Raw genomic sequence first — 56,600 nt, 5'->3', positions numbered from 1 at the left:
CGGGCCAGCCGTTCCAGGGTCGCGCGGTACGGCCCGCCGCCCACGATCAGCAGCACGGCGCCGGGCACCGCCCGCAGCACCTCGGGCCAGGCCCGCAGCAGGATGTCCTGCCCCTTGCGGGGCACCAGCCGGGACAGGCAGACCACCACCGGCCGATCCCCCAGGCGCAGTGCCGCCCGTACCCGATCCCCGCCCGCGCCGGGGTGGAAGACGCCGGTGTCGACGCCGGGGGCCAGCCGTACCAGTTTCTCCCCGGGGATCACCCTCGCCAGCCGCCGCCTGGTGTACTCCCCCAGGTAGGTCACCACATCGGCGTGGCCGCCGATCCTCGCGAGCAGCCGCCGCGCGACCGGGACCCCGGCCCAGGCCGCCTCGTGGCCATGGGTGATCATGACGATCCGCCGCGCCCCGGCCGCGCGCAGGTCCGGCGCGAGCAGGCCGAGCGGGGCCGCCGCTCCGAACACCACGGTGTCGCACATGAACTCGGCGACCAGCCCCGCCGCCCGGCGGGCGACCGCGGGGACGGGCAGCATCAGCGAGGTGGGGTGGCGCACGATCGGGTAAGGCTGCCCGGCGTCGAAGCCCGGGCAGCCGGGCCATCTCGGGGCGTAGACGACCACCGAGTCCGGCGGCCGTCCCGCGGCGAGGCCGTGCACGAACGACTGGATCCCCCCGGCCCGGGGCGGGAAGTCGTTGGTGACGATCAGCGTACGGTTCACGGCTCCCGCATGCCGTTCAGCCGGGCCCAGGAACGTGCCATCGCGATGCGCTGCGGCGTCGTGGGGTGAGATACATAGATCAGGTATTCAATAGCACTGGGCGACAAATCGGAAATATTGGTGATCGCCAGGCGTTTCTGCATGGCGGCGAACACCACCGGCTCCCCCGTCAGGTCCAGCGCGTGCGCGTCGGCCCGTGCCTCGATGTGCCTGCTGACCAGGTTCTGCGCCGGTCCTGACAGGACCGTGGCCAAGGTCAGCACCCCCATCACCAGGCCCACCGCCCTCGGGTCGGCCGGTGAGGCGACTCCGGCGCGCCGCCGCACCGGGCCCGCCGAGGTCAGCAGGTAGAGCAGACACGCCCCGCAGGCCGCCGCCAGGCCGCCGACGAGCGTGCCGTACAGGACGTCCCCGGCCTTGGCGTGGCCCAGCTCGTGCGCCACCACCAGCTCGACCTGGTCGCCTGGGGCTCGCAGCAGCGTGTCGTAGACCACGATCCTGCGGGTCGCGCCGAACCCCGAGACGTAGGCGTTGAGCGCGGTGGTCCGCCGGGAGGCGTCGGCGACGAGCACGTCCTCGACCGGCACGCCGTCCCTGGCCGCCATGGCAAGCAGGTCGTCGCGGAGCCGGCCCGCGGGCATCGGCGTGAAGTCGTTGAAGATGGGCTCGATCACCACCGGGTAGGCGAAGGAGGCGAGCACCGTCAGCGCGAACGCGCCGATCGCGGCGGGGGCCCACCAGCGGCGGCAACGACGGGCCAGCGCGACCACCGCCAGCACCATGATCGCCAGCAGCCCGGTCCTGACCGCGATGTTCTTGACGCGGTCGGCCGACCAGGCCGGCCAGCCCTGCGTGGACAGGCCGAACTCGCGCAGGTAGGTCTCCGACCACATACCCAGCGGCCAGCGCAGGACCTCCACGGCCGCCGACAGCAGGAGAACGCCGAGCAGCACCCGCAGCCACCACGGCCCCCGCAGCCCGCCGAGCAGCCGCGCGCCCAGCGGGGTGCCCACCAGCGCCCCCGCCACGATCAAGGTCAAGCCGAGCGACAGGTAGCCGGGGGCGCTGACCACGGCGTCGAAGGACTCGGAGCGGGCGATCTGGGCGGCGGTGAAGTCACGGGCCGGATCCGGCGCGACCGGCGGGGCGTCGGCGGGCAGCGCCCGCCAGGGCGTGGTCAGCGCCACGACCACCAGCGTGGCCGCGCCGAGGACGGCCAGCGCCCATCCCGCGCCTCTCAGCCCCGAGGGCGTGTCCGTCACGGTCCGCGTCATCCGAGTTCCCTCCGGAGGTGGTCGCGCCAGGCGGCGGTGAGCTCGGCCCGCGACAGACCCAGCACGCCGCCCACATCGCTACCGTAAAGCCTCACCAGCGCCCGCTCACCGAAGCGCTCCGCGATGTACCGGCAGACGAGCCACGCCTCCTCGTAGCTCTGGGCGGCGCGTGAGGCGCCGGGAGCGAAGTCGGCGGGACCGGGGAGCCGGGTGGGCAGGGCGCCGGCACGCACCTCCTCGGCCAGCTCGGCGGCGGCCACCCTGACCGGGATCCCGGCGTCGCGGTAGCCGACGTAGTCGGCGAACCCCTCCGACAGCCACATGGGCACCCGGCCGCCCCGGATCGCGCCGGTGGCCACGTGGGTGAGCTCGTGGGCGATCACCACGTCCCGGCCGGTCGCGCTGAGCCTCGCGTACCCCGTCGGCAGGACGATCACCCGGTCGGCGACGGTCATCGCGGCCAGGCCACCGGTGGCGGAGGTCCCCGCGAGCGCCGCGGCCTCCGCGTCGGTGGCGGGGAACAGGACGACCGCCCGGACCGGCCCCCAGACCTCGCCGACGATCCGGGCCGCGCGGTCGGCCCGCGCGGCCAGGTCCCGCAGCTCCGCGAGCGGGACGCGGTGACCGGCGACGAGGGAGCGTTCGCCGCGGACCACGGTGGCGGCGCCGGGCCACAGGTCGCGGACCCCCTGCGACACCGGCCGCGCACCGGCGGCCAGACCCGCGCCCACCAGCGTCAGCATCCCGGCGAGCACGGCGCGGCGCCCTCTCGGGAGCGACATGTCAGCCGATGCTAGTGGACCGGCGACCGGCGGTCGCGTCAGCCGGGACACCGCCGGCGAACCGAGCCGGGGCGGTCAAGGAGAAACGGCTCCACGATCACAGGCGTGATCGTGGAGCCGCCTCCCCTACCTGTTACCCATCTCCCCCGGAGCGGGTTGTGGTGTCACCACGTCCGGCCGGCTCCGGTCCGGCCCCATCAGCCACGGCGCGGACGGCACGGGCGGCGTTCCCTGACGGGGATCCCGCGATCCGGCTCCGCGACGCGCTGAGAACGCCGTTCGACGTTGAACGGTTCGGACACCTGTCCCCCTCCACGGCGACCACGATGGGGTCAACTCTCCGGCTGTGCCCCGAACCGGATGGACGGGGCCGTATCCCGCTGTCAGCCGCCCGGACGGACGGCTCCGGCGAAGGAGGACCTGTAGTAGCCCCTCAGCCTCACGATCCGGACCGTCTTGCCGCTGCTCGGCGAATGGACCATCCTGCCGTGGCCGACATACATGCCCACGTGGCCCTTTCCGTAGAAGAACAGCAGGTCACCAGGGTGCAACCTGCTCCATGAGACCTTCTTCCTGACGACGCGGTACTGGCTGTACGTGACCCTGGGGAGGGAGACGCCGGCCTTGCGCCACGCGTACTGGACAAGGCCCGAGCAGTCGAACGCGCCGGGACCGGTGGCTCCCCACCGGTACGGATCGCCGATCTGCCGCTTGGCCACCGATACGGCCTTCCTGGCCTTTGTCCTCTGCCGTGCGGCCCTGTTCATCGCGGTCTTGGCCGTGCGCTTGACGTGAGTCTTCGCCGTGCTCCCGACCTGGATCGCGGCCGCGCTGTCCGTCGCCGCCCCCGCCGCCGTGGGTCCCAGCGTGACCGCCCCGGTTGAGGCGGTCAACGTGAGGACGAACCCACCGAGGGAAAGGCGAAAAAGGCGTGACAAACGAAGGTTATGCAGGGTGGTAGACAGGATTTCTCCTTGGGACTTCCACTGATGCCTACCGGGTTAGCTGACGGATTCGGGCTGGGAAGACGCCCTACGACAACAGATATGTCGATTCACCCCTGACCGTAGGTTGACGGCCTATTGGTTCCCCGGCTCCATGCCTCCTGGCTGCACGAATTCGGCAGGTCACCGTGGTGGGGCGGACCCCTTGGAGGAACGGCGACCAATTGGATTTCTATCGGAAAGCCGGCCTGGGGGACCGACGCTCGGCGCGACGGTATGGCTTACTCGCCGCGACGCCAGAAGCTACTCTGATCATCACGTTTCGGCAAAGCCCCCACAAAGTTTAAAGATCAAATAATGCTTCTCGCGCCCACGGAAGACCTGCTCGGGGGCGGCTTCATCGGCCGAATATGACTCTCGTCACACCCTCCGGATCATTATTCGGAAAGCGCCCCTCCTGTCGCGTACGTCACATCTTTGGCGACCTTCTCACCCTCCGCGTACGGCCCACGGGCCACTCCCGGCCCCGCCGTGCCCACCCCACCCTCCGGGATCGCCGCGAGGCCGCGCGCATCCGCCGCCCCTCAGCCGCGTCCAGTCCTCCCAGCGGAACGATCCAGCGGCCCTTCCGTGGAACGCTCCAGCGGCACCGGGCGGGGCGCTGAGGGCCGAGCGGGGCGCTGAGGGGGCGGGGTCAGGGGCGGACGGCCCCGACCAGGCGGCGACCGTAGGCCGACAGGGGAACGACCTTGACGACGTCCCCGGTCTGGGGAGCGTGGACGATCTTTCCGGCGCCCGCGTAGAGGCTCACATGACCCAGCCCCTCGCTGAAGATGAGGTCACCGGCCTGGAGTTCGCTCAGGGAGACCTTGCGGCCGGCCCCCCAGCTCCACTGCTCCCAGGTCGTGCGGGGGAGGCTGACGCCTCCGCTGCGCCAGGCCGCCTGGACGAGGCCGGAGCAGTCCCAGCCTCCCGGGCCGGTGCCGCCGTACTGGTAGGGCTTGCCGACCTGTGCGAAGGCGAAGCTCAGCGCGGCCCGGGCGTTGCCGGACGCCGGGCCGTCGTACTGGATTCCCGGACTGTCGGGGTTGCCGGTCCTGAAGGCGCCGAGATCGCGCAGCACCTTCGTCTGGAGCTTCACCATCCTGTCGGCCTTGGCCTTCTCCCCGGCCAGCTCGTCACGCGTCCGATCGGCCTCGGTCAGGGCCTCCCTGGCCTGGTCGCGGTTGCCGCGCAACGTCTTGGTGGCCTCCTCGAAGGCGTTCAGGGACTCGGCGCGGGAGGCGGACATCTGGTCGACGGCGGCCAGGCCGCTCAGCAGCGAGCCGGGGTCGGGCCGGCCGACCATGCCCGACCAGCCGTTGGCGGCGCCCAGCTGGTAGCTGCTGACGGCCATCGTGACGAGCTCCTTGCGCAGCCCGGCGACCTTCGCGCTCTGACGGGTGAGGTCGCCGTTCAGCGCCCGGTACCTCTTGCGGGCCCGCTTCCACTTCTCGCCGGCCTGGTTGTACCTCTCGACAACCTTGTCGGCCTGGTCGTTGAGCTTCTCCAGCTTCTTCCTGGCCTGGGCGATCGTCGGTTTCGGTTCTGCGAAGGCCCCGCCCATCGGCACCAGGAACAGCGCTAGGGCCACCCCTGCGATCATCGGCGTCCGCACAAACCCAACCGGCATACCCGCCACGGCCACGGCGCCGCCTCCCCATGCAAAGACCTGGGGCGAAATAGTACAGAACAGGTAAGGTATCGCTCACCTTTTTGGCCGTTTTGTTCTTTACTTGCAGGCCGCGACGCTGCAAACCCCGGCGGTCATCCGGCGGGCGTCCCGGAACTGGACGGCCCAGTCCCGCTTGACCGGCCGGGCGTACTCTCCCGCCCACAGGTAGACCAGCACCGCGTTGGCCCTGCGGACCACCACGCTCCGCTCCCCGCCGACCCCCGTCTTCCCGCCGTAGTAGACCTGCCCGGAGACCTTCAGCGCGTCGTCCCCGAGGCCGGTCACCTGCGCGGAGACGTAGCGGTAGGCGGACCCCGCGTCCGTCCTGGACCCGCACGCGGTCAGCGCGGCGCGGAGCTGGGCCATGGCCCGCTCCGCGGTGGCCCGCGAGCCGTACAGGAGCACCTGCTCGACCTTCATGAAGTCCGGCACACCGGTGAACGTCACCGTCCGGACAGCCGTACGGCCCGCCCCGCCCACACCGCTCCTGTCACAGGGGTCCACCGCCAGGCGGGTCTTCACCGAGTCGCTGACCGTCCAGTTCGTCTCGGGATCGTTGTCCTTCTTGGCCGCGTCCTTCTCATACAGCAGGAACCCCTTGGGAACACCGGGGGCGGCGGCGGCCGTACCGGCGACCAGGGCGGCACAGACCAGCATGACGATCTTCTGCATCGAATCAACCTCCACGGGATCCGATGCACCATATGACCAAAAGGTTCAGGCTCGCCCGAGACGCCGTAGAAGTAATGTGGAGGGAACCGGCCGGGCGCCCATCCGGCGGACCGACTCGGCCACCTCCCGATCGGAGGAGACGACCGCGACGGCCCGGCCCACGGGCTCGGCGCGGACCAGCTGACGGATCAGGTCGTCGGCGATCTGGCCGGGGGCGCTGAACATCACCCGGACCCCCCGGGGGGCCGAGACCGGCACCGGGCCGTTCAGCTCGGCACCGTCGAAGACGCAGGTCAGCTCGGTACGGGTCTGCGCGTACAGCGCGCCCAGGCCGGTGAGCAGACGGTTGCGCTGATCGGCCAGGGTGAGCGTGCCGTATCCGGTCTTGGTCACGTTGTAACCGTCCACGATCAGGTGGATCTGCGGTAAGGCCAGCAGCTGGTCGAGCAGGGCGGGGTCGTCGTCCGCGAGCGCCCGCGCGGGCACCGCCTGGACCCCGTTCCTGCCCGGTGCGACGGAGGCCACCGAGTCGGCGGGCCGGTGGATGCCGGACGGCAGGGCGAGCTCCCTGCGCAGCCCGGCGGCGGCGTCCTGGAGGGCGTCGAGCAGCATGCGGACCTTGGTGTCCTCCACACTGCGGCCCTCGCGTGCGGCCCGGCGGGTGGCCTCCAGCTGCCGCTCCGCGTCGGCCAGACGCTCGCGGAGGCGGCGCAGCTCGCTCTCCCCCGCGCTCCCTGCGGTCACGGCGGCGGCCTTGGCCTCCTGGGCGGCCTCCCGCATCTCGGCGGCCCGCGCGTCGGCCGCCCTGGCGCGCTCGCGGGCGTCATGCAGCTTGCGGCGCAGGTCGGATATCTCCGAACGGGCCGTCCTGAGCTGCTCGCGCAGCCGGTCGGCCTCCTCCTTCGCCGAGGTCTTCTGGGCGTTCAGCTGCTCACGCAGCCGGCTGAGCGCCTGCTCCTGCGCCGAGCCCTCGGCCGCGGCGGCCGACCGCTCCAGGTCCCTGCGTGCGGCCTCCACCATCTCCACCCAGCCGGGTGGCCGGGTGAGGTAGGCGGCCGCGGCCACCAGGACGGGGTCGGCGGCCGGCGGCACCACACCGTCTGCCAGGCTCGCGACCAGCTCGGGCCAGCCCGTGGCCAGCGCCTCGGCGACCAGCTCCCGGAACTTCTTGTCGCTCTCCAGTTGGGCGGCGATCGGCGCGCCACCCAGCTTGGCCCGTTTGCGGGGGTCAAACCTGGCGATTCCCTTGAGCGGAGGGGGCACCAGGGCGGCGGCCATCGACCCGAGAATCTGGGACGCCAGCTCCACGACGTGCGAGCGAACCTGCTCGGGTAGCGGACGAGACAGGCCCTCTCCGGCTGAACTCATCACGGCCCCTACTCGGATTGGTCTTCACGTCAAGGGTACGGCTACCGCACTCCGCCCCCGACCTCACCGCGGACCGCGAACGCCCGCCGCCCTCTCTTCACCCCCCTGAGCAGGCGCTCGTCCCTCGCCCGCCCCACCCCCGCCCTCCCGGCGACGCGCACCCCCGGTGAACTCATGGGGGTCACCGTCAGCCACCCCGGCCCCTCGGCTACTCCGTCACGTTCTCCGAGAGCAGGCCCGTGCCGGCCGATCCGACACCGGCCAAAGTCGATGCCTCGCCGGCCTCCGGCGGGCGTGCCGGGGCTTCCCTCTCGCGGGCATCGCGGCGGACGCACTCGGGCCGGCGCCGTGCGCGGCGGACGCACTCGGGCCCGCGCCGTGCGCGGCGGGCACGGCCTGAGGAAGAGGCGGTCCCGAGAGACGGTTGAGCCCTATCCTGTGGATCTTCCATCACCAATGGTGTAGATCATGTGGTCGTGGACGACCGACTGAAGCGTCATGATCTGACCGAGGATGAGTGGACAAGGCTGGCGGCGCTACTGCCCGCCCATCCCCGGCGTGGGCACCGGTGGGCCGATCACCGCATGATCATCAACGGGGTGTTCTTCCGAGCCCGGACCTCCTGCTCCTGGCGGAGGCTGCCGGAGACCTACGGCAGCTGGAAGACCGTCTACAACCGTCATCGCCGCTGGTCGGCGGACGGCACCTGGGAGACGATCCTGGACGCCCTGCGGACCGGCCATGACGAGGCCGAGGAGCGAGACCGGACGTCCGGCCCCGACTCCACGAGCGCCGGGGCTCACCGGCACACCCCGCCCGGGGACATCCGGCCCGGAGGAACGTTCGAAATCGCGAACTGGTGACCCCGCGCCGTGAACCACGCGCCGCGCGCCCCGGACCGCGAGGGGCCGGGGCGCTCCCGCACCTGGAGAAGCCGACCCCGGCGATCGGGGCCGGCCGTCGACGACCGTCACGTGGGCCGCGGCCCCGGGGCGGTAAATGTCAGTACAGGCTCCTATGGTGGTGAACCGTGGAGCACAGCGTGCAGGGAACTCTGGACGAGCTGGGCACACCGCTCAGCCAGATCACCTTTGTCGTGTTCGACCTGGAGACCACCGGGGTCTCCGCGGGCGAGCACGCGATCACGGAGATCGGCGCGGTCAAGGTCCGCGGCGGTGAGGTGCTCGGCGAGTTCGGCACGCTGGTCGCCCCCGGGACGCCGATCCCGCCGTTCATCTCGGTGCTGACCGGCATCACCGACGCCATGGTCGCCACGGCGCCGAGGATCGAGGCGGTGCTGCCCTCGTTCCTGGAGTTCGCCGAGGGCGCCACGCTGGTGGCGCACAACGCGGGGTTCGACCTGGCCTTCGTCAAGGCGGCCTGTGCCGCCCACGGCTATCCCCCGCCGGCCCATCCGGTGGTCGACACCGTCGTCCTGGCCCGCAGGCTGCTGAACCGCGGTGAGGTCCCGAACTGCAAGCTGTCCACGCTGGCCCGGCTCTTCAGCAAGACCGAGCCCTGCCACCGCGCGCTCGCCGACGCCCAGGCCACCGTGGACGTGCTCCACGCGCTGCTGGAGCGGGCGGGCTCCTTCGGGGTGGAGACCCTGGAGGAGCTGAGGGGTTTCGTCCGCGCGCCCACCGCGGGGCAGCGCCGTAAGCGGCATCTGGCCGACGCGGTGCCGACCGGGCCGGGTGTCTACGTGTTCGAGGACGAGCGCGGCGACCCGCTCTACGTCGGCAAGAGCGTCAACCTCCGCGACCGCGTGCGCGGTTACTTCACCGCGAGCGAGACCCGCCCCCGGATCCGCGAGATGGTCGGCATCGCCGAGCGGGTCCGCACGATCGTCTGCGCGACGCCGCTGGAGGCGGAGGTCAGGGAGCTCAGGCTGATCGGGTCCGCCAAGCCGCGATACAACCGCAGGTCGCGCTCTCCGGAGAGGATGGTCTGGCTCAAGCTGACCGACGAGCCGTTTCCCCGCCTGTCGATCGTGCGCGAGATCAGAGACGACGGCGCCGGTTACCTCGGTCCGTTCGGCGGTGTCCGCGCCGCCGAGGACGCCCGCACCGCGCTGCACGAGGCGATCCCGCTGCGGCAGTGCACCGACAGGATCACTCCTCGCACCGGCCGCCCGGCCTGCGCGCTCGCGGGGATGGGCAGGTGCGGGGCGCCCTGCGAGGGCCGCCAGAGCGTCGAGGAGTACGGCCTGCACGTCGTGGCCGCCCGCCGGGCGATGGAACTGGACGCCGGCGCGGTCTTCTCCGCGATCGAGGCCCGGATGGAGCGGCTCTCCCTCGATCAGCGCTACGAGGAGGCGGTGGCCGACCGCGACCGGCTCGCCTCCTACATCCGCACCTCGGCCCGCATGCAACGGCTGCGGGCACTCACCTCGATCCCCCAGATGGTCGCGGCGGCCCCGGCGGCGCCGGGCGACTGGGAGATCCACGTCGTCCGGCACGGCCGGCTGGTCTCGGCGGGGGTGATGCCCCGGGGCGCCCACCCCACCCCGTTCGTGGACGCGCTGGTGTCCACCGCCGAGACCGTGGTCCCGGGGCCCGGCCCGGTGCCGGCCGCCGGCGCCGAGGAGACCGAGTGCGTGCTGCGCTGGCTGGAGAGTCCCGGCGTGCGGCTGGTGCAGGTGGAGGGCACGTGGAGCCTGCCCGTCGGCGGCGCCGGACGGCTCAAGGCCCGCATCGACCGCGCCTACCAGGCGCGCGAGCCGCACCGCTCGCGTGAGGGCCGTCCGCCGCGCTGATAGCTTCGACGGACAGCAGGCAGCCGGAAACGAGGAGGAAGCCGTGATCACCGCGATCGTGCACATCAACGCCGAGGTGGACCGGATCCCCGAGGTCGCCCAGACGATCGCCGAGATCGAGGGGGTCAGCGAGGTGTACTCCATCACCGGCGAGTACGACCTGATGGCCATGGTCCGGGTCTCCGCCTACGAGGAGATCGCCGAGGTCATCCCCGGGCGGCTGAACAAGGTGGCCGGGGTCCTGCACACCGAGACGCACATCGCCTTCCGCACCTACTCCCGGCACGACCTGGAGGCCGCCTTCTCGATCGGTCTCGGCACCTCCGACTGACGGCCCGCCCGGGAGGCCTCACCCCGGCCGCTGGGCCCCCGGGCGCGTCTCGCCCACCGTGGGCAGGCGGGCACGTACCTCGAACCCCCCGCCGGGCAGCGGTCCCGCCTCGAACGTCCCGCCGAACATCGTGGCGCGCTCGCGCATGCCGAGCAGGCCGGGACCGAAGGGCGGCACGGAGGTGGCACGGCCGTCGTCGCGGACCAGCACGTCGAGGAAGCCCGGCCGCCAGCGCAGGGTGACGTGGGCCGACCGGGCGCGCGCGTGCCTGAGGGTGTTGCCCAGCGCCTCCTGGACGATGCGGTAGGCCGACAGTTCGAGGGCGAGGCCGGCCTCGGCGGGCCGGCCGTCGGTGACCACGTCGGCCCGCAGGCCCGCGGCACGGACCTGGACGAGCAGATCGCACAGGTCGGACAGCTTGGGCTGGGGCGCCCGGACCCCGGGGGGACCGTCCTCCGGGTTCAGCAGGCTCAGCGCGCACTGGAGCTCCACCAGGACCTGACGGCCCGACTCCTCGGCCACCCGCAGGGTCTCCCTGGCCCGGCAGGGGTCACGCTCCATGATCATCCGGCCTGCGCCGACGCCCAGAGTCATCATGCTGACCCCGTGGGCGATCACGTCGTGCAGTTCGTGAACGATCCGGACGCGTTCCCTCGTGACGGCCGCGCGGTCCAGGGCCTCCCGCTGCTCGGCGGCCTCGGCGCGCTCCCGGCCGAGCCGCCGGAGCAGCCGCCGCCGTTCGCGAAGGAGCCCCGCGACGGCCAGGGAAAGCCCCAGGACCACGAGGAGGGGCGGGGCGAGCGCTATCCGCCCGGCCAGAAGGTCGACACGCCACATGAGCGCAATCTAGGACGGCGCCCGCGGGGACCACATCCCCTCACCGGCGGATGCAAGATCCCCCGGTGAGGGGACGGAGAGATCAGGACGGCCTCAGCGCCTGGCTGACCTCGATCCAGCGGTCGAGGGTGACCTCCGCGGCGCCGGAGTCCACGGCCCGCCCGGCCCGGGCGTATCCGGCGGCCATCGCGGCGGTGAGGTCGTCTCCCGAGCCGTCGAGGGAGACCAGCGCGGCGGCGGCGTTGAGCAGCACCGCGTCCCGGACCGGACCGGTTTTCCCGCCGACCAGGTCGCGTACGGCCCGCGCGTTGAACGCCACGTCCCCTCCCCGCAGCGCGTCCGGCTCGGCCCTGGGGACGCCGAGCGCGGCCGGGTCGAAGACGGTGCGCCGGGCGGCGCCGTCACGCACCACCCAGACCGTGGAGGTCGTCGTGGTGGTGAGCTCGTCCAGCCCGTCGTCTCCCCGGAAGACCAGCGCCGACACGCCGCGCTCGGCGAACACCCCCGCGACCACGGGGAGCATGCCGGCGTCGAAGATGCCGATCGCCTGGGCGGCGGGCCTGGCAGGGTTGGTCAGCGGCCCCAGGAAGTTGAAGACCGTCGGGATGCCGAGTTCCTTGCGCGGCGGCCCGGAAAACCGGAACGCCGGATGGTAGAACGGCGCGAAGCAGAAGGCGATGCCCGCCTCGGCGGCGACTCCGGCGGTGTTCTCCGGGGACAGGTCGAGCACGATCCCCAGGTGCTCCAGCACGTCGGCGGCCCCGCAGGAGGAGGAGGCCGACCGGTTGCCGTGCTTGACCACCCGCGCGCCCGCCGCGGCGGCCACGATCGCGGCCATCGTGGAGACGTTGACCGTGTGGGCGCGGTCGCCGCCGGTGCCGACGACGTCGACGACGGGCCCCGCCACCGACAGCGGGACCGCCCGCTCCAGCATGGTGCGCGCCAGCCCGGTCACCTCCGCGACCGTCTCCCCCTTCGCCCGCAGCGCCACGGCGAAGCCGGCGATCTGCGCCGGCGTGGCCGAGCCGGACATGATCTCGTTCATCGCCCAGGCGGTCTCGTCGGCCGTCAGGTGCTCACCGGCGAGCAGGGCCGACAACAGCGCGGGCCAGCTGGTGCGCGCGTCCATGGGGTCTCCAGAAGGTGTTCTACCGGGTGAGTCGGTGAGGGCGGGGGCTTAAGCGGGCGGCCGGCCGGGTGGCCGGTGAGGGCGGGGCTCCGGCGGACGTCGGCGGGGGGTGGGGCTCTAGCGGGCGGTCAGCCGGGTGGACTGGCGGCGGCGCATCAGGTCCGCGACGGTGCCGGCCAGGACGACCGGGTCGATCGGCTGCGCCACGACGGCCTCGGCCCGCGACCACTCGGCCAGCCAGCGGTCGTCGCGGCGGGCGATCAGCAGGCAGATCGGCGGGCAGTCGTACACCTCGTCCTTGGCCTGGCGGGCCACGCCCATGCCGCCGGCCGGCTGGGCCTCCGCGTCGAGCACGGCCACGTCGATCTCACCGGAGTCGAAGTGCTGGACGACCTTGGCGTGGGTGGCGCACTCCACGATCTCCACGAGGGGCACGTCGGCGGCCGGACGCCGGCCGAGAGCCTGCCGCACCTTCTCTCGGGTGCTCGCGTCGTCGCTGTAAACGAGGACCCTCATCTTGTCGTCGGTGCTCAAGGCGCGCTCACTATCCCTTGTCGATGTACGGTCACCTGGGATGGTACCGGTCACCTCGCCCGGAGACCCAGGGGCGGAGAGAGCACCGGGTGATTTGCCTCATAATCGCAGTTTGAGAGGCTGTTTGACCCCGCTACCGGGGGGTCGTGCGGCAACCCGACCGGGAGAGCCGCAATAATGCTGCCCGTGGCGACAGCATCCGCAATCTCATCGACGACGACAGCACACTCGTCCGGCAGGCCTGACCTGGTCAGCGTCGGCACGATCGTCTGGCTGTCCTCTGAGCTCATGTTCTTCGCGGCGCTGTTCGCGATGTACTTCACCATCCGGTCGGTGAGCCTCGGCGAGGGATTCCCCTGGCCCGAGGCTCATTTGAACGTCCAGTTCTCGCTGGTCAACACGATCATCCTGGTTCTTTCGAGTGTGACCTGTCAGCTGGGCGTGTGGGCAGCTGAGAAGGGCCAGGTCGCCAAGCTGCGTTTCTGGTACCTCGTCAGTTTCCTGATGGGCGCCGTGTTCGTCGCCGGTCAGCTGTACGAGTACAGCCAGCTGGTTCACGAGGGGCACACCCTGTCGCACTCCGCGTACGACTCGGTGTTCTACCTGACCACGGGCTTCCACGGCCTTCACGTGACCGGTGGACTGATCGCGTTCCTGTTCATGCTGGGACGCACGTACGCCGCGAAGCGCTTCACCCGTGAGCAGGCGACCAGCGCGATCGTCGTGTCCTACTACTGGCACTTCGTGGACGTGGTCTGGATTGGCCTTTTCGTAACCATCTATGGCATTCACTAAGGAATCGGGGATCTCTGTGACTAGGATCACCGCTAGACGGCGGCATCCCCTCGCGAGATACGCCGTCCTGCTTCTTGCCCTGGGGCTGGTCGGAGGGTTCTACACCCTCCTGGCCCCGTCGGGCGAGCGGGCTGACGCGGCCATCGCGTCCGGCAGAGCCGACGACGTCGCCGAGGGGAAGAAGCTCTTCGAGCAGAGCTGCTCCAGCTGCCACGGCATGAACGCCGAAGGCACCGCGCAGGGCCCCACGCTCGTGGGCGTCGGCGCGGCGGCCGTGGACTTCCAGGTCAGCAGCGGACGTATGCCCCTGGCCAACCCCGGCGCCCAGGCCCCGCGCAAGCCGCCGGCCCCCTGGGTCAACGGCGACACCATCAGGCAGCTCTCGGCCTACATCCAGTCTCTCGGCGGCGGCCCGACCGTCCCCACCGCCGAGCAGGTCGACCCGGCCAAGGGGAACAAGGCGAGGGGCGGCGAGCTGTTCCGTGCGAACTGCATCCAGTGCCACAACTTCGTCGGCTCCGGCGGCGCCCTGACCCAGGGCAAGTACGCCCCGCCGTTGGACCAGGCCAGCCCGGCGCAGATCTACGAGGCCATGATCACCGGCCCGCAGGCGATGCCCGTGTTCAACGACAGCATCATCACTCCCGAGGAGAAGCGGGACATGATTGCCTATATCGTGGGTGTGCGTGAGGAGCCCAACCCGGGCGGCGCGGGTCTCGGCCGCATCGGCCCGGTAACCGAGGGTCTGGTGGCCTGGATCGTGGGCATCAGCCTGCTCGCCCTTGCCGCCATCTGGATCACCGCGAAGAAGCGACAGGCCCACCAATGACTGACAACGACCACGACATCGAGCAGCCCGAGGAACGCGTACCACGGCGCGTCATCGGCACCCCCTCACCCGCGGCGGGCACGTCCCTGCTCGGCGCCGAGGAGCATGACGCCGCGGGCGTCCCCGACGTCCCCGGCGTGATCCCGCAGGACGAGAGAATCGCGAGGAAGGGCGAGAGGTTCGCCGCCCTCTGCTTCGTCGTCACCCTGCTGGCGGGCATCGCCTTCATCGTCTCCTACGTGGTGTTCCAGGTCGGCGACATCGAGACGACGAAGGTCTCCACGCTGGCCCTGGGCGGCACGCTCACGGTGGCACTGCTGGCACTGGCCACGGGCATCGTGATCTGGGTCCGCATGGTCATGCCGAAGTACAACCTGGTCCAGGAACGCCACCCGATGGCCTCAGGGCCGGAGGCCAGGGAGTACGTCGCCGAGACCTTCCTGCAGGGCGCGGCCGAGAGCGGCATCGCCAAGCGCCCGCTGCTCCGCCGTACGCTGCTGCTCGCCTCGGCCCCGCTGGGCCTGGCCCCGCTGGTGCTGCTGCGAGACCTCGGCCCGTCCTACTCCGACTTCCCGAAGGAGCTGCGGCACACCGTCTGGGGTAAGAAGACCAAGGACGGCAAGGACCGCAGGCTCGTCGTCGAGGGCACCGGCGCGCCGATCCGCGCGGCGGACTTCAACTCCCCCGGCGGCATCCTGTCCGTCGTGCCCGAAGGGTACGAACACGATCTGAACGCCCTGGCCAAGGCCACACTGATCCTGATCAAGTTCCGCCCGGAAGAGATCAAGTCCGGGACGAACGTGAACTGGACGCACGACGGGATCGTCGCGTACTCCAAGATCTGCACGCACGTCGGCTGCCCCGCGGCCCTCTACGAGCAGACCACGCACCACATCCTCTGCCCGTGCCACCAGTCGACCTTCGACGCCGCCGACGGCGCCAAGGTGATCTTCGGCCCGGCCGCCCGGCCTCTGCCCCAGCTTCCGATCGCCGTGGATAATGAGGGGTACCTCGTCGCCACGGCCGACTTCGCCGTCCCCCCCGGTCCCAGCTTCTGGGAACGCGGCGACGCCGAGGCCGAGGTCCGTGAGAACGGAGGCCACGCATGAGCACCGGAGCCGTTCCGAAGCCCATAGCGAGCACAAGCAGCTTCCTGGACGACCGTCTTGGCGCGGGAAACTTCCTCAAGCGCAACCTGCGGAAGGTCTTCCCCGACCACTGGTCGTTCCTGCTCGGTGAGATCGCGCTGTACTCGTTCATCGTGCTGCTGCTCACCGGCACGTTCCTGACGTTCTTCTTCAAACCCTCCATGGGCCACGTCGCCTACGAGGGCTCGTACGAACCGCTCAAGGGCATCATGATGTCCGAGGCGTACGCCTCGACGCTGGGCATCAGCTTCGACGTCCGCGGTGGTCTGCTGATGCGGCAGATGCACCACTGGGCCGCTCTGCTGTTCGTCGCCGGCATGATGGTGCACGCGCTGCGGGTGTTCTTCACCGGCGCCTACCGCAAGCCGCGCGAGCTCAACTGGCTGATCGGCGTCGGCCTGCTGACGCTGGCGCTGCTGGAGGGCCTGACCGGCTACTCCCTCCCCGACGACCTGCTCTCCGGCGCGGGACTGCGGATCACCGAGGGTGTGGCGATCTCGCTGCCGCTGGTCGGCACCTGGATCACCTTCTTCCTCTTCGGCGGCGAGTACCCGGGCGAGGACGTGATCTCGCGGTTCTACTCGCTTCACATCCTGCTCATCCCGGGCATCCTGCTGGCGCTCATCTCCGCCCACATGATCTTGATGTGGGTGCAGAAGCACACCCAGATGCCCGGCAAGGGCCGGACGAACACCAACGTGGTGGGCGCCCCGTTCTACCCGGCCTTCATGGCCAAGGCGGGCGCGTACTTCATGTTCACGTTCGGGGTGATCGCGTTGCTGGGCACCTTCGCGCAGATCAACCCGATCTGGCTGTTCGGCCCCTACACGCCGGCGGACATCTCGGCGGGCTCCCAGCCCGACTTCTACATGGGCTTCCTGGAGGGCTCGCTCCGCCTGATGCCCGCCTGGGAGATCAACGTCCTGGGCTTCACGCTGCCGTTGAGCGTGCTGATCCCGGCGCTGCTCCCGATGGGCGTCATCATGACGGGCCTGGCCCTGTATCCGTTCATCGAGCAGTGGGTGACCGGCGACCGCAGCGAGCACCACGTGGTCGACCGTCCCCGCAACAACCCGCACCGCACCGCGATCGGCATGTCCGCGGTCACGTTCTACGGTGTGCTGTGGCTGCTCGGCGCGAACGACGAGATCGCCTCGGTCTTCCACGTCTCGCTGAACTGGACGACCTACATCGGACGGGTCCTGATCTTCCTCGGCCCGATGATCGCCTACGGCGTCACCTACCGGATCTGCCTGGGCCTGCAGCGCAGCGACGCCGCGGTGCTCGGCCACGGCGTGGAGTCGGGCGTCATCAAGCGTCTGCCGCACGGCGAGTACATCGAGGTCCACGTCCCGTCGAACGAGGCCATCGCGGCTCACATGCGGGGCAAGACGCCGGTGCCGATGATCACCGGCACCGGGACCGACGATGACGGCATCCCGTCCAAGGGGATGCGCGGCCCGCTCGGCAGGCTCCGCGCCAAGCTGAGCGAGCTCTACGGCGGCGAGAAGATCCCGCTGGACGACGGGCACGGTCACGACGAGCACGCGGAGGTCGGCCCGGGCAAGGACGACAAGTCCCTCACCCGCTGATCCTCCACAGGAAGGGCCCGGACACCTCACGGTGTCCGGGCCCTTCCGCTTTCCGCACCCTCCCCCACCACCCCCTCCAGCGCGCCGTACGGCCCGCACAGGCCGCCGACCGGCCCGTCGAGGGAAAGGGGTGGCCCGGGGGCATCCGGCGCCCACGGCCCCCTCAGGACCTCCCCGTACCCCCGGGACGCTCTCCCGGGACGGGCGCCGGGAAAACCCGAGCGGACCCGGCGGCCCCTCGGGGCGGCGGAGGCCGGCCGCGGAGACGGCGCGGAGGGCCTCGGAGACGGCTCAGAGGGACTCGGTGGTGAAGTACTTGACGCTGCTCCACCTGAGCCACTGCCTCCAGTTCTCCTGCCAGTGACCCCAGCCGTTGGTGGGCTCCAGCTTGCGGGGCGAGCCGGTGATGATGATCGGGTCCCCGATCAGCGTGTTGTCGATGAACCAGACGGCGTTGCCGGGGCTGACGTTGACGCAGCCGTGGCTGACGTTGGAGTAGCCCTGCGAGCCGACCGACCACGGGGCGCTGTGGACGTACTCCCCGCTGTTGGAGATGCGGACGGTGTTGTAGACGGTCATCTGGTAGTAGCCCGCGGAGCCGGGGCCGATGCCGGGCGAGGTCATGATGGTGACGGGCTCCCTGGACATGGCCAGGTGGACGCCGCTGGTCGTGTAGTACTTCCAGGTGCCGCCCTGGCCCGCGCTCATCGGGATCTCCCTGACGGTCTTGCCGTTGCGCCTGACGGTCAGGTGGTGGGTGAGGGTGCTGCCCCTGGTGATCTGGGAGCGCCCGATCTTGAAATGGATGTTCTGGTTCTGCTTGCCGTACAGACCCTTCCCGCCCCGGACTCCAGCGAGGTGGGCCTCGACCCGGACCTTGGTGTGGGCGGGCCAGAAGGTCTTGGGGCGGAAGTGCACGGTCTTGTCGTCGAACCAGTGCCACGCGCCCAGGACCGGTTTGGAGGTGCGCACCACCAGGTTGCGCTCGACCGAGACGCGGTCGGTGATGGGCTGGTCGAAGGTGATCATGATCGGCATGCCGACCCCGACGGTGAGACCCGTCATCTCCTTGTTCGGCAGGAGCTCCTGAATGGTGAAGCTCTTGTCGGCCTTGACCGTGGAGAAGGAGGTGACCGTCTGGGTGACCTTGCCGGACGGGTTCACCGCCACCGCGGTGACCTCGTAGGAGGCCCCTGGAAGCGCGGTGCCCCGGCTCCGCCACTGGGTGGCGTCGGCGCTCAGTTCGCCCGGCAGGGAGTTCTTGCGGCCCTTCACGGTGACGCTCTTCAGCGTTCCGCCCCGGGCCGCGACCAGGATCGTCGCGTCGGTCGGCACATTGCCCGACTTGTCGAGAGGAACCACGCTGACCGCCGCGTCGGCGTACCGCGCGGCGCCCTCTGTGCCCCGCGCGGCGGTGTCCCCGCCGGTCGAACACGAGCCCACCAGCGCCAGCGCCAGCAGCCCGGCCCCCTGAATCGAACCACGCATCGCCTGCCCCACGTGTACTCCCCTGTTCAGGACCGGTCTACTGATCCTGTTATTACCCGTAGTAAGCGGAGCGCCACATATGACAACCATGCTGAGTTCCCAATAAACACCAAAAAACGGGCCACGGAAGCTTCCCGTGGCCCGTTCTCGGCCGCGAAACGGCGCGGGGCGGTCTGAGGCGCCCCGCCCGCGCCGCCCCCGAGGGTCAGTGCGAGAACTGCCCCCGGTAGTACTCGAAGACGAATCCGATCATGCTCATGATGACCGCGAAGACGCCGATCAGGAACAGCCACCAGCCGATGACCACGCCGACCGCGCAGAGCGAGACGGCCAGGCAGACGAAGAGCGGCCACCAGCTGTGCGGGCTGAAGAAGCCGATCTCCCCGGCGCCGTCGCTGATCTCGCCCTGCTTGTTGTCCTCCGGCTGGTCCCCGATACGGCGGGCCGTGTACATCAGGTAGTAGCCGATCATGAAGGCGAAGCCCACCGAGATGGCCATCGCCGTCGTGCCGACCGGCTCCCTGGACCAGAACCAGTACACGACGTCCACCGCGGCGAAGAAGACGCCGCAGAGGATGAACAACCAGCCCTGAACCTTCATCGGTTCTCCTCCAGCTCACGAGGGGCCGAGACGTACGGGTGCCTGAGGTCGAACGCCGGGCGCTCGGACCGGATGCGCGGCAGCGAGGTGAAGTTGTGCCGCGGCGGCGGGCAGGACGTCGCCCACTCCAGGGAGTTGCCGTAGCCCCAGGGGTCGTCCACGGTGACCTTCGGGGCGTTCTTGTGGGTGTGCCAGACGTTGTAGAGGAACGGCAGCGTGGAGGCGCCGAGCAGGAACGCGCCGACCGAGGAGACCATGTTCAGATCGGTGAAGCCGTCGATCGGGCTGTAGTCGGCGTAGCGCCGGGGGAAGCCGGCCGCGCCGAGCCAGTGCTGCACCAGGAACGTGGTGTGGAAGCCGATGAACAGCGTCCAGAAGTGGATCTTCCCGAGGGTGTCGTTGAGCATCTTGCCGGTGAACTTGGGCCACCAGAAGTAGAAGCCCGCGAACATGGCGAAGACCACGGTGCCGAAGACGACGTAGTGGAAGTGGGCCACCACGAAGTAGGAGTCCGCGACGTGGAAGTCCAGCGGCGGCGAGGCCAGGATGACGCCGGTCAGACCGCCGAACAGGAAGGTGACCAGGAAGCCGATGGAGAACAGCATCGGCGACTCGAAGGTCAGATGGCCACGCCACATCGTGCCGAGCCAGTTGAAGAACTTCACCCCGGTCGGCACCGCGATGAGGAACGTCATGAACGAGAAGAACGGCAGCAGCACCTTGCCGGTCGGGTACATGTGGTGCGCCCACACCGTGATCGACAGACCGGCGATCGCGATGGTCGCGCCGACCAGGCCGATGTAGCCGAAGAGCGGCTTGCGGCTGAAGACGGGCAGGACCTCGGTGACGATGCCGAAGAACGGCAGGGCGATGATGTACACCTCGGGATGGCCGAAGAACCAGAACAGGTGCTGCCAGAGCATCGCACCGCCGGTGGCCGAGTCGAAGATGCGCGTGCCGAGCTTGCGGTCGGCCTCCAGGGCCAGCAGCGCGGCGGCGAGCACCGGGAAGGCCATCAGCACCAGGATCGCGGTGAGCAGGACGTTCCAGGTGAACATCGACATCCGGAACATCGTCATGCCGGGCGCGCGCATGCAGATGATCGTGGTGACGAAGTTGACCGAGCCGAGGATGGTGCCCAGGCCGCTGATGGCGAGGCCCATGATCCACAGGTCGCCGCCGATGCCGGGCGAGCTGATCGCGTTCGACAGCGGGGTGTAGGCGAACCAGCCGAAACTGGCCGCGCCGCCCGGGGTGAGGAAGCCCGACAGGGCGATGAGGCTGCCGAACAGGAACAGCCAGAAGCTCACCATGTTCAGCCGGGGGAACGCCACGTCCGGCGCGCCGATCTGCAGCGGCATGAGCTCGTTGGCGAAGCCGGCGAACAGCGGCGTGGCGAACATGAGCAGCATGACCGTGCCGTGCATGGTGAACAGCTGGTTGAACTGCTCGGCGCTGGTGAGCTGCAGGCCCGGCTGCGCCAGCTCGGCCCGCATGATCAGCGCCATGACGCCGCCGATCAGGAAGAACGCGAAGGAGGTGATGAGGTAGAGATGTCCAATGATCTTGTGATCGGTGGACGAAAGCCACTTCGCGATGACCGACCCCTTGCGGGTCGGCGCCACCGTGAGGGAGATGGGCTCGTTAAGTGCGGTCACTGGGCACCCGCCTGAGTAGCGATGTACTGGTCGAACTCGGCCTGCGAGACGAGTTTCACCGAGAAGAGCATCCGGCTGTGGTCCACACCGCACAGTTCGGCGCAGCGGCCGGCGTAGACCGCCGGCTTGTTCAGCGTCTCCACCTCGAACCTGTTCTCCACACCCGGGATGACGTCACGCTTGAAATGGAAGGCGGGCACCCAGAAGGAGTGGATGACATCCGGCGAGACGAGGTCGAACTCGACCTTCTTACCGACCGGGAGGACCAGCTGCGGCCCCTGGGTGTACTCGCTGACGGGCTTGCCGACAACCTCGGTCTTCTTGCCGTTGTAGTCCGTCGTGAAGCGCCAGCTCCACTGGAAGGCCTCGACCTTGACCTTCACCTCGGCCTGCCCGGAGATCGCGTTGACGTAGTTCTGGTCTCGCGCGGTGAAGAAGAAGAAGACGCCGACCATGATGATGGGCACAACCGTGTAGAGGATCTCAATCGGGAGGTTGTAGCGCACCTGGGGCGGCAGTTCCTCCTCGGAGTTCTTCCTCTTGCGGTGGAACGCCACAGACCAGAGGATCAGGCCCCACACGACCAGACCGGTGGCGAGAGCGGCGATCCAGGATCCGTTCCACAGATTCTGAACGGTTTCGGCCTGCTTGGTGATGCCTTCGGGCATGCCGCCTCGGGACCACTCTTCGGCACTGCACGCCGTTGCGGACACCAGCAGCAGCGCCAGAGCGGCAGCGCGTGGCACCCGGCGGCGGGCCAACGGACGCCGTGCGGAACGGCGGGTCGGACTCACGGATCGCCTACCCCACAGATGAAGCCCAGGAGTCGCTCCTGGGCGGTCGTTTGTTCATATTCACAACTTGTAGTTCACAGCTTTACGCTGGGGGACACATTAGCGCGGACCGCCCCCGCCCCCCCGCGCAGCCCCCGATTGCGCCGCGTGTGATGCGACCATTGGGGCGTGGCGTACTTCGACGCGGCCTCCACCGAGCCGCTGCACCCTCAGGCACGCGAGGCTCTGATCGCGGCGCTCGACGTCGGCTGGGCCGACCCGGCGAGACTGTACGGTCCCGCCCGCCGGGCAAGGATGCTACTGGAGCAGGCGCGTACCGAGGTGGCCGAGGTGCTCGGGGCCCGGCCGGACGAGGTGGCCTTCACCACCTCGGGCACCCAGGCCGTGCATTTGGGGGTGCTCGGCGCCCTGCACGGCCGGCGCCGTGCGGGACGCCGGCTGGTGACCTCGGCCGTCGAGCACTCCAGCGTGCTGCACGCCGCCGGGGTCCACGAGCGCGACGGCGGCTCGGTCGAGACGGTCGGCGTCGGCCGCACCGGGGCGGTGGACCCGGCCGCGTTCCGGGAGGCGGTCCTGGCCGAGGGTACGGCGCTGGCCTGCCTGCAAAGTGCCAACCACGAGGTCGGAACGGTCCAGCCCGTCGCCGAGGCGGCGGCCGCGTGCGCCGAGGCCGGTGTGCCGCTGCTGGTGGACGCGGCGCAGACCGCGGGCCGGATGCCCCTGCCCGGGGGCTGGTCGGTGCTGACGGCGAGCGCGCACAAGTGGGGCGGTCCCGCGGGCGTCGGCGTGCTGGTGGTCCGCAAGGGCACCCGCTGGCGGAGCCCGCTCCCCGAGGACGACCGCGAGCGCCGCAGGGTCCCCGGCTTCGAGAACGTGCCGGCGATCGTCGCGTCGGCCGCCGCGCTGCGCGCCATGGCCGCCGAGTCGGCCCAGGAGTCGGCACGGCTCTCGGCGCTGGTGGAACGGATCAGAACCGAGGTGCCCGGACGCGTTCCCGACGTCGAGGTGATCGGCGACCCCGTCGCACGAGCTCCTCATATCGTCACCTTTTCGTGTCTTTACGTGGAAGGTGAGGCTTTGCTGACGGAATTAGACAAGGCAGGATTCGCGGTATCGTCCGGCAGCTCATGCACGGCCAGTACGCTTCGTCCATCACATGTTTTGGAGGCCATGGGCGTGCTTACGCATGGGAACGTCCGGGTATCGCTGCCCCAGGGCACGTCGGCGACCGACGTCGATCGCCTTGTCGCGGTTCTCCCGGACATGGTGAGGAGGATTCGCGAGGATGCGGGGGTAAAGTCGTGATCAACATCTGGGGAGTGAAGACCTCATGACGTCCGCACAGGCCGCCACGGAGGGATCCACCCAGCCTCCGGCGCTGACCATCGACGCGCTGGGCAAGAAGTGCCCGATCCCGATCATCATGCTCGCCGAGCAGATCAACCAGGTTCCGCGCAACGCGATCGTCTCGGTCCTGGCCGACGATCCGGCGGCGTTCACCGACATTCCGGCGTGGTGCCGGCTGAAGTCACACCACCACGTGGCGAGCCACGAGCTTCCCGAGGGCGGCTGGGCCATCCACGTACGGCGCAACTACTGACCCGCGTCTCCAGGCCCCCGGCCCGGGCCGGACCGGACCGGACCGCAGCCCGCCGCGCACAGCGGGGCGGGCCGGGGGCTCGGCCGGGGCCGGAAGGCCGCGGACGAGGACTCAGGCGTAGTGGCACTTCACCGAGACGGCCACCTCGGCGGCGGCGTCGGCACCGTAGGCTCCGGCGAAGCGGTCGAGGAACGCCCTCTGTCCGAGCTCGTACTCCTGGCAGCCGATGCGCTCCAGGACGTGGGTGGCCGTGAGGTTGCCGATCTGACCGCAGCGTTCCAAGGGCAGCCCCCAGGCGATCCCCGCCAGGAAGCCCGAGCGGAAGGCGTCGCCCACCCCGGTGGGGTCGGCCTTGCCCAGCTCGGGGGCGGGCGAGACGTGCAGGGACGGCTCACCCCTGCGGTCGATCACGGCGCCCTTGGGGCCGAGCGTGGTGACACGGACACCGACCCGGTCGAGGATCTCCCCGTCGGACCAGCCGGTCTTCTGCTCGATCAGCCCCTTCTCGTAGTCGTTGCCGAACAGGTAGGCGGCGCCGTCGATCAGTCTCCGGATGTCCTCGCCGGGCATGCGGGCCAGCTGCTGCGAGGGGTCGGCCGCGAACGGGACGTGACGGCTGCGGGCCTCGTCGGTGTGGCGGAGCATCGCGTCGGGGTCGTTGGGGCTGACCAGGATCAGGTCCAGGCCGCCGAGCCGGTCGGCGATCGGGCCCAGCTCGATCAGCCGGGCCTCGGCCATCGCGCCGGTGTAGAACGACGAGATCTGGTTGTGCTCCTCGTCGGTGGTGCACAGGAACCGGGCGGTGTGGTGGACCTCGGAGGTGTGCACGGAGTCGCAGTCGACGCCGTGCCGCTCCAGCCAGGACCGATAGTCGGCGAAATCGGCGCCGACCGCGCCGACCAGGACGGGCCGCAGTCCCAGGCAGCCCATGCCGAAGGCGATGTTGGCCGCGCAGCCGCCACGGCGGATCTGCAGGTCGTCCACGAGGAACGACAGGGAGACCCGGTCGAGCTGGTCGGCGATGAGCTGGTCGCCGAAGCGGCCAGGAAAAATCATCAGATGATCGGTCGCGATTGAGCCGGTGACGGCGATGCGCACGGGGTCGTTCTCCTCGTTGTCAGCATCATGGAAACGGATCATGGGAACAGCGGGAATCGCATAGGAGCCCCGCAAGAATACGCGACGGCGTGGACACGCGGGGGCCCCGCGAGGTGACGGGCTCTCCACCTCGCGGGGCCCCCGCGCGACGCCCGTCCCGCCCGCTCGCGGCCGTACGGGCGGATCAGGGCACTAGTTGAACGAATCCCCGCAGGCGCAGGAACCGGTGGCGTTCGGGTTGTCGATCGTGAAGCCCTGCTTCTCGATCGTGTCGACGAAGTCGACCGTGGCGCCCACGAGATACGGGGCGCTCATCCGATCGGTGACCACGCTGACACCGTTGAAGTCCGTGACGACGTCGCCGTCCATCGAGCGGTCGTCGAAGAAGAGCTGGTAGCGCAGGCCGGAGCAGCCCCCGGGCTGCACGGCCACGCGCAGTTGGAGGCCTTCCTCACCCTGCTGCTCCAGCAGGCTCTTGACCTTGGCCGCGGCCGCGTCACTGAGGATCAGGCCCTGGGCCGTGGTCTCGCTGCTCTCAACCGACATGTGGTGACTCCCGCGTCTGCGTCAACCGCCCGCCTGGAACGGCTGTCTGTTTGTGACGTCCTTCTTAGACGCTACCAACACGCGCCGACGACTACACATTCCTGGGCTCATACCCGTCGCCCGACCCCGGAATAAATCCCATCACCGTGTGTGTCATTATTAGTCGTCAGTTCGACGATAAGGGGGTGTGGTCGTGACGACCACCGAGACCGGCCTTCCGCTTTTCGTCCTCGGCACGGGGACCGACCCACACAGTGAGCGCGGGGTCGACTGCCCCGGCGAGTTGCCCGCGGCCTCCGATCCGGCGCTGGTGGAGCGTGCCAGGCGGGCCAGGTCCGCGCTCGGCGACCGGGTCTTCGTGCTGGGGCACCACTACCAACGCGACGAGGTCATCCAGTTCGCCGACGTGACCGGTGACTCCTTCAAGCTCGCCAGGGAGGCGGCCGCCCGGCCGGACGCCGAGTACATCGTCTTCTGCGGCGTGCACTTCATGGCGGAGTCGGCCGACATCCTCACCGGCGACTCCCAGAAGGTCGTGCTGCCGGACCTCGCCGCCGGCTGCTCGATGGCCGACATGGCCACGTTCGACCAGGTGGAGGAGTGCTGGGAGGTGCTGGAGGACGCCGGGATCTCCGAGGTCACGGTCCCGGTCACCTACATGAACTCCAGCGCCGACATCAAGGCGTTCTGCGGGCGCAACGGCGGCGCGGTGTGCACCTCGTCCAACGCCGGGCGCGCCCTCGGCTGGGCGTTCTCCCGTGGCGAGAAGGTGCTGTTCCTGCCCGACCAGCACCTGGGGCGGAACACCGCGGTGCTGGAGATGGGCCTGTCGCCGGACGACTGCGTCGTCTACAACCCGCACCGGCCGAACGGCGGGCTGACCGCCGAGCGGCTCCGCGACGCGCGGATGATCCTGTGGAAGGGGCACTGCTCGGTGCACGGCCGCTTCACCCCCGAGTGCGTGGACGACGTGCGCGAGAGGATCAGTGGCGTCAACGTGCTGGTCCACCCCGAGTGCAGGCACGAGGTGGTCACCAAGGCCGACTACGTCGGCTCGACCGAATACATCATCGGAACGCTCCGGGAGGCGCCGGCCGGTTCCTCCTGGGCGGTGGGCACCGAACTCAACCTGGTCAAGCGGCTCGGGCAGATGTTCCCCGACAAGAACGTGACATTCCTCGACAAGACCGTCTGCTACTGCTCGACGATGAACCGGATCGACCTGCCGCATCTGGTGTGGGCGCTGGAGTCCCTCGCGGCCGGTCAGGTGGTCAACCAGATCACCGTGGACGCCGACACCACCCACTGGGCCAAGGTGGCCCTGGACCGGATGCTGGCCCTTCCCTGAGCCTCCCCGGGGCTCTTTCGAAGCCCGGCCCCGCGGACGGGCCCTCGGCGGTTCGCGCCGCCGGGGCCCGTCTCCCGGGACGCCTCAGGCCTCTCCCCGGCCTCCGGGGCCTCCGGGGCCTCCGGGACGGGGACTACCGCAGCTCGTAGACCACCCGCACGGTGACCGAGACGCTCTGCTGACCGGGACTGATCGAACTCCTGTCGGCGGCCATGCCCGCGCCGAAGGTCATCGGCCGGGGTGGCGTGACGCTCTCCTCGCTGATCGTCAGGACGTGGCCCAGTTCGCGGCCGGACAGCTGGGCGTACTGCTCGGCACGGGCCCTGGCGTCCTTGAACGCCGCGTCCCGCGCCGCCCTGAGCATCCTGCGGCTGTCGGACACCTCGAAGGACACGCCGTTCAGCCGGGCCTCCTCCCCGACGGCCACCGCGGCCTCGATCACCCTGTCCGCGCTCTCGACGTCGCGCACCACGGCCTCGACCCCCTGCGCCGCCCGGTAGCCGGAGACCTTGGGGTAGGTGTCGTACTCGGGGCCGAGGGACAGCTCGCTGGTCCGCAGGTCCTTGGAGTCGATCCCGGCCTTGAGCAGCGCCCTGGTCAGCCTGGCCGCGGCCTTGCGCGCGTCGGCGAAGGCCTGCCCCGCGGTGCCCCTGCGCACCTCGACCCCGGCGTTCAGCCGCATGGTGTCGGGGACCACGGCCAGGTTCCCCTCCCCGACGACCGTCACCTGGGACCGTTCTTCGTCCATGACCACCTTCGCAGTGCCGGAGCCGGAGTCGGCGAACGCGACCCCGCCGAACATCGCCGTGGCGGCAAGAGTGGCCAGGGCCACGGTATGAGACATCTTGATCATAGGCTCATGGCATCACGGCGCGTGGGCGGTGCCGGGGAGGCGCCGGTGTGCCCTGCCATGTCTTGAAGATCGGATTACGTCCCGCCCCGGCCGCCGGCCGGGGCGGGAGGTCTCAGCGCTCCCGGGTGAAACGCATGAACTGCCTCTCGTACTCCTTGGCGTCGGTGCTGGTGGCCAGCACCCGCTTCACCCGCCCCTGGAAGTCGATCACCACGGCCTCGAAGCCGGTGCCCTTGCGCCGCCAGCCGGCGATGTGCCGGTCGTCGTACCAGCCGATGAGCCGCTCGGTGGCGAACGGAATCCTGAACCGGGCTTCCGCGTCCGTGGTGGTCGACCAGACGCAGATCTCCCGCTCGGTCTCCTTGCAGTAGGTCATGAGCAGCGTGCCCGACGGGGAGATGTCGTCGCCCTCCACGGTGACCGGGGTGCCCACGTCGAGCAGGGTCTGCAGCACGGTGCCCCGAAGGTCGTAGAAGCGGATGCGCCGGGTCTCGCCGGCGAGCGCCCAGGTCCCGACGGCCCTGCCGTCCCCCCGCCAGAAGTAACTCCACTTGCCCGCGTCCCTCTCCTTCACGCGGACGATCCTGGCCTTCTTCCCCGCGACGTCGATGACCGCGTAGCCGTACTCCTTGCTGGTGCTCCCCACCGCCTTGTAGAGCGTCACCAGGCCCCGCGTGCCGTCCGGGGACCACTGCGGGACGGTGGGGTAGACGGGCGCCTTGGTGATCCTGATCCGGGTCACCGCGCCGGACTTCCGGTCGACGACCGAGACGACGGCGTAGCTGTCGGCGTCGTAGACCTTGTCGGTGGCCAGCGCCTGGGTACCCGAGGCGTTCACCGTGTACTGGAAGTACTTGTCGTTCTTGGTGAAGGTGCTGCCGCCGAAGGTGCGGACATAGAGGTTCTTGTCCCAGTCGAGGCTGTAGGAGGTGAGCTTGATCGGGTCGTCGTCGCTTTCCTGGACCGTGGTCGAACCGCCCGGCAGCTTGATCGTCCTGGTCGCCCGGGGCGGATCGGAGACGGTGGGAGTGGGGGTGGAGGTCGTGGGCACGTCGTCGCCGCCGGCTGCCCGGGTGACGACCGGGCCGGACTTACCGGCCCGCAGCGCCAGCGTGATCCCTCCCGCCAGGGCGAGTGTGACCACGAGTCCCACACCGACCGCGATCCAGGCCCCGCGCCCACGTCCGGCCCCGGCCGCCCCCGGCCCCCGGTACGGCGGAGCCCCGTGGAACGGCTGCGGGCCTCCCTGGGACGGGTGGGTCGGCGGACCGCCGTGGGACTGCGGGTAACCGTGGGGCTGCGGGTAGCCGGGCCCGGCCTGCCGCGGGTGCCCCGGCCCGGTCTGCCGGGGCGGATAACCTCCCGGCCCGGGTCCGGGGCCCGGAAGCCCCTGCCGGCCTCCCGGCCCGGTCTGCTGCGGATGGCCGGCCGGGCCGTATCCGGCCTGTGGAGGCTGCTGACGGCCGCCCCGCGGAGGCGGAGGGTGGGCGCCCTGCGGAGGGTAGCCGTCCTGCGGGAGAAAGGCGGACTGCGGGAGGGGATCGTCCTGCGGGAGGTGGGCGGCGTGCTGGGTGTGGCCGTCCCGCGGAAGGTGGCCGTCCCGCGGGGGCGGGAGGAGGCCGCCGGAGCCGGGGCCCGTCCGCTGCGCGGCGGCGGCCGAGCCCTCGGCGAGGATGCCCCGGGGCGCGGTGGGCGTCTGTGTCCCCGGCGTCCCCGGCGTCCCCGGCGCGCCGCCGGTGTGGCCAAGCAGCCGCAGCAGGGCCTCCCCCGCGGTCGGGCGCCGGGCCTGGTCCTTGGACAGGCAGTGCCCGACCAGGTCCCGCAGCGCCGGATCGGTGATGGCCCGCAGGTCGGGCTCCATGTTCATGATCCGATTGAAGATCGCGGGCAGGCTGTCGACGCCGAACGGCGGCTGGCCGGTGGCCGCGAAGACCATGGTGCAGCCCCAGGCGAACATGTCGGCGGACGGCCCGGCGTTCTCCCCGGCCAGCTGCTCGGGGGTCATGTAGGAGGGGGTGCCGATCGCCGTGGCGGTCAGCGTGGAAGTCCGGTCGAGGGCCTTGGCGATACCGAAGTCGATCACTCGGGGGCCGTCGGGGGCGAGGAGCACGTTGGACGGCTTGAAGTCCCGGTGCACGATGCCCGCCTGGTGGATGGCGACGAGCGCGGTCACGGTGCCGATCGCCAGCCGGTGCAGGGCCGAGCCCGCACGCGGCCCCTCCGCGGCCACGATCTCGGCCAGTGTCGGGCCGTCGATGTACTCGCTGACGATGTACGGGCGGTGCCGGTCGACCCCGGTGTCGATCACCGCGGCGGTGCAGAACGGCGCGACCCGCTGGGCGGTGCCCACCTCGCGCACGAAGCGCTCCAGCGCCTCCTCGTCCTGCGCGAGATCGGCGCGCAGGAGCTTGACCGCGACCCGGGCACCGGTGGGCGACACGCCGAGATAGACCGTTCCCTGGCCGCCCTCGCCGAGTCTCGCCGTGAGCCGATACTCCCGCACCCGCTCGGGGTCTCCCGGCCGCAAGGACGCAAGGTCCGGCATACCCACACCCTCCCTTTGGCATATTTTTACGGTCCATTGTGACGGCAAAGAATCACAACCGGTGCATCAATCCCGGAGGGGGCGGACCGAAACCAACTACCCGCGGCGACCACCCGGCCGCCCGTCGTGGTGGCCGCCGAGCGTCCGGACGGCCTCGACGATCACCTCGGGGCGTTCGAGCTGAACCTGGTGCCCGACGCCGGGAAGGGTGACCAGCCTGGCGTTCAGCAGCCGGGCGAGGTCGCGGTGACAGAGGTCTTCGGGACCGGCGCTGAGAACGACGACCGGGATCCGCGGGAAGGGGCGGCTCGCGCGCAGCTCGCCGAGCTCGGCGGCCATGTCCGGGTAGGCCAGCCATTCGGCCAGCGCGGCGGCCAGCACCCGGCCCCTGCCGTACACCGGACGACCCTGACCGGATGTCCCCATGAGGAGACGGTGCGCCAGGGGCAGCACCGGGTAGGCGAGCGCGGTGGCGCCGAAGGTGCGGCCCAGGGCGGGCAGGGCCCGCTGTACGGCGCGCACCGCGGCCCCGCACGGGCCGGCGCGAGCCCTCGGGGCGCTCTCACAGCTGGGATCGACCAGGACCAGCCCGGCCACCTGCCCGGGGTGGAGCCTGGCGAACGCCTCGGCGTGCAGGCCGGCGACCGAGTGCCCCACCACCACCGCCCCGGTCCCGGCGAGCGCGGCGATCCGGCCGGCCTCCTCACCGAGCGTGGGCGGCCCGAGGTGGCCCGAGCTGAGCCCCAGCCCCGGCCGGTCGAAACGGATCACCTCGTGGTCGCGGCTCAGAGCGGCGGCGACCCGGTCCCAGTGGAACCATGCCCCGGCCATCCCCGCGCAGATCAGCACCGGTGGCCTCCCGGCCCCCTCCGCGAGGATGTGCGCCGTCGGCGGGGGTTCCGGGGTCCTGTCCAGCGCCAGGGCGACCCCCAGCAGCAGAAGCCAGAGCGCGACGACCCCGAGCTGGAAACGCTGCGCGACCCCCACCGGGCCGCTGGGACCGGCCGCCACCAGGGCGAGGGTCCACACCGTGGCGACGGCCATCAGAGAGGCCGGCACGGCCCCGCTCCAGGCGAGGATCCGCCACCTGCGCCGCCGCAGCGCGCTCACCGGCAGCGCCACGAGACTGACCATCACCCCGGCGAGCGCCAGGGAGCTGACCACCGCGTGGATCCGGTGGGCGGCCGAGACCCTGCCCGCGGCCTCGGCCGCCGCGCACGACGGATCGCTCAGCGAGGCGCAGTCCAGCGGGAAGAGACCGGCGTCCAGCACCGTCATCCCGCCGAACAGCGCGAGGCCGAGCCAGCCGGCCGTCCCGGCCCTGTCGGGGCGGCCGTCGGGCGCCAGGGCCACCCCGGCCAGGCAGGCGAGCCCGGCCGCCACGTCGGCGGCCCGCACCAGCCACGACCACGGCTGGTCGGCGGCGGCCAGTTCGCTGACGTAGGCCCAGACCCGGTCGACCCCGGGGTTGAGAAACTGCAACGGCACCCAGGCGCTGTAGCACAGGCCCGCCAGGACGAAGGCGCGGGCGGCGGCCGGGGGCACCCTTCGGCGGGAACCCACCGCTCACAGCCCGGGGGCGCCCCAGAGGGGGAACCAGCGGCCCAGGTCGGGCTCGATCCTCAGCTCCCCCTCAAGCGCGGCGCGTACCTGAAGTTCCAGCGCGTTGTCCCTGTGCCCGCCGGAGAGCGGCGCGAACGGGTAGAAGGTCCCCCGCTTGTAGAGGTACACCAGGGCGAGTCTGTGCCCGTCCCGGTCGGCGAAGGAGATCAGTGAGCAGAGCAGGGAGGGGCCGAAACCCGCGCCCTCAAGGGAGGAGTTGACCGCGTGCAGGTCGGTGACCAGCTCGCCGACCTGATCGGGGGTACGGCGCACCAGCAGCCACGTGTAGCCGTAGGAGTCCTCGGACCGCGTGACCGGCGGGCCTCCCCCGGCGGCGAGCAGATCGACGACGTCGTGCTCCAGTGTGGTGAACGCCCCGCCCTCGGCCGAGCGGAAGCAGACCGAGCCCAGCCCGGCCGGCGTCAGGTCCGTCGCGGCCTGCAGGGTCACCGCCGCCGACGGCAGCGCGAACAGGGCGTCCAGATCGGGTCTGACGGGTTCGGTACGGCCCAGCAGAGCGTCCCACCACCTGGCCACCGATCACGCTCCCTGTCCGAGCTGGGCGGAGATCCGGCTGAGCTGCTCCAGGCGCCGGTTCAGCGGCGGATGGGTGGCGAACAGCGTGGTCAGGCCGGAGCGGCCCGCCAGCGCGGGGGCGAAGAAGAAGGCGTTGAACGGCTCGGCCTCGCGCAGGTCCCTGGTCGGGATGCGCGACATCTCTCCGCTGACCTTGACCAGCGCGCTGGCCAGGGCCGAGGGACGCTGCGTGAGCATCGCGCCCGCCCGGTCGGCGGCCAGTTCGCGGTAGCGGGACAGGGCACGGGTGAGCAGGAAGCTCACGGCGTACACCAGGGCCGAGACCAGCACCACGATCAGGCCGATCGGCAGGCCGCCCCGGTCGTCACGGTTCCGTCCCAGGCCGGTGTAGAGCGCGAACCGGGTCATCAGACCGGCCACGATGCCGAGGAACGAGGCGATGGTCATCACCGCGACGTCGCGGTGCGCCACGTGGGACATCTCGTGGGCGAGCACGCCCTCCAGCTCGGCCGACTCCAGGCGGCGCAGCAGCCCGGTGGTCGCGCAGACCACGGAGTTCTTCTGGTTGCGGCCGGTGGCGAACGCGTTCGGAACGTCCGAGTCGGCGATCGCCACCCGCGGCTTGGGCATGTCGGCCATGGCGCAGAGGCGATCGATCACGCCGTGCAGCTCGGGTGCCTGCTCAGGGCTGACCACACGTCCGTGCATCGCGAACAGCGCGATGCGATCGGACATGAAGTACTGCACCAGCAGGGTGCCTCCGGCGATGAGGAGCACCAGGACCGTCTGGACGCCCAGTGCGATCAGCGCGCCCACGAACACGACGTAGAGCAGCCCGAGCAGGAACATGGTCAGGATCATGCGGGTGGTCAGGCCCCGGTCGGGGGCGAACCGGGTATGTGCCATATGACCAAGCTATCCGGGAATGAGCCCTTCGTTGCCCAGCATCTCCCGCACTTCGTCCATGGAAGCGTCCGACGGAGGCAAAATCAGCTCCGAGGACTCCAGGCTGTCGTCCGGGAGAGGCTTGCCGACGTGACGGACCTTGTCCAGCAGGTCGTGCAGTCTGGTCCTGAAGACGGTCTCGTCGCCGGCGACGATCGCCGCCTCCAGCTCACCGTCCAGGGCGTTGAGGACGTCGAGGTCGTCGGAGGCGATCTCGATCTGCCCCTCCCCCATGATGCGAACGATCACAGTCCCTCCCCCGGCTGACGGAGCTGCTGAGTCTGATGTGACTGGGGCTGGGGCTGAGGCTGCTGGGACGGACCCGGCTCGATCGCGCTCTTGGGCGCCGGAGCCTGGCCGAGCTCCGCCTTCATCCGGGCGATCTCCAGCTCCACGTCCTGCCCGCCGCCCATGCGGTCGAGCTCGGCCTGGATGTCGTCGCCGCGCTGACCGCTGAAGTCGTCGAGCGCGCCGCTGGCCAGCAGCTCGTCGATGGCCCCCGCGCGAGCCTGCATCGAGGCGGTCTTGTCCTCGGCGCGCTGGATCGCCAGACCGACGTCGCCCATCTCCTCGGAGATGCCGGAGAAGGCCTCGTTGATCCGCGTCTGCGCCTCGGCCGCGGTGTAGGTCGCTTTGATCGTCTCCTTCCTGGTGCGGAAGGAGTCAACCTTGGCCTGCAGCCGGTGCGAGGCGGTGGTGAGCTTCTCCTCCTCGGCCTGCAGGTTGTCATGCTGCACGCGGAGATCGGCGATCTGGGTCTGCAGGCCCGACCTGCGGGTCAGCGCCTCGCGGGCGAGATCCTCCCGTCCCACGCCGAGGGCCTTGCGGCCCTGCTCCTCAAGCTTGCGCGACTGAGTCTCGATCTGGTTGATCTGCAACTCCACCCGCTTGCGTGAGGTGGCGACGTCGGCCACACCACGGCGCACCTTCTGCAACAACTCCAACTGACGCTGGTAGGAGTAGTCCAGGGTTTCGCGTGGATCCTCCATCTTGTCCAAGGCGTTGTTGGCCTTGGACTTGAAGATCATGGAAAGTCTCTTCATCACGCTCATGCGCGTCGGCCGTCCCCTTCTTCAAATGCGCTTCCGGTCACCCCAGTGATTCCAGCCCCCCAAGAAAAGCACCGGAGCCACCTAGGTTCACCCTACGCATAACGTGCGGGGGCGTCACTAAGTTGCAGTCCCGGTAGGCTGACGATGTGTTCCGACGTACCCAGACCACCGCGGACGACTCCCCCGTCTCCGTCAACGATCCTAAGCCTGCGGGCAAGGGGCGTCCCACACCCAAGCGCCGGGACGCCGAAGGCCGTCGCCGCCAGCCGGTGAACGCCCCTCAGAACCGCAAAGAGGCCTACAAGCAACTTCGCGACCGTCAGGCCAACGACCGCGTCAAGGCGCGCGAGGGCATGATGCGTGGCGACGAGCGCTACTTCCCGGCCCGCGACCGGGGTCCGGCCCGCAAGTTCGCCCGCGACTGGGTGGACTCCCGCCGCGTCGTCAGCCAGTACTTCCTGCCGTTCTCCCTGCTCATCCTGCTGCTCACCTGGATCCCGTTCCCCGGCGAGATCCGCGGCTACGTCTACGTCGCCGTCATCACGATCGGATGGCCGGTCATGATGGTGGGCGTCCTGTTCACCTCGGTCTGGGTGTCGTGGAAGGTCAAGAAGCTGGCGGCCGAGAAGTTCCCCGGCGAGAGCCTCAAGGGCGTCGGTTTCTACGCCGCCATGCGCGCGCTGCAGATCCGCAAGCTGCGCTTCCCGCCGCCCGCCGTCCTGCCGGGCGGCAAGCCGGTCCCGCCGAAGAAGTAGAACCCCGCTCGGGCATCGCGGCCCCGTCTCCTCCGGGACGGGGCAGGGCGGGACGGGGCGGGGCGCCCCGGAGCGGCGGCGCTCAGCCGGAGCCGACGGGGTCCGAACCGAGTTCGGCGGCCCCGGTGACCCGGGGCTTTTGGCCGACGGTCCCGTCGGCCTCCAGGGCGTCGGCGGTCCTCTTCAGCAGCGCGTAGTGCGAACGGATCCGGACACCGCCCGGCGTGAAGTCCGCCTCCCCCTCCTCACCGATCTCCGCCACGCCGCGCCCGGCCGAGTCGACCGCGAGGCGGCCACCGGTCAGGTCGGAGGCGATGGGGATCATCCCTCCCTCCCACCGCCGCGGGCGCGGGCCCCCGATCCCGCACAGCCCCCGCCAGGTGTCACGGATCTCCCGTACGCCGAGCATCTTCCCGGCCAGGAGGCCGAAGCCCGAGGTCCCGCCGGAGGCGAGGGCCCCGTTGTGACGTAGCAGTGAGGCGCGCAGGTCGTCGGGGAACCGCAACCCCATCTGCGCCTCGGCGATCGCGATCGTCCGGCCTCTGGCAGGCGGGGCGAGGGTGCGGCGGGTGGCGGGGGCGTTGGCCTTCAGCCATCGCTCGATCCGCGTCCACTGCCGGTTCACCGCCCGGGTCACCCCCGGGCTGAGCGCCCGCGCCCGCGGCGCCTCGCCCGAGGGGCGGCAGTCCGCGTCGGGCACCGAGCCGGCCCGTCTCCGAACCCGGGCCGAGGTGCCCTCGGGGAGGGGCCGGATCTCCACCCGCCCCCAGCGGGAGGGGGGCTGGACACCCATGTCCCGGCAGATCGGGTCGTGCCGATCGTCCGGCGTCCACCCGTCCGTTCCCGCGCCGGTGTCCCGAGCCTCGGGCACACACGGGAACGTCGCGGGATCGGAGGATCCCCCGCCGAAAACCCCTCCCGCGGGTGCCGGTTCCTCCCTCTTGGAGAAGGTCACGTCCTCCAGCGCCTGGGCGCCGAGGAACAGCACGCCCAGCGCGCACGCGGCGGCGCCCCAGCGGACCAGCCTGCGCCGGACGGCGCCGTCGAGGGGTTCTCGCGGGTAAGGCTTCGCGGAGAGGAACGCGGGGATATAGGCGGGGACGGCGTAACGCCTGAGATCGTCGGCGGTGGGGGTGCCGAGGATCGGGGCCGGGGGCCATCGCGGCACCCGGCCGGACTCGGCCTCGCCCGGCGGGGCGGTCCCGGGCGGCGCTCCGGGGGCGGCCCGGGACACCGGCCCCGGGGTGCTGCGAGACCGGCGCGAGCGCAGGACGACCACGACGATCGCCGTCAGCGCGACGGCCACCAAACCGAGCCGTACCCATCGAGAAGTGATCAACCGCGACACGCCGGGCAGAGTATCCCGAATCACTCTGTCCCATGGCAGCTATTAAGGTCAAGCGCATGAAATTCCGCCACCTTGGCCGTAGCGGTCTCATGGTCAGCGAGATCAGCTACGGCAACTGGATCACTCATGGCTCCCAGGTCGAGGAAGAGACCGCCAGGGAATGCGTGCGGGCGGCGCTCGACGAGGGGATCACCACCTTCGACACCGCCGACGTCTACGCGGCCACCAAGGCGGAGGAGGTGCTCGGGCGCGCGCTGGAAGGCGTCCGCCGCGAGTCCCTGGAGATCTGTACCAAGGTCTACTGGCCCACAGGCGCAGGTCCGAACGACCGCGGCCTGTCCCGCAAGCACATCACCGAGTCCATCCACGGCTCGCTGCGGCGCCTGAAGACCGACTACATCGACCTGTACCAGGCCCACCGCTTCGACTACGAGACACCACTGGAGGAGACCCTCAAAACCTTCGACGACCTCGTACGGCAGGGCAAAGTCCTCTACATCGGCGTCAGCGAGTGGACCGCCGAGCAGATCGCCCAGGCGTTGAAGATCGCCGACGAACTCGGCCTCGACCGCCTGGTCTCCAACCAGCCGCAGTACTCGATGCTGTGGCGGGTCATCGAGGCCGAGGTCGTGCCGCTGAGCGAGAAGGAGGGCGTCGGCCAGATCGTCTGGTCCCCGATCGCCCAGGGCGTGCTCACCGGCAAGTATCTGCCCGGGCGTCCGCCCCCCGCCGGATCCCGGGCCACCGACCCGGCCGGCGGCGGCTTCATCTCCCGGATGATCAACGAGGACATGCTCACCCGTGTCCAGGAGCTGAGGCCGATCGCCGGCGACCTCGGTCTGACCATGGCCCAGCTCGCCGTGGCGTGGGTGCTGCAGAACCCGAACGTGGCCTCCGCCATCGTCGGGGCGACCAGGCCGGAGCAGGTCCGCGACAACGTCAAGGCCGCCGGCGTGAAGCTGGACGCCGAGGCGCTGAAGAGGGTCGACGACATTCTCGGCCCGGTCGTCGAGCGGGATCCCGCCAAGACCGTCAGCCCCGCCAAGCGCCCGTAGTCACCGGCCACCGGAGCTCACCCTCTCCGGGGCCTCCACACACGCCCGACAAGGGGCATGAAAGCGGCCCTCACCGGGGCTTCACCCCTCCGGGGCCTTCCGGTGCGCGGAAGGCCCCGGAGGGGTTCTCCGACATCACCGGGAGACCTCGGAGGGCTCCGGATCGCGGAGAGACACGAAGGTGTTCTCCGATCACCCGCCCGTCCGGGCTATTCGGCGCGCAGCGACATCCTCGCGTACTCGACCCGGTCGCCTTCGAGCAGCGTGACCTTCTCGACACCGGCCTCCAGCAGATCGCGCCAGCTCTCGCCGAGCCACGACTCCGCGTCCGCCTGGCTGGGGAACGCCTCGGACGGCGCGACCCCCTCGGTCACCTCGCCGCCGTTCGCGTTTTCATAACGCCAGTGCCAAGTCATGCCATACGCTCCTTCTTCACCGGGCCGGTCCACGAGGCCGGGCCTTCGCACGCCGGGTCTTCTCCCACAGGTCGGGCGGTGCCCTCCGGAAGGCTCAGCGAACCCTACATCCACCGCACCGTCTCCGGGCGCGGGGACGGGGACGGGGCGCGTTCCCCGGGTTCGGTGCCCATACGCTGAGACGGTGAAGGTCCTGATCTCCGGTACGGCGGGAGCCGGCGGCTGGCCCGCCCGGGGATGCGGCTGCGCCTCCTGCCTCCGCCTGTCCCCCGGTCGTCGCCGCCCCGCCGAGGTCGTCCTGCTGTCCGGCCACGACACGTCCCCCGCCTCCCTCGACGACCGCTCCGTACGGCTCCCCCTCGCCAACCCGGCCCTCCAGGATCACGAGACCTCCCCCGGCACCGCCCGGTTGCCCGCCGGCTACCGGGTCTCGACCGGTCCCGACGGTCTCGTCCTCACCACCCCCGGCGGCCACCGGATCCTCTACGCGGCCCCGCCCGCCGGCCTCCCCGCCCTGCCCGGGGACGGGGAATCGGCCGACCGGCCGTCTCCGGAACATCCGGGGCGTCCAGACGGCGGCCGGGCGGTGTTCGACCTGGTGCTGATGGACGTCCTGGACCGGCCCGAACGACTGGGGGGCCTGCGCCGCCGGGGCGCGGTCACCGATCGGACCCACGTCGTGGCGGTGCACATCGACCACCGGGTGCCGACCGAGGCCGAGCTGGCCCGCCGGGCCGCGCTGTGGGGGGTGCGGGCCGTACCGGACGGAACGGTCCTCGACCTCGGCGAGCCCGCCCCCGCCCGCGCCCCGCTCCCCCGGCGGACCCTGCTTCTGGGCGGGGCGCGCTCGGGTAAGTCGGCCGAGGCCGAACTCCGCCTGGCCACCGAGCCAAGGGTCCGCTACGTGGCGACCGGCCCGTCCGGCGACGGCGACGCCGAGTGGGACCGCCGGGTCAGGGCGCACCGGGAGCGACGGCCCGCGCACTGGGAGACGTCCGAGACCACCGACCTGGCCGGGCTGGTACGGAGCACCGACATCCCGCTGCTGGTGGACGGTCTCGGCACCTGGGTCGCCGCCGTCTTCGACGAGTGCGACGCCTGGTCGGGCGGGGACGGCCTGGACGCGGTCGCCGCCCGGTGCGACGAGCTGGTCACGGCCTGGCGGCGGCCCGGGGCCCGGGTCGTGGCGGTCTCCGACGAGGTCGGCCTTGGCGTGGTGCCCGCGACCTCCAGCGGCCGGATGTTCCGCGACACCCTCGGCCGGCTGAACCGGCGCCTGGCCCGTGAGTCCGAGGAGGTCACCCTGGTCGTGGCCGGCCGCCTCCTCCCGCTGCCCCTGTGACCTCTCCTTTCGGCCTTCCCCGGGAGTGGCGCGCCCCGCCGGGCCGTCCGGGGGAAACCGCGGGCTACGATCGTCGACCGTGTCTGCAACTCCACCCTCGGGGACGCCGTCCACGCCGGTCGACGGGCTGCGTCTGGCGATCGGCACGCTGAGCGTGTTCCCGGTCCGGCCGGGTGTGGTCGACCGCCGGGCGGGCGGGGTCGCGATGACGATCGCCCCGTTCGTGGGAGCCCTGATCGGGACCGTGGGCGCGGCCGTACCGGCGGTGGCGCCGTGGCTGGGGGTCGGCCCGCTGCTCGCGTCGGCGCTGGCCGTCGCGGTGCCCGCGCTGCTCACCCGGGGACTGCACCTGGACGGGCTGGCCGACCTGGCCGACGGGCTGGGCAGCGGCAGGCCCGCCGAACGGGCGCTGGACATCATGAAACAGTCCGACATCGGCCCGTTCGGCGTCGTGACGCTGGTCCTCACCCTGCTGGTTCAGGTGGCGGCGCTGTCGGAGGTCACGGCCGCGGGAGCGGGCCCGGCCGCCCTGATCACGGCCTGCGCGACGGGAAGGCTGGCGCTGACCTGGGCCTGCCGTACCGGGGTTCCGTCCGCCCGGCCCGGCGGCCTCGGCACGATGGTCGCGGGCACCGTACGGCGGGGCCCCGCGCTGGCCGTGACGGCACTGGTGTTCCTCGGCACGGCGCCTCTGGCCCTCACCTACGTGATCGGCGCGGGCTCCGGCCTCGTGCCAGGCGTCCTGGGGCCTCCGCTGGCCGTCCTGGCGGGCCTGTCGGCGGCCTGGGCGCTACGGCGGCGGGCCGTACGACGGCTGGGCGGGATCACCGGCGACGTGCTCGGCGCACTCGTGGAGATCGCCACCGCAACGGCGCTGGTGGTGTACGCGGTGACGGTGGGTTCCCCCTGAGGACGGCGCCGGGGCCGGTCGGCGGGGTCCGCCGAGAGACCGGAGGTACGGGCGTCGCCGTGGCCGGGCGCGGGGGCGCACCGGTTCATCCGGCGATCGGGGCGGGCAAGCGGACCGGCAGGCGGGCCGGCCCCTCCAGCGCCGCCCCTCACCGAACGCCGGGATCGAGTTGATCAGGGGGGCGATAGGGGGACGCGCTCCGCCCCGGTCCGCGGCCGGGACGGAGCGGGGAGTGGGGGCGGCCGGGACGCGGGGCGGTCAGGAGGTGACGGTCTCGGCGGTGTAGGCGTTCAGCAGGGCGGCGCCGTGCTCGGCGTCGTCCACGGAGACGGCGATCTCCGCTCCCGTGACACGGCGGACGACCAGGCACTCGCCACCGCGCAACATGAGCGTGATCCGGCCGGTGCCCGGCATGCCGCGCACGCCCCAGCCCCCAACCCTGGAGGGGCCGTAGTTCTCCACCCAGGCCGCCTCGATCTCACCGATCGGAGTACGGTGAACGGGCCGCCCCAGGGGGCCGAAGCCGATGCTCAGGCCCTTCTCGTCCGCCCGGGCGCTGATCGAGCTGGTGGCGAACCCGAACAGCGTCAACGGGATCAAGACGATCAGGCTGATCCAGGCGGCCCCGTCGGTCAGGATCCCCGTCGTGAAGAGCACGCCGGCGACCACCAGGGCCAGCAGTGCCGCGGTGGAGAGACCGACCAGCCAGGGGTTGGTGGTGCGGCTCACCCAGACGGCACGCCGTCCCGGCCGCAGCCGCATGCTCGGCGGCACCGGGTGGTCGCGGGGCGGGTCGGGCTCGCCCCTGCCGAGCAGGCCCGCGACCGCACCGGCCGCGAGGGCGGAGCCGAGCACGGCGGCGAGCAGCCAGCCGGGCAGCACCGCCTGACGCCAGTCGGCGACGTCGAGGTTGGCGTAGAGGGCCAAGCCCTGCACGCCCAGGGCGAACACGGCCCAGCCGAACAGGAAACCCCACCACAGAGCGCGCCACAGCCGGGTGTCCAGCACCGTGCCGCGCAGCGCGGTGCCGAGCAGGAAGGCCCAGCCGACGCCCCACAGGAACAGGTCGGCCAGGACGCTCCCGCCGAAGGAGGTGTGACCGTCGGGGATGAAGCCGCCGTCCCAGTGGGTCGCGAGGGGATCGGGGAGGCGGTCGCGGAGCGCGAGCGGCAGGCCGATCAGGACGGTGGTGACGAGCACGCCCCAGACAAGGGCGACCACGGCGCGGCCTCGGGAGGTCATCGCGCCTCCTTCCGGGGAACCTTGGTATGTCATAACGGCTCTCTCCTGGGGGGTCCGAGAGGTCGGACGGGGTGTGAGGGGACGCGGCGGGCGGGTCACGACAGCTCCCTGATGATGTGGATCACTTCTTCGGGTCCGTAGCCGTAGCGGTCGGCCTCGGCGAGCAGTTCGCGCGCCGCCTCCGCCAGCACCGCGCGGGCGTCGGGGCGGCCGAGCACGCTGACCCCCCGTCCGCGGCGGAACTCCAGCAGGCCCTCGTCCCGCAGTTCGCGCAGGGCGCGCAGCACGGTGTTGGCGTTGATGCCCAGCGCGTCCGCCAGATCCCGGGCGGGTGGCAGCCGGTCGCCCGGCGCGTAGGAGCCGTCCGCGATGGCGCGGCGGATCGTGCCGGCGACCTGGTCGTGCAGGGGCCGGGAGTCGTTCAGATCCAGGGTAAGCAACATGATACTAGCAACAATAGCACCATTTACAAAATGACGCTACTTGCCGTAGCACCATCTGGCCGATATTTAATTCATGGGACGAACCCTCGTTTATGCGTACGGCTCAAGGGGACTAGCATCGGGCGCGTGACCACTGTGCGGCTGAACTCAATTGACAACGCTGTCTCGCTCGACACCGACGCCCTGGTCGTCGGGGTCCATACCGGCCCGGACGGCCCGCACCCCGCTCCGGGAGCCGAAGGGCTTGACCAGGCGCTCGGCGGCCGGCTCGCCGCGACGCTCGGCGCCATGGGCGTCAAGGGCAAGCCCGGCGAGGTGGCCAAGGTCCCGACCTTCGGCGCGCTGACCGCCCCGCTCCTCGTCGTCGTGGGCCTCGGCGACGCTCCCGGCGGCGGATACGAGCCCGAGGCCCTCCGCCGCGCCGCGGGCACGGCGACCCGCGCCCTGGCCGGCACCGAGCGCGTCGCGCTCGCCCTGCCCGCCGGCGACGCGCGACAGGCCGGAGCGGTCGCCCTGGGCGGCCTGCTCGGCGCCTACTCCTTCACCAGATACCGCACGGACGGCGAGCGGACCGCCCCGGTGACCGAGATCACCGTGCTGAGCGGCGCCGACGGCGCCGAGGCAGCGGTCGAGCACGCCGTCACCGTGGCGAAATCGGTCTCCCTGGTCCGCGACCTGGTCAACACCCCGCCCTCGGACCTGTGGCCGGCGCGCTTCGCCGAGATCGCCGAGCAGGCCGGCTCGGAGGCCGGCCTGTCGGTGGAGATCCTGGACGAGAAGGCACTCAAGGAGGGCGGCTACGGCGGCATCGTCGCCGTCGGCCAGGGGTCGGTCAACCCGCCTCGCCTGGTGCGCCTCGCCTACAGCCACCCGGAGGCCGCCAAGACGCTCGCCTTCGTCGGCAAGGGCATCACCTTCGACTCGGGCGGCCTGTCGCTCAAGCCGGCGGCCTCGATGGACTGGATGAAATCCGACATGGGCGGCGCGGGCGCGGTTCTCGGCGCGCTCGTGGCGATCGCCGGGCTGAGCCTGAAGGTCAACGCCGTCGGCTACCTCTGCCTGGCGGAGAACATGCCCAGCGGGACCGCCCAGCGCCCCTCCGACGTGTTCACCAGCTTCGCGGGCAAGACCGTCGAGGTGCTCGACACCGATGCCGAGGGCCGCCTGGTCCTGATCGACGGCATCGCCCGCGCCGCCCAGGACAACCCCGACGTGATCGTGGACATCGCCACGCTCACCGGCGCGCAGATCGTCGCGCTCGGCTGGCGTACGGCCGGCGTCATGGCCAACGACGACGACCTGCGCGCGGAGGTCGTCGAGACCGCCGGCGAGCAGGGGGAGGGCGCGTGGGGCATGCCCCTGCCCGAGGAACTCCGCAAGGGGCTCGACTCCCCCGTCGCCGACATCGCCAACCTGCACCCCGAGCGTTTCGGCGGCATGCTGACCGCGGCCATCTTCCTGCGGGAGTTCGTGCCGGACGGGGTCCGCTGGGCGCACATCGACATGGCCGGTCCCGCGTTCAACAAGGGCGAGCCCCACGGGTACACGCCGAAGGGCGGCACCGGCGCGATCACCCGGACACTCGTCGGCCTCGCCGAGCGTTACGCGGGCTGACCGGGGGCCCGCGCACGCGGGTCACCGGGCGACACGAACAGATGAAAAGATGCGGTTGTCGGTGTTCGGCCAGCGGCGGGACACCGGCCGGGCGACGAGCCGGGGCCCGAGGGCGGAGAAGTGGACGCGAATCGGTGTTCACCAGGCCGGTGAGGGCACGGAACAGGCGCGACCGTGACAGGGTATTTCAATCCAACAAGGAGCTTTCCTGTGGTTGATGGCAGCGGCCCGTACGACATCGTCGTTCTGGGTGGCGGTAGCGGTGGGTATGCCTGCGCTCTGCGGGCGGCCGAGCTGGGCAAGACGGTCGTGCTGATCGAGAAGGACAAGATCGGCGGCACGTGCCTGCACCGGGGGTGTATCCCCACCAAGGCCCTTCTGCACTCGGCGGAGGTCGCCGACGAGACGCGGGAGAGCGAGACGTACGGCGTCAAGGCCCGCTTCGAGGGCATCGACGTACCCGCGGTCCACGCGTTCAAGGACAAGATCGTCACACGCGCCTGGAAGGGCGTGCAGGGCCTGCTGAAGAGCAGGGGCATCACGATCGTCGAGGGTGAGGGCCGTATGGTGGGCCCGAACCGGATCGCCGTCGGCTCCGAGGTCTACGAGGGCCGCAACATCGTGCTGGCGACGGGCTCGGCGCCCCGGTCCCTGCCCGGCCTGGAGATCGACGGCGAGCGGATCATCACCAGCGAGCACGCGCTCAAGCTGGACCGGGTGCCCGCCTCGGTGGTCGTCCTGGGCGGCGGCGTGATCGGCGTGGAGTTCGCCAGTGTCTGGCGCTCCTTCGGCGCCGAGGTGACGATCGTCGAGGGACTGCCGCACCTGCTCCCGCTGGAGGAGGAGTCGAGCTCCAAGCTGCTGGAGCGCGCCTTCCGCCGCCGCGGCATCAAGCAGGAGCTGGGCGTCTTCTTCGAGGGCGTCAAGACCACCGACACCGGTGTGGTCGTCACGCTCGCCAACGGCAAGACCCTGGAGGCCGAGCTGCTGCTGGTGGCCGTCGGCCGCGGCGCCGTCTCCTCCGGCATGGGCCTTGAGGAGGCGGGCGTCGTCATCGAGCGCGGCACCGTCACCGTGAACGAGTTCTGCCAGACCAGCGTGCCGGGCGTGTACGCCGTCGGCGACCTGATCCCGACCCTGCAGCTCGCCCACGCGGGCTTCGCCGAGGGCATCTTGGTGGCCGAGCACATCGCCGGGCTCAACCCGGCGCCGATCGACTACGACGGCGTGCCCCGGATCACCTACTCCGACCCCGAGGTCGCCTCGGTGGGCATCACCTCCACCCAGGCGAGAGAGCGCGGCCACGAGATCGTGGAGTTCACCTACGACCTCGCGGGCAACCCCAAGAGTCAGATCCTGCAGACGCAGGGCGCGGTAAAGATCATTTCAGCGAAGGACGGCCCCGTCCTCGGCGTGCACATGGTCGGCCGCCGCATCGGCGAACTGGTGACCGAGGGTCAGCTGATCTACAACTGGGAGGCCCTGCCCTCCGAGGTGGCTCAGCTCGTCCACGCGCACCCGACCCAGTCCGAGGCCGTCGGCGAGGCGATGCTGGCCCTGGCCGGCAAGCCACTGCACGTCCACAACTAACCCCAGGCCCTCACTCGGAAAGACGAGAGAAGACAATCATGCCGAAGTCCGTACAGATGCCCCAGCTCGGCGAGAGCGTCACCGAGGGCACCGTCACCCGTTGGCTGAAGAAGGAGGGCGAGCGCGTCGAGGCCGACGAGCCGCTCCTCGAAGTCTCCACCGACAAGGTCGACACCGAGATCCCGTCGCCCGCGGCGGGCATCCTCACCAAGATCATCGTAGGTGAGGACGAGACCGTCGAGGTCGGCGCCGAGCTGGCCGTGATCGACGAGAACGGCTCCGCGGGCGCCGCCCCGGCTCAGGAGAGCGCTCCCGCGCCGCAGGCCGAGCCCGCCCCGGCCCAGCCGATCTCCTCGATCCCGCAGCCCGCCCCGCCGGCACCCGCCCCGCCGGCACCCGCCCCCGCTCCGGCCCCCGCCATCCCGGTCGCACCGGCTCCGCCCCGCCAGAGCGCCCCCCCGGCTCCGGCCACCCCGGCCCCCGCCATCCCGGTCGCACCCGCTCCGCCCCGCCAGGCCCCGGCCGCCGAGCCGGCCCCCTCCGGGGAGAGCCCGTACGTCACCCCGCTGGTGCGCAAGCTCGCCGGCGAGCACGGCGTCGACCTGGACTCGCTGACGGGCACCGGTGTCGGCGGGCGCATCCGCAAGCAGGACGTGCTGGAGGCCGCCCGCAACCAGCGCGAGCGCGCCTCGGCCGCCGCCCAGGCTCCGGCCCCGCAGGCCGCCGCGGCTCCCGAGCCGATCGCGGTGGACACCACACTGCGTGGCCGTACCGAGAAGATGTCGCGCCTGCGGCAGACCATCGCCAAGCGCATGGTCGAGTCACTGCAGGTCTCGGCCCAGCTCACCACCGTGGTCGAGGTCGACGTCACCCGGATCGCGCAGTTGCGCGACCGGGCGAAGGCCGAGTTCCAGCGGCGCGAGGGCGTCAAGCTCTCGTTCATGCCGTTCTTCGCCCTCGCCACCATCGAGGCGCTCAAGCAGCACCCGAAGCTCAACGCCACGATCAACAACGAGACCAACGAGGTCACCTACTTCGACACCGAGCACCTCGGCTTCGCCACCGACACCGAGCGCGGCCTTCTCGTCCCGGTGATCAAGGACGCGGGCGACCTCAACATCGCCGGTCTCGCCCGTAAGATCGCCGACCTCGCCGAGCGCACCCGCACCAACAAGGTGAGCCCGGACGAGATCACCGGCGGCACGTTCACGCTGACCAACACCGGCAGCCGTGGCGCGCTGTTCGACACGCCGATCCTCAACCAGCCGCAGGTCGGCATGTTGGGCACCGGCTCGGTCGTCAAGCGCCCGATCGTCCTGGACACCCCGGACGGCGAGGTCGTCGCCGTCCGCTCGATGGTGTACCTCGCGCTCAGCTACGACCACCGCCTGGTCGACGGCGCCGACGCCGCCCGCTTCCTGACGACGGTCAAGCGCCGCCTGGAGGAGGGCCGGTTCGAGAACCAGCTGGGTCTGAACGGCTAGCCCGCCGTTCTTCCCTCTCACCGGGCCGGCCCGGTCCGTTCCCCGCCCGGATCTCCCCCGCCCTCGATGAATCCGCCGGCCGCCCGGTTCCCGAAGATTCCGCAGGAGGTCGATTACATTGGGTGATATGACGATCATCGTGACCGGCTCCTCGGGCCTGCTGGGATCGGCTCTGGCCCGGGCTCTGCGGGCCGAGGGGACGCGGGTGGTGTCCCTGGTACGGCGCGCGCCACAGGGCCCCGACGAGTCGTTCTGGAACCCGGCGCGGGGGCTGCTGGACCCGGCCGTTCTGAGGGGCGCGGCGGCGGTGGTCCACCTCGCCGGGGCGGGCATCGGCGACCGGCGCTGGAACGACGACGTCAGGCGCGAGGTGGTCCGCAGCCGGGTGGAGGGCACCAGGACCCTGGTGAGGGCGCTGACGGAGTCGGCGTCCCGGCCTCCGGCGCTGCTGTCCGCCTCCGCGATCGGCTTCTACGGCGACACCGGCGACCGCGAGGTGGACGAGACCTCCCCGCCGGGCGAGGGTTTCCTCGCCCGGGACGTGGTGGTGCCCTGGGAGGCGGAGACGGTACCCGCCGAGGAGGCGGGCATGCGGGTGGCCCGGCTCCGCACCGGCCTGGTGCTGAGCACCGACGGCGGCATGCTGCCCAGGATCCTGCCGATCTTCAAACTGGGACTGGGCGCGCCGCTGGGCTCCGGGAGGCAGTACTGGTCGTGGATCTCGATCGACGACTGGGTGCTGGCCGTACGGCGCGTTCTGGAGGATCCGGGCATCTCCGGCCCGGTGAACCTGACCGCGCCGGAACCGGTCACCAACGCGGAGTTCACCCGAGAGCTCGGCCGGGCCGTGCACCGGCCCGTCATGCCGCTGGCCGTACCCGGGTTCGTGCTGCGTACGGCCATCGGGGGGTTCGCCGAGGAGGGCGTGCTGACGGGGCAGCGGGTGCTTCCCCGGCGCCTGCTGGAGGCGGGTCACACGTTCCGGCATATGCGTCTCGGCGACGCACTCGCCGCCGTACTCTAGGGTCCCTGTTTCCGCTGAAGTCACTGGGGAGATCACTTATGGGCAGGCCCGGGCAGTCTCACATCGTCGCCATCGGGGGCGGATCGTTCCGTCAGTCCAAGCGTCAGGGCCTCATCGAGGCGAGCCCACTGCTGCGGTACGCCCTGGACCTGACCGGCCAGGACCGGCCGAGACTGGGTCTGCTCGCCACCGCCACCGGTGACGACGCGGAGTGGCTGCTGAGGATGTACGGAGCGTTCCACGCGTGGGACGTCGAGATCAGCCACCTGACCGTCTTCCCGATGCCCAACGTCGAAGACCCGCGGGAGTGGATGCTGAGCCAGGACATCATCTACGTCAGCGGCGGCAGTGTGGCGAACCTGGCGGCGCTGTGGCGGCTGCACGGCCTGGACGAGGCGTTCGCCGAGGCGTGGCGGTCGGGCGTGGTGCTGTCCGGGCAGAGCGCCGGGGCGCTCTGCTGGCATGTGGGCGGCAACACCGACTCCTTCGGGCCGCAGCTGCGGGTGTGGGCCGACGGCCTCGCGCTGCTGCCCTACTCCTGCGGTGTCCACTACAGCTCCGACGCGCAGCGCCGCGAGCTGCTGCACGCGTCGGTGGCCTCCGGCGAGCTGCCCGGCGGATACGCCGCCGACGAGGGGGTCGCGCTCCACTACGTGGGCACCGAGTTCATCCAGGCCGTGACCGTCGACCCGGACGGCTACGCCTACCGGGTGGAACGTGACGGGGAGAACGGGGTGAAGGAGTTCCGCATCGAGCCTCGCCTTCTCACGACTTGAGCATGAACGGGTCAACTACTCTTTAGACGTGACTGAGCTGGCGATCGTCCGTCTTGGCGTTGACTTCCCCTACGAACAGGCCTGGGATCTTCAGCGGCGCATCCACGCCCGCCGCGTGGCGGAGGAGATCCCCGACACCTGCCTGCTGCTCGAACACGCCCCCGTCTACACGGCGGGCAAGCGCACCGCCCCGCACGAGCGGCCCGGCGACGGCACCCCGGTCATCGACGTGGACCGGGGCGGCCGTATCACCTGGCACGGCCCCGGCCAGCTCGTCGGCTACCCGATCGTCAAGCTCGGGGAGGGGCTGGACGTCATCGCCTACGTCCGGCTCCTGGAGGAGACGCTCATCCAGGTCTGCGCCGACTTCGGGGTGCAGGTCGGCAGAGTGGCGGAGCGCAGCGGCGTCTGGGTGGCCGGGGACCCCTCCCACGGCCTGCCCGACCGGCAGATCGGCGCGGTCGGCATCCGCGTCACCCGGGGTGTGACGATGCACGGATTCGCACTCAACTGCTCCAACGACCCAAGCTGGTACAACCGGATCGTTCCGTGCGGATTCACCGACGCGGGGGTCTCCTCCCTGTCGGCCGAGACCGGCCGACGCATCGTGGTCGACGAGGTCATGCCGTACGCCGAGAAGCACCTGGCCGAGGCGCTCCGCGCACACGCGTTCGACCTCCCCGAGGAGGACCTCTTCCGCCGCTGAACCCCCCGCCCACCATCTCGCCCACCCGGCGCGCGGGTACGACGAGCGGTGACACGGACGCCTATGCGCGAGGCGCCCCCCGACAACACTCGGTCATCCCGGAACCGCCGCTCCGGCGGGGCCGGAGCGCGTGGGCGGATAAGCGGATTAAGCGGTACCTCATGTAGGCCCATACCCCCGTGGGACATAAGCTGAGTGCCGTGACCGTTGCTCCTGAAGGCCGAAAGCTCCTCCGCCTGGAGGTCCGCAACAGCCAGACTCCCATCGAGCGCAAGCCCCCGTGGATCAAGACCCGGCTGAAGACCGGGCCCGAGTACACCGAGCTCAAATCGCTGGTGAGACGCGAGGGGCTGCACACGGTTTGCGAAGAGGCCGGCTGTCCCAACATCTACGAGTGCTGGGAGGACCGCGAGGCGACGTTCCTCATCGGCGGCGACCAGTGCACCCGCCGCTGTGACTTCTGCCAGATCGACACCGGCAAGCCCGCCGAGTACGACACGGACGAGCCCCGCAGGGTCGCCGAGTCGGTCAAGCAGATGGGGCTGCGCTACGCCACGGTGACCGGGGTCGCCCGCGACGACCTGCCCGACGGCGGCGCGTGGCTGTACGCCGAGACCGCCAGGCAGATCCACGCGCTGCTTCCCGGCTGCGGTGTCGAGTTGCTGGTTCCCGACTTCAACGGCGACCGGGAGCAGCTTGAGGAGGTCTTCTCCGCCAGGCCCGAGGTCTTCGCGCACAACATCGAGACCGTGCCGCGGATCTTCAAGCGCATCCGCCCCGCCTTCCGTTACGAGCGCTCCCTGGAAGTGATCACCAAGGCCCGGCAGGCCGGGATGGTCACCAAGTCCAACCTGATCCTGGGCATGGGCGAGGAGCGCGAGGAGGTCGTCCAGGCCATGCGCGACCTGCACCGGGCCGGGTGTGACCTGCTGACGGTGACCCAGTATCTCCGCCCCACCCCGCGCCACCACCCGGTGGACCGCTGGGTGAAGCCCGAGGAGTTCGTCGAGCTCCAGAAGGAGGCCGAGGCCATCGGATTCGCCGGGGTCCTGTCCGGCCCGCTGGTCCGCTCCTCCTACCGGGCGGGCCGCCTCTACCAGCAGGCCATCGAGGCTCGCCAGCACGCCTGATCCGCGTCGTGGATAGGATCCCGCGCACGGCGCGGGACCCTATCCACGTCCCCTATGCCGGGTTCTGTTGCTGAACCGTGGTCTCGGACGCTGAGCGCGGCAGGTCACGTTTTCACTTCTTGACCCCAGGATTTGTATCCTGCTGAACATGGCGAAGAAGCCCGAAGACCAAGAGCGCCCGGGGCGCATCAAGCAGCTCCGGATGATCGCGCAGATCATCAAACAGGCCAACCCCAAGGGGATGCCGATCGTCTACGCGGCGGCCCTCGGCACGCTCGCGCTGTGCGTCGTGATCGGCCTGGTCACGGGCTGGTTCTGGTACCTGCTCTTTATCGGGATCATGCTGGCCTTCACCGTCGGGCTGGTGGTGTTCGGCCAGCTCGCCCAGCGCGCCCAGTACTCCATGCTGGAGGGCCAGCCCGGTGCCGCCGCCGCGATCCTGCAGGGAATGCGCGGCAAATGGGAGGTCACCCCGGCCGTCGCGGTCAACCGCGACCAGGACATCGTGCACCGGGTGGTCGGCTATCCCGGTGTGATCCTCGTCTCCGAGGGGCCGGGCTCCCGGGTGCAGCGGATGCTGGTCGCCGAGAAGAAGCGGGTCCAGCGGATCGCCTTGGACGTTCCGGTCTACGACATCCAGTCCGGCGACGGCGAGGGACAGATCCCCATCGCCAAGCTGCAGCGGCACCTGATGAAGCTGCCCCGCAACCTGAAGAAGCCCGCGGTCTACGAGATCAACAGCCGGCTCAAGGCCCTTCCGCAGACGCTGCCGATGCCCAAGGGTCCGCTGCCGCGTGGCGCGAAGATGCCCCGGCCGAAGATGCGGTGATGGAGCCGGCAGCGGTGGACCGGCGCCACGTGGACGCCGCCGGCACCTCGCGGGCCAACCGCTGCTGGTGGGACGGGGCCGCGGACGACTACCAGGCGGAGCACGGGGAGTTCCTCCGTGACAGCGGCTTCGTCTGGTGCCCCGAGGGGCTCGACGAGGCCGACGCCCACCTGCTGGGCGACGTGGCGGGCCTCGACGTGCTGGAGATCGGCTGTGGCGCCGGGCAGTGCGGGCGGTGGCTGGCCGGCCGGGGGGCGCGGGTGGCCGCCTTCGACCTGTCCTTCCGGCAGCTCCGGCACTCCCGCCGGATCGACCTCGGCGCGGACTCCCCCCTGCCCGTGGTCCAGGCCGACGCGGAGGTCCTGCCCTTCGCCGGCGGATCGTTCGACCTGGCCTGCTCGGCGTTCGGCGCGCTGCCGTTCGTGGCCGACGCGCGCGCCGTTCTCGCCGAGGCCCACCGGGTGCTACGGCCGGGGGGCCGCCTGGTCTTCTCGGTGAGCCACCCCGTCCGCTGGGCCTTCCCCGACGACCCGGGTCCGGGCGGGCTGACCGCCGACCGGTCCTACTTCGACCGCTCGCCGTACGTGGAGATCGGCGACGACGGGCGACCGTCCTACGTCGAGCACCACCGCACGCTGGGAGACTGGGTCGGGCACATCGCCGCCTCGGGCCTGGTCCTGCGGGGGCTGGTCGAGCCGGAGTGGCCGGAGGGGCACGAGCGCGAGTGGGGCGGCTGGAGCCCGCTGCGCGGCCGTCACCTGCCCGGTACGGCCATCTTCACCTGCGCCAGGCCGTAGAATCCGGGGCACGGGTTCACGCCCCCGCTCACATCCGGACGACCACGGTGTTCGCCGCCCGGTCGTGCATGCCCCGCTGGTCACGGTCCCAGATCAGGGCCGGTACGGCCAGGCAGAGCAGCAGGGTCCGCACGAGCACCGACGGGAACGGCGGACGGCCGCCGCCGAGGGCGGCGACCCGGATGCCGGTCAGCCGCATGCCGAACGTCATGCCCATGGTGCCGACCAGCAGGAGATACTCCAGCGCGAAGATCGCGACCGGGACCCAGGCCTGATGGGCCGGGTTGATCCGCAGCAGTCCCTGGGTGATGGCCCAGGTGCAGATCAGCCAGTCGATCACCAAGGCGCCGATCCTGCGCCCGAACCCGGCCACCGCGCCGCTGCCCTCCCGGGGCAGCCCGAGCCGCTCTCCCGGATACCCCAGATCGACCCCGGCCGATCTGACGCCACCGAGCCAGGTCTGGGTCCAACGGGGCTGCTGCCTGCTGTTCATGGCTCTAACGGTATCCGTCCGGGGCACCGATCCCGCATTCGCCCGAATCAACATCAAGCTGGGCGAAAGCCACAGCCATCGCCGTCATCCTTTTCGTTCCGCTCTTCCCATCGGCATCCCCGCGTCCGGCACAGATGACATCGATCGGCGCTTCACCGCGCTCACCGCTCAGACCAACCAGGGCGAACGCGCTTCCGGGTCTGAGAAACGGGCGGAGGGCGCGTCTTTCCGCCTGTCCGGGCGGCCTCGCGGAACCGCACGCGGAGGTGATTCTCCCTTAACACGGGTGAAACAAACGAGACACGGAGCGGTAACGGCGCGGTTCTACGTTCGGAGCTGATGGCCCGTGCCCCTATGGGAGGTTCGCGTGTTCAACTCCGCCGACGACGTCCTCAAGTTCATCAAGGACGAGGGGGTGCAGTTCGTCGATGTCAGGTTCACCGACCTGCCGGGGACGACGCACCACTTCACGTTCCCCACGGAGAACTTCGGGGCGAACGTCTTCACCGACGGTCTCATGTTCGACGGATCGTCGATCCGCGGCTTCCAGGCCATCCACGAATCGGACATGCTCCTGCTGCCCGATCCCTCCACCGCCGTGCTCGACCCCTTCCGGCAGCACAAGACGCTCAACATCAACTTCTTCGTGCACGACCCGCTGACCGGTGAGGCCTACAGCCGCGACCCGCGCAACGTCGCCCGCAAGGCCGAGGAGTACCTCAAGGGCACCGGCATCGCCGACACGGTCTACTTCGGCCCCGAGGCCGAGTTCTACATCTTCGACGACGTGCGCTTCGAGACCAGCGCCCACTCCAGCTATTACCACATCGACTCCGTCGAGGGCGCCTGGAACACCGGCAAGGCCCAGGAGGGCGGCAACCTGGGATACAAGCCGCGATACAAGGGCGGTTACTTCCCGGTCCCGCCGATGGACCACTTCACCGACCTGCGCTCGGAGATGGTCCGCAACCTGATCGAGGCGGGCATCGACGTGGAGATGCAGCACCACGAGGTGGGCACGGCCGGGCAGGCCGAGATCGACTTCCGGTTCAACACGCTGCTCAAGTCCGCCGACACCCTGATGCTCTACAAGTACATCGTCAAGAGCACGGCGCTGGCGCACGGCCACACGGTCACCTTCATGCCCAAGCCGATCTTCGGTGACAACGGCTCCGGCATGCACTGCCACCAGTCGCTCTGGAAGGACGGCGCGCCGCTCTTCTACGACGAGGTCGGCTACGCGGGCCTGTCGGACACCGCCCGCTACTACATCGGCGGTCTGCTCAAGCACGCGCCGTCCCTGCTGGCCTTCACCAACCCGACGGTGAACTCCTACCACCGCCTGGTCCCCGGCTACGAGGCCCCGGTCAACCTGGTCTACTCCCAGCGCAACCGCTCGGCGTGCATCCGCATCCCGATCACGGGCTCCAATCCGAAGGCCAAGCGCATCGAGTTCCGCGTGCCGGACCCGTCGTGCAACCCGTACTTCGCCTTCGCCGCCCAGCTGATGGCCGGCATCGACGGCATCCGCAACAAGATCGAGCCGGTCGAGCCGGTGGACAAGGACCTCTACGAGCTCCCTCCCGAGGAGGCCCGTAACATCCCGCAGGTCCCGGGCTCCCTGACGGACGTGCTCGCCGCGTTGGAGGCCGACCACGAGTATCTCCTGGAGGGCGGCGTGTTCACCCCGGACCTGATCGAGACCTGGATCGCCTACAAGCGTGAGAACGAGATCGACCCCATCCGCCTCCGCCCCCACCCCCACGAGTTCGAGCTGTACTACGACGTGTGATCACGTAGGACGGTGACCTCGACAGAAACCCATAGGTGACTCGTTCAGGGCACGTCCAGGGCACTTGCCTCCGAAAGGCCGTTGGCCAGATGTCCGTTCAGGGCACGGTCGACGGCCTTTCGCATGCGCTCCTCCCCTGAGGGCATCAGGTGCGTGTACGTCCGAAGCGTGAAGCCGGGATCATGGTGCCCCAAGAACTCGGCGAGGCTCCGCACATCAACACCGTCCGCCAGGAGCACGCTGGCGAAGTGATGCCGAAGGGCATGGAAGCCATGCTCCCGACTCTCAGCCCACTTCCGGACACCTTCCAGCCGTTGCGGGATCACACCGGCTGTCTCAAGCGCAGGCTTCCAAATGAACGTGTTGAAGTAGTTGCGGTTCAACGCCTTGCGCTCCCGAGATGTGAAGATGAGCCGAGCCGTGACCAGCTTGCCTTCAGGATGCTTCCAGGGCAGCGTCACACTGACAGACGAGTAAGCGGTGACGTGCCCGGCGAGACGAAGCGCGACCGACTCAGGCAACGGGACATCCCGCGGCTTACCTCCCTTGGGAGGAGCGAAACACAGCTTGGCACCTACGATCTTCACCTGTCGCACGACATGGACGACACCGGGGAGGAACTCGACATCATCAACGGCCAAGCCGAACACCTCCCCCTGACGTAGTCCTAGCCCCGCCCCGAGGTCCACTGTCGAGCAGTAGCGAACAGGGATGGCTGAACGCACAGCCTCAACCCGTTCCCGAGACCAGGGCCGGATCTTCTTTCGGCTAGGAGCAGGCGGCTTGACCGAACCAGCACGACACGGATTCTTGGCGATCAAGCCGTCATCCACCGCCGCCGCGAGAAGGCCAGAGAGATTGGCGAACACCGTGCGGACATAGTTCGGGGCGAGAGTCTGCTGTAGTCCACGCGTCCACGACTGAATCACGGAAGGCCGAAGAGCGCGCAGCTCCCGACCACCGAGAGTCGGATAGACATGCAAACGGAGCCGCAGCTCTACCGACTCACGAGTCGACTCCTCGAACGTTTGCGCAGCGAGCCACTTGTCGCCATACTCCTTCAGCGTGATCTTTCCGGCGTCAGGGTCGACGTACGTCCCGGCCGCCAGCTCCGCATGAATCCTGGCGTCAAAACGGTCAGCGTCTACCTTGCGTTCGAAGTTCTTCTTGCGCTGCTGCCCAGCATCATCACGCCACCGTACTTGCCATCGCTCCCCCACCCCGTGCTCAGAGGTCAACGCCTTCTTGTGCTCGGAGCACTTGAGATCATCCGGCTTGGGGCGAGACTTATGCCACCGGTCATAGACGGTCATGCCGCCTCCTCACCGGGCGTCGAAGGGATACGGCGTGGCCATCGGGAGCGGCGGGCGTGCTCGCGGTCCTCGCGAACGAGCTGGGCGACATACAGGTCTGCCGGATGGGTGTAGCCCTGCCCGGCGTAGTCCCAGGAGCCGACGATGAGGGTGGAGTCGTCGGCCGGGGTGCCGATCAGGTCATCGTGTCCACACTGGCGGGCTTGCTCGGCGCGAAAGGAGCGCCTCACCTGCCGCAGTGCGCCCAAGGTGGTGGAGTAGGCCGGGGACCTGGTCGAGAAGTGGCCCCGGAAACCCAGCATGTGCGCCCAGGCCCGGAGTCGAAGGTCACGCAGTTCGGCCAGGTCGCCGAGTCGCCAGCAGGTTTCGATCAGCCGCCGCTGATGGGCCGTCAAGGCCAGCCCGCCCAGGTCGGCCAGGTCCTTGATACGGCGGTCAACGGTGCCTTCGGTGGTGGCGCCCTTGGTGGCGTACTTGGCGATGTATCCGGCCACCTGGGATTCGGTCAGGGCGTCTTCGGTCAGCTCATCGGCCACGATCGGGGCGATGTCGAGCTGGGCGCCGAACCCGAGCCGCCGTCCACCACCGGTCTCCGGGCAGGCCGGGGAGGTCAGGCGCACGCTGGCCGCAGCCGTACGGACCGCCCGCTCCAGCAGCTCCACCGTGACCCACCCCGGGGGAGGCACGACTTCGCCGGGGTCCTCGGTACGGCCGTCCAGCCGGACCACCGCGTGAAAGTGCACCGTCCCGCGCGCCTGATACTCGGCGACCTTGGCGAACGACACCCGCACCTGCTTGTTGAACGCGGTCGCGGTCAGCCCGGCGGCATAGGCCAGTTCGCGGCGCAGGTAGATGGTGAAGCGCCGCCACAGGTCGGCGGCGTGCGCGTTCCACAGCACATGCCCGGCGTAGTCGTAGCACTCAGCACACAACGGTTGCCCAAGCAGGTCATCATCGGCCGCGTGCCGTTCGGTGCACGACAGCGGCTTGCCGTGCGGGCAGGTGCCGGCATCCCGCCGGGGACGGCACGGCAAGACCTTGCCGTCCTTGACCTTGTGGGCGTGGACCGGCCCGAACGACGGGGCCGTCAACGTGACCAGCGCCCGAGGATGCTCCCGCACCGTCTCAGAGACGCCCTTGTCCCCGCCCAGCAGACCGGCGCGGATCAGGTGGAAGGTGTCGGCCCGGTAGACCTCCGAACAGGCCGGGCACCGGGACGCGCGCCGGTTCCCGCAGGCCACCAGCAGCACGCCACCGACCTCACCACGAGTGCTGTAGACCTTGCGCTGGATGCCGTTGGCATCGAGGTGGGAGAGTTCGCCACGGACGCGGATCGGCTGGACACAGCCGCCCAGACGGGCAAGAGCCCGGTAACGGCTGCGCAATCCACCCGCGAGGGAGAAGTACCGGCAGACCTCCGGATCGAAGCCGCTCACGCGCCCACCTCCGAC

General features: G+C 70.5%; 55 protein-coding genes and 1 riboswitch (1 of these 56 running past the window's edge). Of the genes, 24 read left to right on the top strand and 31 right to left on the bottom strand.

Annotated features, from left to right (window positions below; all coding sequences use genetic code 11):
• The 8 genes from ABZ194_RS20795 to ABZ194_RS20760 form a co-directional block, all read right to left on the bottom strand.
• Window positions 1–719 carry the 5' portion of a glycosyltransferase family 4 protein gene (locus ABZ194_RS20795; RefSeq protein ID WP_355598578.1) on the bottom strand. 424 nt of this gene lie to the left of the window's left edge, so only the first 719 of its 1,143 coding nucleotides appear in the window; it begins with the start codon at window positions 717–719; its stop codon lies beyond the left edge, outside the window.
• Window positions 716–1,993 carry a M48 family metallopeptidase gene (locus ABZ194_RS20790; RefSeq protein ID WP_355598576.1) on the bottom strand — a complete coding sequence of 426 codons (1,278 nt, stop codon included), beginning with the start codon at window positions 1,991–1,993 and terminating at the stop codon, window positions 716–718. Before ABZ194_RS20790 ends, ABZ194_RS20795 begins: the two co-directional genes overlap by 4 nt.
• Entirely contained in the window at window positions 1,990–2,775 is a 786-nt protein-coding gene (locus ABZ194_RS20785) for a DUF4157 domain-containing protein (protein WP_355598574.1), read from the bottom strand. The genes ABZ194_RS20790 and ABZ194_RS20785 overlap by 4 nt, the downstream gene beginning before the upstream one ends.
• A 383-nt stretch (window positions 2,776–3,158) precedes the next feature.
• Window positions 3,159–3,668, bottom strand: a complete 510-nt coding sequence (locus ABZ194_RS20780) for a C40 family peptidase (protein WP_355598572.1) — start codon at window positions 3,666–3,668, stop codon at window positions 3,159–3,161.
• An 82-nt stretch (window positions 3,669–3,750) separates the two neighbouring features.
• A riboswitch (cyclic di-AMP (ydaO/yuaA leader) is annotated at window positions 3,751–3,910 on the bottom strand.
• A gap of 503 nt (window positions 3,911–4,413) precedes the next feature.
• A complete protein-coding gene (locus tag ABZ194_RS20775) occupies window positions 4,414–5,352 on the bottom strand; it encodes an NlpC/P60 family protein (RefSeq protein WP_355598570.1) in 939 nt (312 codons plus the stop codon).
• Window positions 5,353–5,490: 138 nt separating this feature from the next.
• On the bottom strand, window positions 5,491–6,105 hold the full coding sequence (locus ABZ194_RS20770; RefSeq protein WP_355598568.1) for a hypothetical protein: 615 nt from the start codon (window positions 6,103–6,105) through the stop codon (window positions 5,491–5,493).
• 45 nt (window positions 6,106–6,150) lie between these two features.
• A complete protein-coding gene (locus ABZ194_RS20765) occupies window positions 6,151–7,473 on the bottom strand; it encodes an NYN domain-containing protein (RefSeq protein WP_355598566.1) in 1,323 nt (440 codons plus the stop codon).
• A gap of 41 nt (window positions 7,474–7,514) precedes the next feature.
• Window positions 7,515–7,649, bottom strand: coding sequence for a hypothetical protein (locus ABZ194_RS20760; protein WP_355598564.1), 135 nt, complete (start codon window positions 7,647–7,649; stop codon window positions 7,515–7,517).
• A 300-nt stretch (window positions 7,650–7,949) separates the two neighbouring features.
• On the opposite strand from ABZ194_RS20760, the gene ABZ194_RS20755 reads away from it, so the two are divergent.
• From ABZ194_RS20755 to ABZ194_RS20745, 3 genes are all read left to right on the top strand, one after another.
• Window positions 7,950–8,336: a transposase gene (locus ABZ194_RS20755; RefSeq protein ID WP_355598562.1), complete on the top strand. Its 387-nt coding sequence runs from the start codon at window positions 7,950–7,952 to the stop codon at window positions 8,334–8,336.
• Window positions 8,337–8,515: 179 nt separating this feature from the next.
• A complete protein-coding gene (locus ABZ194_RS20750; RefSeq protein WP_355598560.1) occupies window positions 8,516–10,228 on the top strand; it encodes a DEDD exonuclease domain-containing protein in 1,713 nt (570 codons plus the stop codon).
• Window positions 10,229–10,271: 43 nt separating this feature from the next.
• Entirely contained in the window at window positions 10,272–10,559 is a 288-nt protein-coding gene (locus ABZ194_RS20745; protein WP_355598558.1) for an Lrp/AsnC ligand binding domain-containing protein, read from the top strand.
• 18 nt (window positions 10,560–10,577) lie between these two features.
• Here ABZ194_RS20745 and ABZ194_RS20740 read toward each other — a convergent pair whose 3' ends face one another.
• From ABZ194_RS20740 to ABZ194_RS20730, 3 genes are all read right to left on the bottom strand, one after another.
• Complete coding sequence (locus ABZ194_RS20740; protein ID WP_355598556.1) at window positions 10,578–11,396, bottom strand: histidine kinase; 819 nt, start codon at window positions 11,394–11,396, stop codon at window positions 10,578–10,580.
• Window positions 11,397–11,478: 82 nt separating this feature from the next.
• Complete coding sequence (gene trpD, locus ABZ194_RS20735) at window positions 11,479–12,525, bottom strand: anthranilate phosphoribosyltransferase (RefSeq protein ID WP_355598554.1); 1,047 nt, start codon at window positions 12,523–12,525, stop codon at window positions 11,479–11,481.
• A gap of 117 nt (window positions 12,526–12,642) precedes the next feature.
• Window positions 12,643–13,041: a hypothetical protein gene (locus ABZ194_RS20730; RefSeq protein WP_355598648.1), complete on the bottom strand. Its 399-nt coding sequence runs from the start codon at window positions 13,039–13,041 to the stop codon at window positions 12,643–12,645.
• 195 nt (window positions 13,042–13,236) lie between these two features.
• Here ABZ194_RS20730 and ABZ194_RS20725 point away from each other — a divergent pair, with 195 nt between their 5' ends.
• The 4 genes from ABZ194_RS20725 to ABZ194_RS20710 are packed head-to-tail and all read left to right on the top strand — an operon-like array spanning window position 13,237 to window position 17,423.
• Entirely contained in the window at window positions 13,237–13,854 is a 618-nt protein-coding gene (locus ABZ194_RS20725) for a heme-copper oxidase subunit III (protein ID WP_355598552.1), read from the top strand.
• Window positions 13,855–13,870: 16 nt separating this feature from the next.
• Complete coding sequence (locus ABZ194_RS20720) at window positions 13,871–14,683, top strand: c-type cytochrome (protein ID WP_355598550.1); 813 nt, start codon at window positions 13,871–13,873, stop codon at window positions 14,681–14,683.
• Window positions 14,680–15,792 carry a Rieske 2Fe-2S domain-containing protein gene (locus ABZ194_RS20715; protein WP_355598548.1) on the top strand — a complete coding sequence of 371 codons (1,113 nt, stop codon included), beginning with the start codon at window positions 14,680–14,682 and terminating at the stop codon, window positions 15,790–15,792. The genes ABZ194_RS20720 and ABZ194_RS20715 overlap by 4 nt, the downstream gene beginning before the upstream one ends.
• Entirely contained in the window at window positions 15,789–17,423 is a 1,635-nt protein-coding gene (locus ABZ194_RS20710) for a cytochrome bc complex cytochrome b subunit (RefSeq protein ID WP_355598546.1), read from the top strand. The genes ABZ194_RS20715 and ABZ194_RS20710 overlap by 4 nt, the downstream gene beginning before the upstream one ends.
• 291 nt (window positions 17,424–17,714) lie before the next feature.
• On the opposite strand, the gene ABZ194_RS20705 is transcribed toward ABZ194_RS20710, so the two are convergent.
• The 4 genes from ABZ194_RS20705 to coxB all read right to left on the bottom strand — a co-directional run bounded on the left by ABZ194_RS20705 (window position 17,715) and on the right by coxB (window position 21,838).
• Window positions 17,715–18,911 (bottom strand): Ig-like domain-containing protein, encoded by a 1,197-nt coding sequence (locus ABZ194_RS20705; protein ID WP_355598544.1) that lies wholly within the window; start codon window positions 18,909–18,911, stop codon window positions 17,715–17,717.
• A gap of 205 nt (window positions 18,912–19,116) precedes the next feature.
• Window positions 19,117–19,512 (bottom strand): cytochrome c oxidase subunit 4, encoded by a 396-nt coding sequence (locus tag ABZ194_RS20700; RefSeq protein ID WP_355598542.1) that lies wholly within the window; start codon window positions 19,510–19,512, stop codon window positions 19,117–19,119.
• Complete coding sequence (gene ctaD, locus ABZ194_RS20695) at window positions 19,509–21,170, bottom strand: cytochrome c oxidase subunit I (RefSeq protein ID WP_355598540.1); 1,662 nt, start codon at window positions 21,168–21,170, stop codon at window positions 19,509–19,511. The genes ABZ194_RS20700 and ctaD overlap by 4 nt, the downstream gene beginning before the upstream one ends.
• Window positions 21,167–21,838: a cytochrome c oxidase subunit II gene (coxB, locus tag ABZ194_RS20690; RefSeq protein ID WP_355598538.1), complete on the bottom strand. Its 672-nt coding sequence runs from the start codon at window positions 21,836–21,838 to the stop codon at window positions 21,167–21,169. The genes ctaD and coxB overlap by 4 nt, the downstream gene beginning before the upstream one ends.
• Window positions 21,839–22,132: 294 nt before the next feature.
• On the opposite strand from coxB, the gene ABZ194_RS20685 reads away from it, so the two are divergent.
• Together ABZ194_RS20685 and ABZ194_RS20680 are read left to right on the top strand one after the other, a co-directional pair.
• Complete coding sequence (locus ABZ194_RS20685; RefSeq protein ID WP_355598536.1) at window positions 22,133–23,269, top strand: aminotransferase class V-fold PLP-dependent enzyme; 1,137 nt, start codon at window positions 22,133–22,135, stop codon at window positions 23,267–23,269.
• Between the two features lie 25 nt (window positions 23,270–23,294).
• On the top strand, window positions 23,295–23,564 hold the full coding sequence (locus tag ABZ194_RS20680) for a sulfurtransferase TusA family protein (RefSeq protein ID WP_355598534.1): 270 nt from the start codon (window positions 23,295–23,297) through the stop codon (window positions 23,562–23,564).
• A gap of 111 nt (window positions 23,565–23,675) precedes the next feature.
• Here ABZ194_RS20680 and ABZ194_RS20675 read toward each other — a convergent pair whose 3' ends face one another.
• The gene (locus ABZ194_RS20675) at window positions 23,676–24,662 is read right to left on the bottom strand and encodes a carbohydrate kinase family protein (protein ID WP_355598646.1); all 987 of its coding nucleotides are present in this window, start codon (window positions 24,660–24,662) and stop codon (window positions 23,676–23,678) included.
• A gap of 192 nt (window positions 24,663–24,854) precedes the next feature.
• Complete coding sequence (gene erpA / locus ABZ194_RS20670; RefSeq protein WP_068894270.1) at window positions 24,855–25,208, bottom strand: iron-sulfur cluster insertion protein ErpA; 354 nt, start codon at window positions 25,206–25,208, stop codon at window positions 24,855–24,857.
• Window positions 25,209–25,401: 193 nt separating this feature from the next.
• Here erpA and nadA point away from each other — a divergent pair, with 193 nt between their 5' ends.
• A complete protein-coding gene (gene nadA / locus ABZ194_RS20665) occupies window positions 25,402–26,556 on the top strand; it encodes a quinolinate synthase NadA (RefSeq protein WP_355598531.1) in 1,155 nt (384 codons plus the stop codon).
• Window positions 26,557–26,689: 133 nt separating this feature from the next.
• Here the strand turns inward: nadA and ABZ194_RS20660 are convergent, their stop codons facing one another.
• The 7 genes from ABZ194_RS20660 to ABZ194_RS20630 form a co-directional block, all read right to left on the bottom strand.
• Entirely contained in the window at window positions 26,690–27,409 is a 720-nt protein-coding gene (locus ABZ194_RS20660; protein WP_355598529.1) for an SIMPL domain-containing protein, read from the bottom strand.
• 112 nt (window positions 27,410–27,521) lie between these two features.
• A complete protein-coding gene (locus tag ABZ194_RS20655; RefSeq protein ID WP_355598527.1) occupies window positions 27,522–29,954 on the bottom strand; it encodes a protein kinase in 2,433 nt (810 codons plus the stop codon).
• A gap of 96 nt (window positions 29,955–30,050) precedes the next feature.
• Complete coding sequence (locus ABZ194_RS20650) at window positions 30,051–31,517, bottom strand: alpha/beta fold hydrolase (protein ID WP_355598525.1); 1,467 nt, start codon at window positions 31,515–31,517, stop codon at window positions 30,051–30,053.
• Window positions 31,518–31,520: 3 nt separating this feature from the next.
• Complete coding sequence (locus ABZ194_RS20645) at window positions 31,521–32,093, bottom strand: hypothetical protein (RefSeq protein WP_355598523.1); 573 nt, start codon at window positions 32,091–32,093, stop codon at window positions 31,521–31,523.
• 3 nt (window positions 32,094–32,096) lie between these two features.
• On the bottom strand, window positions 32,097–32,999 hold the full coding sequence (htpX, locus tag ABZ194_RS20640) for a zinc metalloprotease HtpX (protein WP_355598521.1): 903 nt from the start codon (window positions 32,997–32,999) through the stop codon (window positions 32,097–32,099).
• Window positions 33,000–33,008: 9 nt separating this feature from the next.
• Window positions 33,009–33,287 carry a hypothetical protein gene (locus ABZ194_RS20635; protein ID WP_355598519.1) on the bottom strand — a complete coding sequence of 93 codons (279 nt, stop codon included), beginning with the start codon at window positions 33,285–33,287 and terminating at the stop codon, window positions 33,009–33,011.
• Window positions 33,284–34,090, bottom strand: coding sequence for a PspA/IM30 family protein (locus ABZ194_RS20630; protein ID WP_355598517.1), 807 nt, complete (start codon window positions 34,088–34,090; stop codon window positions 33,284–33,286). Before ABZ194_RS20630 ends, ABZ194_RS20635 begins: the two co-directional genes overlap by 4 nt.
• A gap of 146 nt (window positions 34,091–34,236) precedes the next feature.
• Between ABZ194_RS20630 and ABZ194_RS20625 the strand changes: the two genes are divergently transcribed.
• Entirely contained in the window at window positions 34,237–34,845 is a 609-nt protein-coding gene (locus tag ABZ194_RS20625; protein WP_355598515.1) for a DUF3043 domain-containing protein, read from the top strand.
• An 82-nt stretch (window positions 34,846–34,927) separates the two neighbouring features.
• Here the strand turns inward: ABZ194_RS20625 and ABZ194_RS20620 are convergent, their stop codons facing one another.
• Window positions 34,928–36,193 carry an SMI1/KNR4 family protein gene (locus ABZ194_RS20620; protein ID WP_355598513.1) on the bottom strand — a complete coding sequence of 422 codons (1,266 nt, stop codon included), beginning with the start codon at window positions 36,191–36,193 and terminating at the stop codon, window positions 34,928–34,930.
• Between the two features lie 56 nt (window positions 36,194–36,249).
• On the opposite strand from ABZ194_RS20620, the gene ABZ194_RS20615 reads away from it, so the two are divergent.
• A complete protein-coding gene (locus ABZ194_RS20615; protein WP_355598511.1) occupies window positions 36,250–37,248 on the top strand; it encodes an aldo/keto reductase family protein in 999 nt (332 codons plus the stop codon).
• Window positions 37,249–37,457: 209 nt separating this feature from the next.
• Here ABZ194_RS20615 and ABZ194_RS20610 read toward each other — a convergent pair whose 3' ends face one another.
• The gene (locus tag ABZ194_RS20610; protein WP_355598508.1) at window positions 37,458–37,664 is read right to left on the bottom strand and encodes a hypothetical protein; all 207 of its coding nucleotides are present in this window, start codon (window positions 37,662–37,664) and stop codon (window positions 37,458–37,460) included.
• Window positions 37,665–37,848: 184 nt separating this feature from the next.
• On the opposite strand from ABZ194_RS20610, the gene ABZ194_RS20605 reads away from it, so the two are divergent.
• A complete protein-coding gene (locus ABZ194_RS20605; RefSeq protein ID WP_355598506.1) occupies window positions 37,849–39,006 on the top strand; it encodes a bifunctional adenosylcobinamide kinase/adenosylcobinamide-phosphate guanylyltransferase in 1,158 nt (385 codons plus the stop codon).
• Between the two features lie 79 nt (window positions 39,007–39,085).
• The gene (locus ABZ194_RS20600) at window positions 39,086–39,916 is read left to right on the top strand and encodes an adenosylcobinamide-GDP ribazoletransferase (RefSeq protein WP_355598504.1); all 831 of its coding nucleotides are present in this window, start codon (window positions 39,086–39,088) and stop codon (window positions 39,914–39,916) included.
• A gap of 258 nt (window positions 39,917–40,174) precedes the next feature.
• Here the strand turns inward: ABZ194_RS20600 and ABZ194_RS20595 are convergent, their stop codons facing one another.
• Together ABZ194_RS20595 and ABZ194_RS20590 are read right to left on the bottom strand one after the other, a co-directional pair.
• On the bottom strand, window positions 40,175–41,158 hold the full coding sequence (locus ABZ194_RS20595; protein WP_355598502.1) for a hypothetical protein: 984 nt from the start codon (window positions 41,156–41,158) through the stop codon (window positions 40,175–40,177).
• Between the two features lie 95 nt (window positions 41,159–41,253).
• Window positions 41,254–41,601: a GntR family transcriptional regulator gene (locus tag ABZ194_RS20590; protein ID WP_355598500.1), complete on the bottom strand. Its 348-nt coding sequence runs from the start codon at window positions 41,599–41,601 to the stop codon at window positions 41,254–41,256.
• Between the two features lie 126 nt (window positions 41,602–41,727).
• On the opposite strand from ABZ194_RS20590, the gene ABZ194_RS20585 reads away from it, so the two are divergent.
• From ABZ194_RS20585 to ABZ194_RS20545, 9 genes are all read left to right on the top strand, one after another.
• Window positions 41,728–43,215: a leucyl aminopeptidase gene (locus ABZ194_RS20585; RefSeq protein WP_355598498.1), complete on the top strand. Its 1,488-nt coding sequence runs from the start codon at window positions 41,728–41,730 to the stop codon at window positions 43,213–43,215.
• 210 nt (window positions 43,216–43,425) lie between these two features.
• Complete coding sequence (lpdA, locus tag ABZ194_RS20580; RefSeq protein ID WP_355598496.1) at window positions 43,426–44,805, top strand: dihydrolipoyl dehydrogenase; 1,380 nt, start codon at window positions 43,426–43,428, stop codon at window positions 44,803–44,805.
• 38 nt (window positions 44,806–44,843) lie between these two features.
• Entirely contained in the window at window positions 44,844–46,289 is a 1,446-nt protein-coding gene (gene sucB, locus ABZ194_RS20575; RefSeq protein ID WP_355598494.1) for a 2-oxoglutarate dehydrogenase, E2 component, dihydrolipoamide succinyltransferase, read from the top strand.
• 127 nt (window positions 46,290–46,416) lie between these two features.
• On the top strand, window positions 46,417–47,313 hold the full coding sequence (locus tag ABZ194_RS20570) for a TIGR01777 family oxidoreductase (protein WP_355598492.1): 897 nt from the start codon (window positions 46,417–46,419) through the stop codon (window positions 47,311–47,313).
• 38 nt (window positions 47,314–47,351) lie between these two features.
• Window positions 47,352–48,089 carry a peptidase E gene (locus tag ABZ194_RS20565; RefSeq protein WP_355598491.1) on the top strand — a complete coding sequence of 246 codons (738 nt, stop codon included), beginning with the start codon at window positions 47,352–47,354 and terminating at the stop codon, window positions 48,087–48,089.
• Window positions 48,090–48,117: 28 nt separating this feature from the next.
• Window positions 48,118–48,795, top strand: coding sequence for a lipoyl(octanoyl) transferase LipB (lipB, locus tag ABZ194_RS20560; RefSeq protein WP_355598489.1), 678 nt, complete (start codon window positions 48,118–48,120; stop codon window positions 48,793–48,795).
• 200 nt (window positions 48,796–48,995) lie between these two features.
• A complete protein-coding gene (gene lipA, locus ABZ194_RS20555) occupies window positions 48,996–49,925 on the top strand; it encodes a lipoyl synthase (protein WP_355598487.1) in 930 nt (309 codons plus the stop codon).
• A gap of 148 nt (window positions 49,926–50,073) precedes the next feature.
• Window positions 50,074–50,754 (top strand): DUF4191 domain-containing protein, encoded by a 681-nt coding sequence (locus tag ABZ194_RS20550; protein ID WP_355598486.1) that lies wholly within the window; start codon window positions 50,074–50,076, stop codon window positions 50,752–50,754.
• A complete protein-coding gene (locus ABZ194_RS20545) occupies window positions 50,754–51,551 on the top strand; it encodes a class I SAM-dependent methyltransferase (protein WP_355598484.1) in 798 nt (265 codons plus the stop codon). The genes ABZ194_RS20550 and ABZ194_RS20545 overlap by 1 nt, the downstream gene beginning before the upstream one ends.
• Window positions 51,552–51,579: 28 nt before the next feature.
• Here the strand turns inward: ABZ194_RS20545 and ABZ194_RS20540 are convergent, their stop codons facing one another.
• The gene (locus ABZ194_RS20540; RefSeq protein WP_355598482.1) at window positions 51,580–52,044 is read right to left on the bottom strand and encodes an RDD family protein; all 465 of its coding nucleotides are present in this window, start codon (window positions 52,042–52,044) and stop codon (window positions 51,580–51,582) included.
• 367 nt (window positions 52,045–52,411) lie between these two features.
• Here ABZ194_RS20540 and glnA point away from each other — a divergent pair, with 367 nt between their 5' ends.
• Window positions 52,412–53,836 carry a type I glutamate--ammonia ligase gene (gene glnA, locus ABZ194_RS20535; protein WP_355598480.1) on the top strand — a complete coding sequence of 475 codons (1,425 nt, stop codon included), beginning with the start codon at window positions 52,412–52,414 and terminating at the stop codon, window positions 53,834–53,836.
• A 44-nt stretch (window positions 53,837–53,880) separates the two neighbouring features.
• On the opposite strand, the gene ABZ194_RS20530 is transcribed toward glnA, so the two are convergent.
• Both ABZ194_RS20530 and ABZ194_RS20525 read right to left on the bottom strand, forming a co-directional pair.
• Entirely contained in the window at window positions 53,881–55,149 is a 1,269-nt protein-coding gene (locus ABZ194_RS20530; protein WP_355598478.1) for a tyrosine-type recombinase/integrase, read from the bottom strand.
• Window positions 55,146–56,585, bottom strand: a complete 1,440-nt coding sequence (locus ABZ194_RS20525; RefSeq protein ID WP_355598476.1) for a replication initiator — start codon at window positions 56,583–56,585, stop codon at window positions 55,146–55,148. Before ABZ194_RS20525 ends, ABZ194_RS20530 begins: the two co-directional genes overlap by 4 nt.
• Between the last annotated feature and the right edge of the window lie 15 nt (window positions 56,586–56,600).

Source organism: Streptosporangium sp. NPDC006007 (assembly GCF_040614315.1).
GTDB lineage: Bacteria > Actinomycetota > Actinomycetes > Streptosporangiales > Streptosporangiaceae > Streptosporangium.
This window is presented reverse-complemented; position numbering and strand designations above follow the sequence as displayed.

What these genes read in the sequence shown, in the direction of transcription:
- ABZ194_RS20790 (WP_355598576.1), bottom strand. Translation starts at nt 1,993, where the DNA reads ATGACGCGGACCGTGACGGACACGCCCTCGGGGCTGAGAGGCGCGGGA.
- ABZ194_RS20785 (WP_355598574.1), bottom strand. Translation starts at nt 2,775, where the DNA reads ATGTCGCTCCCGAGAGGGCGCCGCGCCGTGCTCGCCGGGATGCTGACG.
- ABZ194_RS20770 (WP_355598568.1), bottom strand. Translation starts at nt 6,105, where the DNA reads ATGCAGAAGATCGTCATGCTGGTCTGTGCCGCCCTGGTCGCCGGTACG.
- ABZ194_RS20765 (WP_355598566.1), bottom strand. Translation starts at nt 7,473, where the DNA reads ATGAGTTCAGCCGGAGAGGGCCTGTCTCGTCCGCTACCCGAGCAGGTT.
- ABZ194_RS20760 (WP_355598564.1), bottom strand. Translation starts at nt 7,649, where the DNA reads ATGAGTTCACCGGGGGTGCGCGTCGCCGGGAGGGCGGGGGTGGGGCGG.
- ABZ194_RS20740 (WP_355598556.1), bottom strand. Translation starts at nt 11,396, where the DNA reads ATGTGGCGTGTCGACCTTCTGGCCGGGCGGATAGCGCTCGCCCCGCCC.
- trpD (WP_355598554.1), bottom strand. Translation starts at nt 12,525, where the DNA reads ATGGACGCGCGCACCAGCTGGCCCGCGCTGTTGTCGGCCCTGCTCGCC.
- ABZ194_RS20730 (WP_355598648.1), bottom strand. Translation starts at nt 13,041, where the DNA reads ATGAGGGTCCTCGTTTACAGCGACGACGCGAGCACCCGAGAGAAGGTG.
- ABZ194_RS20725 (WP_355598552.1), top strand. Translation starts at nt 13,237, where the DNA reads ATGCTGCCCGTGGCGACAGCATCCGCAATCTCATCGACGACGACAGCA.
- ABZ194_RS20715 (WP_355598548.1), top strand. Translation starts at nt 14,680, where the DNA reads ATGACTGACAACGACCACGACATCGAGCAGCCCGAGGAACGCGTACCA.
- ABZ194_RS20710 (WP_355598546.1), top strand. Translation starts at nt 15,789, where the DNA reads ATGAGCACCGGAGCCGTTCCGAAGCCCATAGCGAGCACAAGCAGCTTC.
- ABZ194_RS20705 (WP_355598544.1), bottom strand. Translation starts at nt 18,911, where the DNA reads ATGCGTGGTTCGATTCAGGGGGCCGGGCTGCTGGCGCTGGCGCTGGTG.
- ABZ194_RS20700 (WP_355598542.1), bottom strand. Translation starts at nt 19,512, where the DNA reads ATGAAGGTTCAGGGCTGGTTGTTCATCCTCTGCGGCGTCTTCTTCGCC.
- coxB (WP_355598538.1), bottom strand. Translation starts at nt 21,838, where the DNA reads ATGCCCGAAGGCATCACCAAGCAGGCCGAAACCGTTCAGAATCTGTGG.
- ABZ194_RS20680 (WP_355598534.1), top strand. Translation starts at nt 23,295, where the DNA reads ATGACGTCCGCACAGGCCGCCACGGAGGGATCCACCCAGCCTCCGGCG.
- erpA (WP_068894270.1), bottom strand. Translation starts at nt 25,208, where the DNA reads ATGTCGGTTGAGAGCAGCGAGACCACGGCCCAGGGCCTGATCCTCAGT.
- ABZ194_RS20660 (WP_355598529.1), bottom strand. Translation starts at nt 27,409, where the DNA reads ATGATCAAGATGTCTCATACCGTGGCCCTGGCCACTCTTGCCGCCACG.
- ABZ194_RS20655 (WP_355598527.1), bottom strand. Translation starts at nt 29,954, where the DNA reads ATGCCGGACCTTGCGTCCTTGCGGCCGGGAGACCCCGAGCGGGTGCGG.
- htpX (WP_355598521.1), bottom strand. Translation starts at nt 32,999, where the DNA reads ATGGCACATACCCGGTTCGCCCCCGACCGGGGCCTGACCACCCGCATG.
- ABZ194_RS20630 (WP_355598517.1), bottom strand. Translation starts at nt 34,090, where the DNA reads ATGAGCGTGATGAAGAGACTTTCCATGATCTTCAAGTCCAAGGCCAAC.
- ABZ194_RS20615 (WP_355598511.1), top strand. Translation starts at nt 36,250, where the DNA reads ATGAAATTCCGCCACCTTGGCCGTAGCGGTCTCATGGTCAGCGAGATC.
- ABZ194_RS20610 (WP_355598508.1), bottom strand. Translation starts at nt 37,664, where the DNA reads ATGACTTGGCACTGGCGTTATGAAAACGCGAACGGCGGCGAGGTGACC.
- ABZ194_RS20595 (WP_355598502.1), bottom strand. Translation starts at nt 41,158, where the DNA reads ATGACCTCCCGAGGCCGCGCCGTGGTCGCCCTTGTCTGGGGCGTGCTC.
- ABZ194_RS20590 (WP_355598500.1), bottom strand. Translation starts at nt 41,601, where the DNA reads ATGTTGCTTACCCTGGATCTGAACGACTCCCGGCCCCTGCACGACCAG.
- sucB (WP_355598494.1), top strand. Translation starts at nt 44,844, where the DNA reads ATGCCGAAGTCCGTACAGATGCCCCAGCTCGGCGAGAGCGTCACCGAG.
- ABZ194_RS20570 (WP_355598492.1), top strand. Translation starts at nt 46,417, where the DNA reads ATGACGATCATCGTGACCGGCTCCTCGGGCCTGCTGGGATCGGCTCTG.
- ABZ194_RS20565 (WP_355598491.1), top strand. Translation starts at nt 47,352, where the DNA reads ATGGGCAGGCCCGGGCAGTCTCACATCGTCGCCATCGGGGGCGGATCG.
- ABZ194_RS20550 (WP_355598486.1), top strand. Translation starts at nt 50,074, where the DNA reads ATGGCGAAGAAGCCCGAAGACCAAGAGCGCCCGGGGCGCATCAAGCAG.
- ABZ194_RS20545 (WP_355598484.1), top strand. Translation starts at nt 50,754, where the DNA reads ATGGAGCCGGCAGCGGTGGACCGGCGCCACGTGGACGCCGCCGGCACC.
- ABZ194_RS20540 (WP_355598482.1), bottom strand. Translation starts at nt 52,044, where the DNA reads ATGAACAGCAGGCAGCAGCCCCGTTGGACCCAGACCTGGCTCGGTGGC.
- ABZ194_RS20530 (WP_355598478.1), bottom strand. Translation starts at nt 55,149, where the DNA reads ATGACCGTCTATGACCGGTGGCATAAGTCTCGCCCCAAGCCGGATGAT.